Raw genomic sequence first — 57,671 nt, forward strand, 5'->3', positions numbered from 1 at the left:
AAAAACCCCTGAATAAACAACACCATCGCTATTTTTCACCTGCTCTGATAACTCTCTGCCATTGTAATCCTGACCTGATTCAGTAAATCCCGATACTTTTATGAATAAATTTCCGTGAATGAAACAAGGTGTTCTGTTTTGTGGCTCTGTCGGTAAATTAAATATCTGTATTAACAAATAGATGACGCTATATTTCGGCAAAGATGATGGAATATTGCATAACTCAGAGTAGAGGGCGCCGGGATAATACTTTGTGGGAATACATTTTTTGCAGCGGTATGTAATAAAAAAGAAATGGACGAATTTACACAGAAAGGCCACTTAGCAGCGTAAAGTCTGTAATAAAATTTGTTAAGATAACAGACACAGATAATGGGTATAGATGTAAATAGCCTGAGGGTCGTATTGAACAAGAAAAAAACCTGGTCAGTCCGCTATGTTGCAGGGCTTCCGGCACAGCAAATTACGCCTATGTCAGCAGATATGTTGGGATCCCGGCTTCCTGTCGGTTTACCTATTTCTACGCCGGCGCAACCCATTCGTGTCGTCGTCTGGAATATTTATAAGCAGCAGCGGCCTGAATGGCAGAAAACGCTTGATAAACTCCTGTGTGATACACAGCTGGCTTTGTTACAGGAAGCTCAGCCATCACCCGGATTAGTTAATCTTTCGGCAAAACATCAGCTTATCGCCGATCAGGTTCCTGCGCTCCGCTTTCAGCAGCACCCTTCAGGTGTCATGACACTCGCAACGTCACATCCTGTCTATTGCTGCCCGCTACAGCAAAAAGAGCCGTTATTACGTCTGGCAAAATCGGCTCTGATTACGGTTTATCCGTTACCGGATGGCCGTCAGCTGATGGTAATAAATGTTCATGCAATTAATTTTAGTTTTGGTGTGGATGTTTACCGCCATCAGTTAAATACGATTGGTTCGCAGATCCGTTGTCATATCGGACCGGTCATTATGGGTGGGGATTTTAATGCCTGGAGCAGGCAGCGGATGCACGCACTGAAATGGTTTGCCCGTACCCTGCGCCTGAAAGAAGTTATTTTTCCTGTTGATCACCGCACTAAGGTATTCGGGCATCCGCTGGACTATTTATTTTATCGCGGATTTAAATTGATACAGTCAGATGTCATGCTGACGGATGCCTCAGATCATCATCCTCTGATTGCAGAATTTCAATAATAAGAACTGCATCAAATAAATAATATATTAATATAAATTATGTAAGTAAATATAATTATCAACCTGCTATAGTTAAACCGGTGTTATTGTTTTGTGTTATTTATTTAATTTCAGCGTTAAATAATTTATCGGAGAAACTAAATGCAGCGTATTGTCATTGTAGGCGGCGGGGCCGGCGGCACAATGGTCGCGAATATCCTGACGAAGAAGTTGTTAAATGATATTTATCAGAAGAAAGTGGAAGTTGTACTGATTTCAGACAGTGAATGGCACTATTATAAACCTGCGTTTATGTATGTTGCGTTTAATTTGTATCAGAAAGATGAGTTACGCAAATCTCAACGCTCTCTGCTGCGCCCTGAAATTAAGTTTGTTCATGATCGGGTTGAACATTTTGATTTTGCCTCGCAGACCTTGCTGGGAAAAAATGGCACAAAATACGGCTATGACTATCTGGTTATTGCCACCGGCTGTCAGCCAAGACCAGAGCGTATCTCCGGAATGAAAGAAGCTGCGGATCATTTCTATCAGTATCAACCCGCCCGTCAGCTGGCAGAAAAGCTGGCTAAATTTGAGAAAGGCCGGATTTTCATTACAGTTTCTTTCCCTAATACTCCGAATGTTCCCCATCAGTGCGGTATCGCTCCTATGGAAACGACACTGATGCTGGATGATTATTTTCGCCAGCGCCGTGTCCGTCAGGACATTGAAATTGTTTATACCTACCCGACAGTCTCCCAGTTATTACGCAATTGCCTGTTTATGCAAAAGGATGTGTGCGAAGTCCTGCCGGCTGTTTTTCAGGAGCGTGGTATTCAGGCACAACGCGGCTTTACCTTAGAGCGTGTTTGTCCGGAGAAAAAAATCGCCTATTCGAAAGAGGGTGAAGAGCAGCCGTTTGACCTGCTGATCGGCACTCCGCCTATTTCAGCCGTCGAAGCGGTACGTAATACCGGGCTATGTGACGGCGATCCGGAAGAGGGATGGCTGCCGACTGATCCTGAAACATTGCAGGTTTACGGGCTGAAAAATGTGTATGTATTGGGTGATACCGTAGATCTTCCGATCAGTAAGGCTGCGGGCAGTTGCCATAATCAATCCACAGTTGTGGTGGATAATATTATCGGTGAAATGCGTTTCGGCTATACCACCGCGATTTATGACGGGCGTGTTCAGGCGGTAGCGCAGATGGGGCTGAATGCGGGTATGCCGCTTCAATATGATTATAAGCATGATGTTGCACCGACACCGCCGACAAAGCTGGGCGGATTACTGCGCACCGGTTTTAACCGCGGGCTGTACTGGTCAACCGTCCGTGGCCTGGTATAAGAGAGGAACTGATAATGCCGACAACTGAACACAACACTGAACAGGCACCGCAGGCGCCGGAGTTTTCTGCACAAACACGGGACAAACTGGCAGTATTAATGCAGATGAACCGGTTTGATAACGTGATAGATGCGCTCTCTTTAGTCGCTGACCTGGTTGATATCATCGGAAAGAATGAGGTGAGTAAGCTGGCGGATAATACAGAATCTGCCATTGCTCAATTATGGGAAGGTGGTCTGGCACTGAATCAGGCTAAAATGGAGATGATGTATAATGATGAGAAATACAACTTCCGTAATACCTACAAATTACTGAAAGATCCTGAGACATTAAAAGGTATTCACATGGTGCTCAGAACCTTGCAGATCATGGGCTCCCGCGTTCAGCGTATTGACAGCGAACCCTGATTACCGATAAAAATAGGGAGCTGATAGCTCCCTATTCTATTTCTATGTTATATCTTTCTGATCTGAATTAATGCATAAACGGTAATGCACCGTTTACACGGTAATAATTAGTAAGAAAGCCAATAAGAGACAGTGCTATTAATGCAAGAATAGTGCGGGTCTTTTTATAGAAGGCCAGCGTCAGAATGACCACCCAGCCCATTCCTACTGCCAGTGCCACTCTGGTATCAGGGAAATAGCCCAGCAATGCAATAACAAAAACCATAAACACAATAGTGACAGCGGGTGCCACCGGCCACATCGGGACCGGGAACTTCAGGGTTTTGACTTCTTCCGGTGTCATCTGACGGCGCATTGCCACCTGGGATAACAGGATCATCAGCCAGACCCAGACGGTCGCAAAGGTCGCAATAGAGGCGATAATGATGAAGATTTTTTCCGGTACCAGATAATTCAGCACCACACCGACAAGCAGCACAATACTCATCACCAGTACTGTCATCCATGGTACGCCATTTTTTGTCAGCTTCATGAATGATTTAGGTGCCTGACCTTCCTGCGCCATGCCGTACATCATACGACCTGCGCCGAAAATATCACTGTTGATGGCAGACACTGCCGCAGTGATCACCACGAGGTTGAGAATATTTGCCGCATAAGAGATATTCAGTTTTTCAAAAATCTGCACAAACGGGCTGCCGTTGTGACCAATCTGGTTCCACGGGAAAATACACATCAGGATAAACAGTGTCAGCACATAGAACAGCAGAATACGCAGCGGTACGGCATTGATCGCTTTCGGAATGGTTTTTTCCGGGTCTTGTGCTTCGCTCGCGGTGATACCGATAACTTCAATTCCGCCGAAAGCAAACATCACAATGGCAAGGGAAGCTATCACCCCGCTTATTCCGTTCGGCATAAAGCCGCCGAATTCCCATAGGTTGCTGATGCCGGTAGGATGATCTGTCGCTTGTCCGAAACCGAATATCATGATGGCGGCACCACCGACAATCATGGCAATAATCGCGGTAACTTTAATAATTGACAGCCAGAATTCCATTTCACCAAATATTTTTACGTGACATAAATTCAGCGCACCAATAAAGCAGACAATCCCCAGCACCCAGATCCATTGATCCACGTCCGGAAACCAGAGCTTCATATAGAAGCCGAATGCCGTGACATCCGCAAGACATACTATGATCATCTCGAAGACATAGTTCCAGCCGGTCAGAAAGCCCGCCAGAGGGCCCATATAATGGCTTGCATACTGTGAAAACGATCCCGGTACCGGATGATGAACTGCCATTTCACCCAGTGCGCGCATCACCATAAATACGGCGGCACCCCCGACAAGATATGCCAGCAGAACAGCAGGACCCGCCTGCTCGATTGAGGCTGCGGAGCCGTAAAACAGGCCGGTGCCTATCGCAGAACCGAGCGCCATAAAGCGGATATGCCGCCCTGTCAGCCCGCGCTTCAGCGTGGTGCTATTTTCATTCATGTATTTATCCCGTCGCTGTCATGACATGCAGCGTTTTTTCTGGTGTGGAACGCGGTCAAATTCAGCCCGGTACTTTATCATAAAGAGTCATGCCCACGGGATAATTATCTGCAATAATACCGCTTCAAACGCAAGGAAAAGATGAGTGATGCATTACCCAATTAATGAAATTTTTCAGACATTGCAGGGCGAAGGGGTATTTACCGGCGTACCGGCTATTTTTGTCCGTCTTCAGCGCTGCCCGGTCGGATGCAGTTGGTGTGATACAAAACACACCTGGGAGCAGGACCCGGAAAAAATCTGTTCAGCAGATATGATGATGAATAAGACACAGGAGAATGACCGGTGGGCGTCTCTGAGTGCGCAAGACATTATTATGCAATTTACCGCGCAGGGTTACACGGCGCGGCATGTGGTGATAACCGGCGGAGAGCCGTGCCTGTATGATTTGCAACCACTGACGGCGGAGCTGGAAGCGCAGGGCTGGCGATGTCAGATTGAAACCAGCGGCACACAGCCGGTCCTGTGCAGTGAAAAAACCTGGGTCACCGTTTCCCCGAAAGTGAATATGCGGGGAGGTTATGATGTTTTAACTTCTGCGCTTATCCGCGCGGATGAAGTAAAACACCCGGTCGGGCGGCAGCGGGATATTGATGAGCTGGATTTATTGCTGGCGAAACTGCCGTCCGGTAAATATCCGGTGGTGGCATTGCAGCCGATCAGCCAGAAACCGGCGGCAACGCAGTTGTGTATTAAAACCTGCATCGCCCGTAACTGGCGTTTTTCCATGCAGACTCACAAATACCTTAATATCGCCTGATATATACCCTTATTCATTCAAACTGCAGGTTCGTTGGCTACGCTCAGCTAACCGGGTCACATACTGATGTATGCTCCCCGGCAATCGGAGCTTGCCGCCTGCCTGCATCTTGAATGACGTTGGGTATAACAGGGACAATCGATGTCCGGTAGTCCGGACATTGATTGTGTGATTATTCACCCCGGTAAACACAACCTGCGGTGCAGGTCTCTTTAACCATCACGGCACTCAGCAGCGGCAGTAATGGTTTGGTCTGTTGCCAGATCCAGTGCGCCAGCACTTCGCTGGTCGGATTTTCCAGCCCCGCTATCTCATTGAGATAATGATGATCCAATCTGTCATAAATAGGTTTAAATGCCTGTTTCACTTCAGCAAAATCAATCAGCCAGCCGGTATGGGCATCCACATTACCACTCAGTTCAAGACGAACCAGAAACGAATGTCCGTGCAGGCGTCCGCATTTATGACCTTCCGGAACATGCGGCAGGTGGTGGGCGGCTTCGAACTGAAATTCTTTAAAAATCGTGGTGGTCATGATGTTCTCCGGATGATGACGGATATACCCTTATTCATTCAAACTACAGGTTCGTTGGCTGCATCTTGAATGACGTTGGGTATAAAAACGGTATTTTACGCACAAATAACCGCAAATGTTACCGATAAACGGCAAAACGGCTGACTAATATTACTTATGCAATAATCCTGTTTTGTCAGACGCCCGGAATTTTTAATTTTGTCCGGTATTGACGGACAAATCCTGCTCCTGCGGCATGTTTGCTTACCTTATTACGGAATAGCCGAGGGAGTAGTAGCATCTGCGCCGATCTTATGGGAAGATTAGCCGATCTTTTCGGGGGCAGTGATGGGCAAACTGACGCTATTACTCTTAATAATTCTGGGCTGGCTGCAATATTCATTGTGGTTAGGGAAAAATGGTATTCACGACTATGTACAGGTCAGTGAAGACGTTGTTGCATCAGAACAGGTGAATGTGAACCTCAAAGCCCGTAATGAACAGCTGTTTGCTGAGATAGGCGATCTGAACGACGGGCTGGAAGCTATCGAAGAGCGCGGGCGCAGTGAATTAGGTATGATCAAGCCCGGTGAAAGTTTTTACCGCGTCCTGTCTGAAAAGCGGACTCAGCAAAATGTGCAGCCGCAAAGCCGTACTAACTAATCCCTATGATGATAATTCCTCCCGTAATGACCGGCTCACAACCGGCACCGGATCTGTCCGGTATTTCTGATCATATTCAGGTGACAGCGCTGATCCCCGCCGCCGGTATTGGTACGCGGATGCAGTGTGAATGCCCGAAACAATACCTTATCATTGCCGGAAAAACCATTTTAGAACATACCCTTGCCATCTTACTGGCTCATCCCCGTATTTCGCAGGTGGTTGTGGCGCTGCATCCGCAGGATACGGTGTTCAGTACTCTGCCGGTGGCACAACATCCCCGCATCCGTACCGTCACCGGTGGCGGTGAGCGGGCGGATTCAGTACTGGCCGGTCTTGATTATCTGGCAGCTCATGTACCTGAAAACAGTTGGGTTCTGGTTCATGATGCAGCACGCCCCTGCCTGCATCTCAACGATTTAAACCGCTTGCTGGCTGTACTGTCTGACGAAAATACAGACGGACGGATCAGGGGGGCGATTCTGGCGTCACCGGTGCGTGACACTATGAAACGCGGCGTGACATTACCCGGACACACGGGTATCGATCATACGGTGGATCGCACACAACTCTGGCATGCACTGACCCCGCAATTTTTTCCGCTTCATCTGCTGCGTGCCTGTCTGCAACAGGCACTTTCTCAGCAGGCGGTGATAACCGATGAAGCATCTGCACTGGAATTTTGTGGTTATCAGCCCCTGCTGGTGACCGGACGGGCGGATAATATTAAAGTCACACAGCCGGAAGATCTCGCACTTGCCGGGTTCTACCTGTCCAATAACAATAAGGAACAGACATAATGATGAGAATCGGACACGGTTTTGATGTTCATGCTTTCGGCGGCGAAGGCCCGATTGTGATTGCCGGTGTGCGCATCCCTTATGAACAGGGATTACTGGCACATTCTGATGGTGATGTTGCCTTGCATGCCGCGACAGATGCCTTATTAGGTGCGGCAGCGATGGGCGATATCGGAAAGTTATTCCCTGATACCGATCCCGCCTATAAAGGTGCGGACAGCCGTGTTTTGCTGCGTGAAGCATTCCGCCGTATTCAGGAAAAAGGCTATAAACTGGGCAACCTGGATATCACTATTATTGCGCAGGCACCTAAAATGTTGCCGCATATTCCGCAGATGCGCGTCAATCTGGCGGAAGATTTACAGTGCCACATGGATGATATCAATGTGAAGGCGACCACGACTGAAAAGCTCGGTTTTGTCGGACGTAAAGAAGGGATCGCCTGCGAAGCCGTCGTATTGCTTGTTAAGGTTGCACAATGAGCCTGAATGTCAGCTGGTTTCACGGAAAACCGGTTGCGACCGGTATATTAAAAGCACAGCCGGAAGATTTCTTTGTTCAGGAAGACCTCGGATTTGAGCCTGATGGTGAGGGCGAACATGTCATGGTGCGCGTCCGGAAAACCGGTTGTAACACCCGCTTTGTCGCAGAGCAACTGGCTAAATTTTCTAAAATAGCAGCCCGGTCAGTCAGTTATGCGGGGCTGAAAGATCGCCATGCGGTGACTGAACAATGGTTCTGTCTGCAAATGCCGGGCAAAGAGACACCGGATTTCAGTAAGCTGGAACTGGAAGGCTGCGAAGTGCTGGATGTCACCCGCCAGAAACGCAAGTTGCGCATCGGTACACTGAAAGGTAATCACTTTACTCTTGTGTTGCGCCAGATTAGCGATCGCGCCGCTGTAGAGCAGCGTTTGCAATCTATTACTGAGCAGGGCGTACCGAATTATTTCGGCGAACAGCGTTTCGGGCGCGGTGGTCAGAATCTGTATTTTGCCCGCCGCTGGGCAAACGCAGAAATTAATGTAACTGATCGCAGTAAGCGCAGTTTCTATCTTTCTGCGGCGCGCAGTGCGATGTTTAATGCGGTGGCAGATGCCCGCATCACTCAGCATTTACAGGAAACGGTGCTGTCCGGCGATGCGGTACAGCTTGCCGGGCGCGGCAGTTGGTTTGTGGCGCAGACAGATGAACTGGCAGATGTACAGCAGCGCCTTGATAACCGGGAGTTGCGTATTACGGCACCGTTACCGGGCAAAGGTGATTTGGGTACTCAGGATGCTGCACTGGTATTTGAAACGGAACAATTGGCTGACTGGCAGGCATTATGGCGGTTGGCAGAAAAAGAAGGGGTGGAGAATACCCGCCGCGCAATCATGTTGTATCCGGAACATTTTGTCAGTGAATGGATTGATGATGAAACAGTACGACTCTCTTTCTTCCTGCCGGCAGGTTGCTTCGCAACCAGTGTTATCCGCGAAGTGATTGAACTGGCCGCCGATCAGGCAGCAGAGTTCAGTGAATAGTTCAGCGAATAGCTAAGCAGATAGCTCAGAGAATAAAAACGGGCGGGTGATGTGATCACTCTGCCCGTTTTATTTTTTATTGTGCTTTCGCCGCTTTATCGGTTTCTGACAGTAATTGTGTCAGATATACCTGTGCATCAACAGGCGGTTGTCCCGGGAGCTTCACCTGATAGGCTGTTCCGGTAATTGATGATTTTGAGGCTACATTATCCACAAATTGTTCTGCGGTTTTCAGCCGTTTTTTGGTTTTACCCAGCTTCAGCCGCAGGTGAGATTCTGCTTCTGTGGCATTATGTTCACTGCCATTACGGATAAAGAGCAATTGTTCCTGTTTTCCGACAGCAATCAGTAAATTATCGACTCTGGTCTCTTCCTGCGGAGTCAGCGCAAACACTTCAGATACCAGTAAAAGACCTGCAGTCAGCGCCATTATAATGACGGAAAAAAAGCGGGCTGTTTTTTTGTGCAGTGTATACATTCAGAGATCCTGTCAGTCATAACAAAGTTATGAAAAGTATCATGGCAATAAATATGTAAAAAGCAATCAGACTAAATCTGCTATAACACTTTTTTATCGCTGTTAACTTGATAAAATAGTTTACCATTGTGAAAGATAATCTGTTACTGAGAAAGAAAAGGATACCGTTTTGCTGCGAATTCTGGTGAGTAATGATGACGGCGTCAGTGCGCCGGGGATCCGGGCGCTTTCTGAGGCACTGCGGCGTACTTATCATGTGCAGGTTGTCGCGCCTGATCGCAACCGCAGCGGAGCATCTAACGCGCTGACGCTTGATCGCCCTCTGCGGACAGTCATTCATGAAAACGGTGATATTGCGCTGGTGGAAGGAACACCGACAGATTGTGTTTATATCGGTGCTAATCATCTGATGCGCCCGCGCCCGGAAATCGTGGTTTCCGGTATTAACTGCGGGCCGAACCTGGGTGATGATGTTATTTACTCAGGGACTGTTGCCGCAGCAATGGAAGGGCGTCATCTCGGGTTACCGGGAATTGCCGTTTCACTCAACGGCGACACGCATTATGATACCGCCGCACAAATCACCTGCCGCCTGCTCGCCATGTTACAGCAGGTTCCGTTGCGGGCGGGCAATATCCTTAATGTGAATGTGCCGGATGTGCCGCTCAGTGAAATCAAAGGTATAAAAGTTACCCGTTGCGGTACGCGGCGGGCACCGGACGTGGTGTACACTCAGCTGGATCCGAAAGGAAATCCGCTATACTGGCTGGGGCCTCCGGGTGATAAACTGGACGCAGGGCCGGATACTGATTTTGCCGCTGTGGATGCGGGTTATGTTTCCATCACTCCCCTGCATGTTGATTTGACTGCCTATAATGCACAGGCAAAGATTGAAGACTGGCTGAAAAAAACAGGAGAGGCAGAGGAATGATCCGCCGGGTAGTACAGGATCTGATAACACAGTTACGTCAGGCAGGGATCCGTGATGAACGTCTGTTACAGGCGATGGCGGCTGTCCCCCGTGAGAATTTTGTCGATGAAGCCCTGACGCACAAAGCGTATGACAATACGGCGCTGCCGATAGGCTACGGGCAGACAATCTCCCAGCCTTTTATGGTGGCGAGAATGACAGAACTTCTGCAACTGACGCCGCAGGCACATGTGCTGGAAATTGGTACCGGTTCCGGCTATCAGACAGCTATCCTCGCGCATCTGGCCGCTCACGTTTATTCTGTAGAACGGGTCAAAGGGCTGCAATGGCATGCCCGGCGCCGTTTAAAACAGCTGGATCTGCATAATGTTTCTGCCCGTCACGGTGACGGCTGGGAAGGCTGGTCATCCCGTGCGCCGTTTGACGGTATTATCGTTACTGCCGCTGCCAGTGAAGTGCCGGTCGCTCTGCTCAATCAACTGGCAGATAACGGGCGGATGGTGGTGCCTGTCGGCGAACAGCAGCAGACGCTCAAATTTATCCGCCGTCAGGGCAATGATTTTCATACTCAGTCGATCGGAACTGTCCGGTTTGTTCCTCTTATCCACGGTGATTTGGGATAAAAATGGCGATTTCAGTAACAACACTTTTTCATTTCGCTTAGTATCTGTTTTAATAATACAATCCTGCCATGCGGACGATTTTCGCATGGCGATTTTCTGATTGTCAGTTTTCGCAACGTTTCCAGTTTTGGGAGAAGAAATATGAACTCAAGAAACCCTATGAAAACAATACGATGGGTTGCTTTTGGGTCGCTGGTGAGCACGGTTTTGGCCGGATGCTCAACGCCGTATCATGCCGCACCAATCAGTAGTGTGGAAGAGAGCAGCAGTGCGCCTGTGATGACGGCGGGCAATGACAACAGTAATTCTTCGGTTTCCACACCGATGCCGGGACGTCCGCAACTGAGTTCAGCAAATTCACAGCCTGTGAGCCGGACAGCGGTACAGCAACAACCGCGCGCCGCCAATATTCAGACCAGCAATGATGGACGTATCCGCTATAACCGGGACTATGAGTCTATTCCGAAAGGCAGTTACAGCGGAAATACGTATACTGTTCAGCGCGGTGATACTTTATTTTATATCGCTTATATTTCCGGATCTGACTTCCGTGAACTGGCATCACAGAACAGTATTCCCGAGCCTTACGCCCTGAACGAAGGGCAGGTGATACGGTTAAGCAATGGTGGTGGTAATAACATTGCACCGGTCAGCGGCGGTACTCAGATAGCAACAAATAAGAATACTCCGCAAAACAGGGTGGTTGATTCTCAACCAACTAATGCGTATTCTGAATCTGCAGGCGCAACATCTGCCGGCGGTAAGATGCTGTCACCACAGGTCACCGCACAAGCGAAGGGTAACTCAGGCGCAGTCACACCAGCCGTGGTTAAGTCACCTTCAGTCACCACCAGCGCGCCTGCTGCGGTAAATAGTGGTTCCTTTAAATGGGGCTGGCCAGCGGAAGGCAATGTCATTTCCAACTACACAGGACCTACCAGCGGTAACCGGGGTATTGATATCGGTGGTACACGTGGACAGCCTGTTTTTGCTTCAGCGCCGGGTAAGGTGGTTTATACCGGTAATGCGTTACGCGGTTACGGCAATCTGGTTATCATCAAACATAATGATGATTTCCTGACGGCATACGCACATAACGACACCATTTTGGTTAAAGATCAGCAGGATGTTGCTGCCGGTCAGAAAATTTCCACAATGGGCAGCAGCGGAACCACATCAGTCAGATTACATTTTGAAATTCGTTACAAGGGAAAATCAGTCAACCCGTTGCAGTATTTACCGCAGCGATAAACGGCAGAACAGCTTGTTCTGCCTGAATTATCTAGGGTAGGAGCAAGCTGATGAGCCGTAATTCACTGAATGTTAACGAGTCATACGACGAAACATTTGTCGCAGAGCAAGCTGAAACTGAGGAAGAAGATGCGCTGTTTGATGAAAAACAGCTATCAGAAGAGGCGGAGCAGGATGATCTCAGCTCTGATATTGAGTTATCTCAGAATGTCAGTCAGCGTGTTCTGGATGCCACTCAGATTTACCTGGGTGAGATAGGTTTTTCACCGCTGCTCAGCGCAGAAGAAGAAGTTTTTTTTGCACGACGCGCATTGCGGGGCGATCCCGCTGCGCGCCAGCGTATGATTGAAAGTAACCTCCGTCTGGTGGTTAAAATCTCACGTCGCTACAGTAACCGTGGTCTGGCGCTTCTGGATCTTATTGAAGAGGGAAACCTCGGATTGATCCGTGCTGTTGAAAAATTTGATCCGGAAAAAGGATTCCGCTTTTCAACCTATGCCACCTGGTGGATCCGTCAGACTATTGAACGGGCTATCATGAACCAGACCCGCACCATCCGCCTGCCAATTCACATTGTTAAAGAACTGAACGTTTACCTGCGAACTGCCCGTGAATTAGCACAGAAATTCGACCATGAACCTACTGCGGAAGAAATAGCATTACAGCTTGATCGTCCGGTGGATGATGTCACCCGTATGCTGCGTCTTAATGAGCGCATTACGTCAGTGGATACGCCGGTCGGCGCAGATTCAGATAAAGTGCTGCTGGATATTTTATCTGATGAGAATGAGGTAACACCGGAAAACCGCCTTCAGGATAACAATATGCAGCAGAGTATTGTTAAGTGGCTGTTTGAGCTCAATCCGAAGCAACGGGAAGTTCTTGCCCGCCGTTTCGGGCTGCTGGGCTATGAAGCGGCAACACTGGAAGATGTGGGGCGCGAAATAGGATTAACCCGTGAGCGTGTGCGTCAGATTCAGGTGGAAGGATTGCGCCGCCTGAAAGACATTCTGCATAATCATGGGTTATGTGAGAATTCATTATTCAACTAATTGACCAGATGAATGATGCTTCTCAAAAATCGTCACGAGTAATAAGTTAAAGAATACTATTTAACGGTAGATAGTAACGGTAAATAATAAAAAGGGGGAATCGCTTCCCCCTTTTCGCTGTTTTTTTTGAGAGTTTCAGAGCATATCTTTCAGGCGATACAGTAAGTCCAGCGCCTGGCGCGGTGTCAGCGAGTCCGGATTGACAGCCGCCAGCGCATCCAGCGCAGGGGAGGACTCTTCGGGGCTATCCAGCAGTGTCATTTGCGGTGTATCCACATGACCGGCCGTTGCATTCAGTGACAGTGTTTCAAGCTCCCGCAGTTTCTGTTTTGCCCGTTTAATCACATCACGCGGTACACCGGCGAGCAATGCAACCGCCAAACCATAGCTTTTACTTGCCGCACCATCCTGCACACTGTGCATAAACGCGATAGTATCGCCGTGTTCAACGGCATCAAGATGAATATTCGCCACACCTTCCAGTTTTTCCGGCAGCGTTGTCAGCTCAAAATAGTGAGTGGCAAACAGAGTCAGTGCTTTAATTCGGTTTGCCAGGCTCTCTGCACATGCCCAGGCAAGAGAGAGCCCGTCATAAGTGGATGTGCCGCGCCCGATTTCATCCATCAGTACCAGGCTTTGCTCCGTGGCATTATGGAGGATATTGGCGGTTTCCGTCATTTCCACCATAAAGGTGGAGCGGCCTGATGCGAGATCATCAGATGCGCCGACACGCGTGAAAATCCGGTCTACCGGGCCAATCAGTGCTTTTTCCGCCGGCACAAAGCTACCGATATACGCCAGTAAGGTGATCAGCGCAGTTTGCCGCATATAGGTACTTTTACCGCCCATATTCGGACCGGTAATGATTAGCAGACGGCGCTGTGGTGACATGGTCAGCGGGTTGGCGATAAACGGCTCTGCCAGCACATGTTCAACCACCGGATGGCGTCCGCCGGTTATCCGGATACCGGTTTTATCTGTCAGTTGCGGGCAGGTATAGTTCAGTGTCTCAGCCCGCTCCGCGAGGTTAGTCAGTACATCCAGCTCCGCCAGTGTATCGGAGCTGCGTTGCAGCGCTTCCAAATGCGGCAGCAGCAGATCAAACAGCTCTTCGTACAGCCCTTTTTCAATCGCAAGTGCCTTGCTCTTGGATGTCAGAACTTTATCTTCATACTCTTTCAGTTCGGGAATAATGTAGCGCTCGGCATTTTTCAGTGTCTGGCGACGCACATAGTGGATTGGCACCAGATGACTCTGTCCGCGGCTGACCTGAATATAGTAGCCGTGAACGCCGTTGAACCCGACTTTCAGCGTATCAAGACCCAGTTTTTCCCGCTCACGGATTTCCAGCCTGTCGAGATAATCAGTTGCTCCGTCTGCCAGCGCGCGCCATTCATCCAGCTCTTCGTTATAACCCGGAGCGATAACGCCACCGTCACGCACCAGTACCGGAGGTGCTTCCACGACAGCCCGTTCCAGCAGCGCCTGTAATTCATCAAACTGACCTATACGTTTTTGTAATGTTTCAATATAGGGATCAGTAATACTGTTCAGCTGTGCCTGAATATCCGGATATTGTGTGAAGGCATGACGCATCCTGGCCAGATCCCGCGGGCGGGCGGTACGCAGGGCAAGGCGCGCAAGAACACGTTCCAGATCGCCGATTTGGCGCAGAAACGGCTGGATATCAGGGCTGATGCCCATCAGTGCGCCGATCGTTTTCTGGCGGTTTTCCAGCACAGTGCGATCCCGCAGCGGGGAGTGCAGCCAGCGCTTGAGCATCCGGCTACCCATTGGTGTGACGCACAGATCCAGCACTGATGAGAGTGTATTGTCTGTTCCGCCGCTCAGGTTTTGGGTGATTTCCAGATTACGGCGGGTGGCGGCATCGAGGATCACATTTTCCTGAAGGTTTTCCAGCGTCACACTGCGGATATGTGGCAGAGAGGTGCGCTGAGTATCTTTTACGTATTGCAGCAGACAGCCCGCCGCCTGTAATGCAAGAGGTGCATTTTCCACACCGAACCCGTGCAGGTCGCGGGTACCGAACTGTAAGTTCAGCTGCTGGCGGGCGGTATCAATTTCAAATTCCCAGAGAGGGCGGCGGCGCAGACCCTGCTGATGCTGAATAACAGCAAAATCAGCCATATCTTCCGGATAGAGCAATTCGGCAGGGCGCGTGCGTTGCAATTCTGCTGCCATCGCCTCTTTATCTTCCAGCTGTAAAATACGAAAGCGGCCGGATGTAATATCCAGTGTGGCGTAACCGAACCCGCGGGCATCCTGCCAGACTGCTGCCAGCAGGTTATCCTGACGCTCCTGTAACAGAGCCTCATCACTGACTGTCCCGGGGGTCACAATGCGGATTACTTTGCGTTCAACCGGTCCTTTGCTGGTGGCAGGATCGCCGATTTGTTCGCAAATCGCCACTGACTCCCCGAGCTGTACCAATTTTGCCAGATACCCTTCCACGGCATGATGGGGTACACCCGCCATCGGAATAGGTTGCCCGGCAGTCTGACCGCGTTTGGTCAGCGAAATATCCAGCAACTGCGATGCACGCTTGGCATCGTCAAAAAACAGCTCATAGAAATCCCCCATGCGGTAAAACATCAGGATATCAGGGTGCTGGGCTTTCAGCCGGAAGTACTGCTGCATCATAGGGGTGTGTGAGTCAAGATTCTGGTTGTCAGTCATAGGTATTCTGTGGGCACGCTGAAAAAGTTGTTATTTATCAACCATCCGCATTGCGGTACGGTTTTCGCCAATACGTTTAAAATAGCACAGATTCTGATGAAAAAGGGACATCCTTTATACCAGAGTTGAGAATTATCGGAAAAGGTGAAGCGGGATCGCAGGTTTCAGTTTTCCTGCGCCTAAAATGGTTTTTAGTACTAAGTGATAATCAAACGTAATCAAAAAAGCCACGTAATTTTCATTACGTGGCTTTGGGAGGGTAATAACTGATATAAAAATATCAGTTATTTTACTATTAAACGCGTTATTACAAACTACATCACAGATAAACGGTTAATTTGATTTTAAATATTGAGCGGAGTTCTAATCCATGAACAGACACTCTCTATTTATGTGAGTTAACAGTGTTATATACGGGCTGCTATCCGTAGTTTTAAATATCAACTCAGTAACGCTACACTCAGAACTAATAAGGGTGCCGAACTGTTTTCATATCTTAACAAAAAGAATATGAGGTACTATTAACGGTTGCTCAGGCACAATGTCCGCTTTTACTTAATACTTATATAACGAAGTATCTTGTTATCAACAATAATAACTATCTTAAGTAAAAAGGTTTTATCTTATGTGCTTAGCCCTAATTTAGAACATTTTACGATAATATCAACAAGTAAATGTAAAATTTGTTTTAATTAGGTAAACACCTCACTTTTTTACTCTGTATTCAGCGGGAGTCTATTATTGTTTTGTTAATTAACATATGTGAATCTGTGATGTAGCATTTATTATACTTCTGAGTAAGTAATTGATTTTACGGTATACTTACCATTTGCATCTTCACCAGCCTGGAAGATATACAGACGGCCTGAGATAAAGAAGAAATTGAATGTTCTGTGATCTTCCAGATCAAAAATTATCTCGGTTGAAGAGACTAATCCACCGTTCGTGGTCGAAAAGAGCTCCATAGATTTGCCTTCGAAGCTAACTGCACAGAGGTAAGTTGTGGCAGTAAGGTCATCATAAGCAGCCTGCATAATATCATAATAACGACCGAAGTTTTTGATAACAACACTTTCACCAAGCGTACCATTATCATAAATAGGCTTGATCAGATAATTACCGCCTTGATCTTCTGACAGAAGATAACTTTTCTTGCCAACCTGATATACAACAGTTATTGGATAAACATGTCCGAATTCACCTTTGTCAACTGTCCTAATTGTAGTTTTACGAGCCATGATATTACTCCTTTCGGGGTTATGCGTAGTATTACGCGGTTCGGTAATAGTTATAAGGGAATGGCGTAATGTCCGCAATATTGAAAGTTAATGCTCTTGTTATTTTAATTGTTGCAAATAAAATAAAAAATAAATAAATATTACATGTGTTTTTTATTTGTATTTTATAAAATATAAAATGATAACTCATTGTCATTATCGCAACACGTAATAATACCATTGGGTTTATAGCAATAATTGTTAATATCCGCACATAATGTTCGCAATTTAAGGCGTTTAGTCGTTAGAATTCATCACCATTTAATTAAATAATACCGGCTTATATTATGTTACGCCCGATACTCCATTCCCTGATTATTACCGGCTCCCTGAGTCTGAGCGCTTTTGCCTTTGCTGACGGGCCTTTACTGTCATTAAGTGTCAGCCAATCCGGCGGCGCATCACAAAATGATGATGGTTCAATTGATGCGACGCGCCCGACTGAATCCCAATCCCGTATTCTGCCTATCTGGGGGGATGAAGCCCGCGCCAGGGGATATGATATCCCGGAGCCGTTTGGTGTCGGCTATAACTATATGAATTTGCGTCAGGATATAGTGGTAGATAAGATTGGTTTTATTATGCCCAAAAACCCGGAGACTGCAGGGGCGTTATCTATAGATGCCGGGCATACCAGAGAAAAAAGTGAAACGCACATGCTGAAACTGGATTCCTGGGTATTTCCGTTTATGAATGTCTATGGTTTGTATGGAAAAACTAAAGGTAAATCTCATACCATACTTAATGGTGGGTCGTTTGATCTCGGCTTCACTCAATTACCGTTGGAATTTTTGGAAGGTCAGCCATTTGATCTCGATTTTGAAGGGAAAACATATGGTGCGGGTATAACACTCGCTGGTGGGTATGAGCAATTTTTTACTACTGTCGATATTAATTATACCAAAACAAACCTGGATATTCTTGACGGGGATATTAAAGCACTGGTTATTTCACCACGTGTTGGTTATGAATTTGTATTTTCACCGTTAATTGCCGGACAGGGTAATACAAAATTACAGGTCTGGACCGGAGCGATGTATCAGGATATTACTCAACGCTTTAGAGGTGATATTAGTGGATTGAGTTTACCGGGACAATTTCAGGACTTTGTGAATATGCTGGATGACCCGGATATGAAATTCGATGTTGAACAGCATCTTGCTCATAAATGGAGCAATTTAGTCGGCGCCCGTTTAGAAGTCACCCGCAATTTTAATATAATCTCAGAAGTGGGTTTTAATAATCGTAATAGTTTCTTTATCTCCGGCGAGTTCCGTTTTTAATGACGTTTCGTATTTACGTTACCGGGCTGGTACTGACCGGCCTGGTAACGGCGCATACAGCAACTGCCTCCGTTTTACCTTCCCGCGACGACATTGATCATGCGTTGTCCGGGCTTGGCAGTAATAATCAGTTTGATCGCAGTAAAACCATTGACTGGGGTGTATTACCCGGTCCTTTTTATACCCCGGAGCTGGAATTAGGTGTCGGGGTTGCATTGGTGGGGATGTATCAGGCGGACCGTGCTCCGGAGAGTAAAATTTCCACACTGTCACTCAGCGGATTTGCATCATCAACCGGGGCTTTCGGGCTGAATCTGAATAACTATACCTATCTTGATGATGACCGCTGGCGTTTTTATCTGAGCGGCACTCTCAATAATGTGCCGACAAATTATTGGGGAAAAGGTTATCAGGCCGGGCGCATAAAGACCATCTCGCTGAATATAAGTCACAGCAGCTGCGGCTGACGCCGTCACTGTTGCGCCGTGTGGCTGATAATACGTATCTGGGATTGGGCTGGGATTTCAGCACCCTGAATGTTGCTTCACCGGATAAACCATTCCGTGATTATATGGCAGTAAATAATGTTGGCTCACATTCGGTAAATTCCGGCGTCAGTGCCACATTCAGCTATGACAGCCGGGATTTTCTGCCGAATGCGCGTCACGGACAGGCGCTTGATCTCCGCTATACTTATTATGCGCCGTCAATCGGCAGTGACAGCCGCTTTAATACCACTGAAATTCAGTACAATTATTATTATCCGCTGGATGAAAAAAACGTTCTGGCGTTTGATAATTTTGTGCGTTTTGCGTCCGGCGATGTGCCGTGGGATCAGCTCTCTCATCTGGGCAACGGGCGGCAGATGCGTGGTTATTATGATGGTCGTTATCAGGATAATCATATTTTTGCCACTCAGGTGGAATACCGGCGCAAACTGGACTGGCGGCACGGTATTGTGTTCTGGGCGGGCAGCGGAACAATGAGTGACAGCGCACGTCATCTCGGCGGCGGTCACTGGTTGCCGAATGCGGGCGTGGGTTACCGGTTTGAATTTAAACCGCGGATGAATGTGCGGCTCGATTTTGGTGTCGGTAAGCAGAGCAGCGGATTTTATTTCCAGGTCGGGGAAGCGTTCTGATGCGCGGTATTATCACCTGTATTGCTTTGATCCTGTTTCTGTCCGGCTGTCAGAGCCGTGTGGCAGAGGTTCCGTCTGTGGCGGCGAATCTCACACCACAGACCGGTGAAGTTGCCAAACAGGTATTTCCTGTCTCCGGGAACGTCCCTGCGCCGGAAGGTCTGCGCCCTTGCTGCGCGTTCGGGTACGACCTGGGAACAAAACTGGGTCCGGTTCCTGTTCCCTTTTACCGGATAGGTAATGTCCTGACGACAGAGAGCCTTGGCGAGCATATCTATAATGACAGTTTTTGGCTCGGGATAACGGAAGTCATTGGTTTAAGTAATGAAAATCTCGGTATTATTTATTCCCGCAAAGGGGGATTTATTGATATCGCCCATGTACGGGATACCGCAGATTACACTTATTACTTATTCACACAGATTTACCCCCGTCTTGGTGAGGCGTGGATGCTGACATTAACTGATGAACTGGCTTCCCGCCGTGTTCAGTTTCGCGCATTTACGCCGCCGGATAATGTGGCCGAAAGCTATACCCTGAGTGTGTATCTTGCCGCACGCCTCGCGTTCCGGATAGCGGTATGGCATGAAATCGCTCAATGGTACGGTTATCATTCCGTTCCGGGATTTTCTGAGGAAATCTCAGCATTTACCCCGGAAGATCTCTATTCTAATCTGCTGGGGGCCCGCCTTGCGATAACTTTGCTGCTTGAGGGGCACGGCGGGTCAGTGGCGGATTTTAACCGTGGAATGCAGGGTATTTTGCCGTCGGCACTGGCGCAGCTATCCGCGCAACCTGCGGATGCAACGCGTGCCGCATTTGACAGTATTGACGGACGCTGGTGGGATAAACATCAGCGGGTGCCGGAGAAATTTCTGGTGTTGTACCGGGATTATAATGTGGCGGATGACCGTTTGCCGTCACAACCGGAACAGGAAACAGAGGCAGGAATGCGATTAGCGTTACCGCAGCATTATCGCAACTGGTCATTGGCGGATTTAGCCGCGTTTGAATTATGGCCGACCCGGAATATGGGTAATTTACCGGCGACGCTGCTGCCGTTTAGCGAGAGTGATTTTCCGGCGCTAATCCGGCATGCGGCGGCGGTTGATGCAAAAACCGCACCGTCATCAGTGCAGCGAGATAAGTAGCAGCGGCAGTACCCGGCCGGGCATGGATTCCGAGGGGGTTTCTCCGATACGGATAGCGCCCTGGCGGATATAAAAGGCTTCTGCATTCGGGTCTGCATCGATCAGCAGTGCACTTACACATTGTGCCTGTGCCGCTGAAACTGCCCAGTGATACAACGCACTTCCAATCCCCAGCCGTAAATAATCCGGATGAACAAAGAGTTTGGACAGCTTGCCGTTCTCTTCCTGGCGGTTGATGGTCAACTGAACTATTCCGGCGATTTTTCCGTTGATACGGGCAGTCATCAGCCAGGAGTGGTCAAAGTCGGCAGATGTAATGGTCAGATCATCACGACAGGTTGCCATAAATTTTTCATCATATCCCCAGTACTGTTTTGAACTCAGACACAGAGTTGTCAGGTATTCGGCTTCGTCGCGCTGAGGCGGGGCGAGTAAAAAAACAGGTGCTGCGATGGTCATCAGGTTCAGATCCGTGGTTATGATGAGACATGTAATGATACCAGATCCTGTGTCAGGCTGCGTAAGTTTGATGTGTGCAGACGTTACATGTCCTGCTGTGTGGTCAACGTCACTTTTGCCTTACTTTCATCGGTGATAAAGGTGACGGTGGAACTGAGGCAAAGCGGATGGTTATGCATCTGCCCTGCGGCGCAGTAACGGGTAAAGCGCGAGGCTTTTATCGCTGCCGGATCAGTGCGCCCGTGATAACTTAGCGTCTCAAGTTGTCCGGGCCAGTGTTTTGCTGCCCGTTTCAGATTTTCTTCTGTATTACCCGCGATTAAATTAAATCCGTACGGCAGAAACCGCTCAGGATCAAATGTGCGTTGCAGAGTAATTCCCCAGCCCGAACAGGGGCTGTAAGCCGCCGGTTTTAATTCCGGTGTCAGGATATGGCGCAGTGTCAGCTCTTTATTTTTTGCCATTTGTAATAAACGGACCGATTCCGGCAGGCGGGGCAATTCATCCAGAAGCTGTGTCAGTGAGATGCTGAGCTGCTCTGCTATCATCGGGCTGTCCAGCAAAATAAAGCGCGGTGAGCTGTTTACCTGCTGTGAAAACAGGCAGGTATCCCACAAAATCAGCTCCGGCGCAGGCAGATCTGCGCCACATATTGCCATCGCACTGATTTTAGTCGCTGATTCGATAAGCCGGATATGGGGGGGAGTGACAGCCCGCCAGTGGCGGATAAGGGCATCGTTACCTGCCGGGATAACAGTATCCGTGCCGTGCAGCAGAGCGGCCTCACTCAGCCCCGGGCAAACAACATCATACCGTGTATTACCCGGGTCAAGATGCCGGCACAGCGCTACCAGCCACTCCCGGTGGTGCCGGGTTTTAATGCGGACACGGGATCCTGTAAGGCAGGCGGCAAGAAAGGTATCCAGAACACTGAGCGGGTTGCATCCGTCATCAATGATAAGAACTTGTTCCGGTGCCAGCCAGGGAGCCTGTCCCAGATCTTTTTCTGCCTGATTTTCCAGCGCATTGCTGTCAGCCAGCCATTGCAGGCGCAATTGGCAGAATGATTGTGTTGCAGGATCAGCTGAAAACAGCAATTTCCGGGTCTGCGGGTCACTGAGCCAGGTTTTTACCGCGCGGATGCGTTGTCTGATTTCCTCTGTCATAACATGCCTCCTGCGTAGTGGTTTTCCGGGGATACAACCGTGCGGTGATAATGGATCCGGGGCAATACGCAGCCGCACGGGCAGCCGGTTCCCTGTTCACATACATCCGTTGTCAGCAGGCGCTGGGCTGATAACCGGCTAAGAAGAGGGGTTTCAAGCTGAAGAAGCCCGCATTTTCCGGGGGCTGCCGGGTTGCCGTCTTCACCAATAAGGGCAAAGCGGGCGAATACGGGGATATGAAAATACCCTTCTTTGCAGCTGATATAGTGCAGCGGGTGTTCAGGAACGCTGTAAATCTCACGCAGATCGGTTGATGCCGCACGGAGTGTCAGCTGTAATTTTCCTGTTATTGCCTGACGGTCAGTGTGTTGCCCGCGACGTTCCATGTGATGTGTTAATCCGAAGATATAAACGGGATCAGACTCTTCAGCCCAGCGTTTCAGTATAGACCAGGCCTGTGCAGCGTCAGTACCTTCGTCAGCCGATGCGGTACAGACACACTCTTTCACCGGGGCAAATAATGTCAATCCGGGGAACTCAGCGGTATCACCATCCCGTGCGGCAGTGGTTAAACCGTCTGACAGCAGCAAAAAACGCGATGGCGTGGCGCAGGTCAGTCCGTTCTCTCTGAGAATCGTCTTCATGGCGCGCTGAATGTGTCCGGCATTTTTATCATCAGCCTGTATTGCCGGACATATATCATTAAAGAGTCCGGCAGGAATAACCGGGGACGGACAGGCGTTATACAGCCGGGCATAGACAGGATTATGTTCACGGTGATAATTATCCGCCTGTGTCAGCGCCTGTTGATAACGTGTTTCTGTTGAGGGCGTGACAGCGGAATAAGGAGCGGGGATATCTGCGAGCTGCTCAATAGCTCTGGTTGCCTCTGTATCGGCGGACTCCGGCTGTATTTTCATTGTCTGCATAATCCCTTGCGTGAAATAACTGATAAGACAGACCGGCTAGTATATAAGTGTTCTTCATCCGATAATTCTTAATTATGCCCTTATTCATTCAAACTGCAGGTTCGTTGGCCGCACTCAGCCAGCCGGGTCACATACTGATGTATGCTCCCCGTCTATCTTCCCTTGCCGCCTGCCTGCATTCTGAATGACGTTGGGTATACCCTTATTCATTCAAACTGCAGGTTCACCGGCTTCGCGCAGCCTGCATCCTGAATGACGCCGGGTATACACAAAGACTATCCGGGAAATATCGATCCCGGATAGTCCTGAGCGGAAATAGCTGTTTTTGTGAAAATACATTACCAGTATCCGAGAAATTTCCACCACAGACTGCCGGTAATAATCCAGATAGTCAGATTAACAATGCTCATCACCAGCCCTGTTTTCCACCATTCCCCGAGAGTGGCATAGCCGGATCCGAAAATAATCGGCGCTGTTCCTGTTCCGTAATGGGTCAGAGACATCATCAGGGAGGATGAAAATGCCAGTGTCAGTCCGAGCAGCATCGGCGGTGCGCCGAGTGATAATCCGGCGGCATAAAAGGCGGCAAACATTGCGGTGATATGGGCGGTGGTACTGGCAAAGAAATAATGAGAATAGACATAGAACAGAACCAGCAGCAACATGCCGCCCATCCAGCTGATACCCATGTGATCGATACCGCTGCCGACGGTGAGTGACACCCATTTGATCAGTCCGAGTTTGCCGAGGAATGAGGCCATCATAACCAGGGCCGCGAACCAGACCACCGTATCCCATGCGCCTTTATTTTTCAGGATATCATCCCAGCAAAGCACACCGCTGCACAGCAAAGCAGTAAGACCGATAAAGGCGGCGGTTGTCGGATGAACATTGTGCTCTGCGCCGAACAGCAGACCCGGAATACCGGCCCACAGCGCCAGAAGCAGGATAAATACACCGAGTGTGATTTTTTCCGGCAGGGAAACCGGCCCCAGTTCATTCAGCCGTGCACGGGCGAAATCAGGGGCATCAGGTGTGGCAGTAATCTCCGGTTTATACAGGAAATAAATAACCAGCGGCATGGTAATGAGTGAAATAAGCGCCGGTAAAAAAGCCGCAACCGCCCACATTGACCAGCTTAGTTCGCTGCCGGCACCAGCTTCCTGAATAATCAGAGTAACAATCAGCGGGTTAGGTGCGGTAGCTGTAATAAACATGGCGGAGGTAATAGGATTGGTATTGTAATTAACGAGCGCAAGATAGCGTCCTATTTTACCTGATGTACCATCTTCGGCTTTTGAATTAAAACTGTCAGCGATTGAGCGCATTATCGGGTGAATTATCCCGCCACCACGGGCTGTATTACTCGGGGTTACCGGGGCAAGAACTGTTTCGGCAATGGCCAGTGAGTATGCAATTCCCAGTGTTCGTTTGCCGAACAGGGAAATAAAATAGTAGCCTATACGCGCACCCAGGCCGGTTTTATTCAGGCTCAGGGAAACCATAATAGAAATACCGATAAGCCAGATCAATTCATTGGAAAAACCACTCAGTGCATCATTAATTGCACCTTTAACAGAGTCCGGATTAGTTACACCGGTCACTGCAACCAGGGTAATTGCCACAATTGACACAGCCCCGATAGGCAGCGCTTTACCGATAATCGCCGCAATCGTCCCGACAAACAGAGCGAGTAAATGCCAGGCATTCGGATTAACATTGTCAGGAACAGGAATAATAAACCAGATAATTAAGGTAATCGCGATAGCAATTAAAGCGGGAACAGGTTTAAGCGGGGTCAGTTTATTCATAAATCCATCCGTAGTGATTTTATTTAACTGCCGGTGGGTGAATGCTTAGTACTGATCTATTATATTGATTTTTTAGTGGTTGTATTTTGACCGGAATCGGTTTTTTTACCATCCGCCGGTTATTTTTATGTTACAAAAAATAAACCGGCGCAGTATTAATAATTGGCGGGATGATAATTCAGAGGACAGGAATATAATAATCGACCCGCAGCCGTTGCGGCAGGTTGTCACTTATTTCTTCTGTGCGGGTATGTTTTTCAATATCAAGACCGGGACGACGGCATAATCCGAGCTGCGGTAACGAGTAAAGATACATATTAAAAGTAAAGTCACGGTAATCACTGAATAAACCATCAAAATGAAATTTCGCGTATTTTCCGTGGCTGATAACCGCCGGTGTGAGCTGATTTTCCTGACGGATTAACTCAGCATCATCAACACCGATATGATAGCTGATGGCAATACCTTCCGGATCATCCGCCATATTGTCCCAGGCGGTACGGACATAGCAGTGCTGAATATCCGGTGATACAAATTGGAAAAAATCGCGCCAGAATGTACAGCGGATCTCTTCATGTAAATGCCCTATCTCATCTAATGATGACAGATAGTGATAGCCCTTTTCATGCAAAGGGATAGCATCCAGAACCACAATTTCCGGCTGTGGCAGCGCGGTTACGTCTGTGCGCAGCGGAGGTTGCAGTGTGTTCAGATCCCAGTTCGGGCTCTGGCGGTACTCTGTCGGCGTCATTTCAAACACCGCTTTAAAACGACGGGCAAAGGATTGCTGGGAATCAAACTGATATTTCAGGGCGATATCCCCGATATTTTTTGTGGTCAGGCGCAGCTCAGTCGCCGCTTTGGTCAAACGACGTCTGCGGATATACCCGGCGAGTGTCATGCCGGTAAACCGTTTAAAGATCCGCTGGAAATACCATTTGGTATAGCCGGATCGTTGTGCAACCACATCCAGTTGCAGTGATTTATTCAGGTTATGCTCAATCCATAAAATAATGTCTTTTATCACACTGAGATAAAAGGCATTGTCATCCTGTTCATTCTCCGGAACTGATGATAAATCAACAGGTTCGGATATAGCGGTGTTATGTTTCAGCATACGGATTTCCGGCTCATTGGCACACAAAAAAATACTGTGATACGATTACATACCAGCGGTATGCAACAGGGTTATATTTACCATGAACACATTGACCGGGCAACAGGAAAATTCAGCACGGACGCGGCAGAGCCTGCTCAATTCAGCTCACCCGCTTTTTATTGAAAAAGGCTATCAGGCGGTTTCTGTTGATGAAATTGCCCGTCATGCCCGGGTAACAAAGGGCGCTTTTTATCATCACTTTAAAAATAAACGTGATGTGTTACTGCACTGCTATGAAGCACAATTACAGCGGATAAGTGCCCGGCTTGATGCCATTGTGCCGCCGGCGGATAAATGGCAGGAACTGGAAGATATTGTCAGTTGTTTTATTGATTATCTGTCGGGGCAACACCGTGAGCTCATTCCTATTCAGGAAGTTATGCCGGTGCTCGGCTGGTATGAATTTGAAAACATTAACCACTGTTATATCAGCGGGCGGGTTGATAGTATTCTCCGTGAGCTGAAAGCAGACCAGTGTATTAAAAACTATAACTCAGATCTGCTGTGCAGCTTAATCCACGGCTTTATGAGCCATATTACACTTAATATTAAAAACCTTGTCGACTATCCGGATTTTAAAGAAAATTTCATTGAAATTTATAATAATTTTTTGCAAACCCTGAGGGCTGACACTGTCTGAAAAATAAGGCAGATTGGTGATAGTAAAAAAGAATCTGCGGTAATAATGGGTTAGTCCAAAGTATCGGAATAATTATTCCGCCGTTGCGGTAATTTCTCTCATTATCCTGTTTTTACAGATTAAATGCAGGCAGAGATTGTATCTGTACCCCGCAAATAATGATTGATAACATCGGGGTTAAAATCAGCACATATAATGAGATAGTAAATGAAAACCACATTAAAATTAAGTGTATTAGGCATTGCCGTTTTACTGGCAGCTGCATGCGACAGTCTGGATCCTGATAGTACAAAAAATGAGTTCTGGTACAGTAATCCGGCGAACAGTGCCCTGACATTTAAAGTAGATGATAAAGATTATACCCTTGAGCCGGGTACTACCGGCAGCGTTAAATTATCACCCGGTATGCACAGCATTCAGAATGCAAAAGGTGAGAAATACACTTTTATGGTGTATGAAAATAACAGCGGCGGCATTATTAACCCGGATAATCACGTTTATTATATGTTGTCGGAAATCTATGCGACCGAAGGTCAGGGTTCCCGTTTTAAACCGGCACTTTTTGATGTCACTATTAATGGTCATGAATTACAGATGCCGGTGCGCAGCAGTAATGCAGCAATGATTGATCATAACCTGTTTAATTGCAGCTATCCGGTTGGTAAGCCATTCCCGGATGAAATTACCACCGGTGATCGCAAGTCGGTCGGAAATATTAAAACAAAATGTTTTGATAAGGCAGAATTAGTCGCTTATATCGCATCTGATTATGGTCAGAATTTGGCTCCGGCGGCTCCCGGAGATGAAACCAAAGACAGTGTGAATATGACCTTTGATTATACCATTCCGGTGCCTGCTTTTAAGGATGCAGAGACACAGAAGCAGGCTGTAAAATTAACCGGTCTTCTGACACAGATAAAAGAGTCAGATAATGCGGATATTCACGATAAGCTCAATGATGAGATCCATCAGACAACAATGGCGCTTGTTTCCGCGTCAGCAAAAAGTGGCTCTTCAAATACCGTTGCAGAGAATGAGTATCACAATGATTTTATGAAACAGACAGGTAATTTCCGTGGCTATGGCGTTCTGCCGAAATAAACGGATTACAGGATGATTTTTCAGAAAGGGCGGCACAGTGTGCGGCCTTTTTTTATAAATAAAATTAATAAAAAACAGGATATTGGTTATTTTATCCGCAACAAAAAATTAAACAATAAAGCGCGCCATATCAAATAAAAAAGGAGTATGATTTTGTGAGAGCCATATTTCTTAATGAAAAACAGGCCGTTCGTATAAAAACTAAACATCATTGTTAATGTGATGTGAATGGTAGTAAGAAAGTAACTTTATTGCGTAACATCGATTACGTGATCCTTAGTCTGCAACAAAATAATGGCTGAATTGTGTTCAGTTCAGTGGGTAAAATTACGCATTGCTATGTAAATGGCAGTGTATTTTATTGATCATTTTGTTAAAGGCAGACGTCAGTATTGTTCTGAACTCCCCCTCTTTCTGTGTATGGTTTTTTCTGTTGCAGAGAATAACAGAGATAACCAATCAGATTTATTTAAGTCTCCCGGGAGAATAATACACATCAGCATAACGGAGATAGTATGAAGTCAAAAAGTTTAACGACCTGGATTGTCGTGGCATTGTTTTTCGGGGTGATCGTAGGATTTGCACTGAATAATCTGGCAACGGCTGAATTTAACCAGCAGTATTCTGCCGATATTTCAATTGTCACTGATATTTTTTTACGTCTGATCAAGATGATTATCGCTCCGCTTATCCTCTCCACACTGGTGGTGGGGATCGCAAAAATGGGTGATGCCAAAACCCTGGGCCGGGTTTTCTCCAAAACGCTGTTTTTGTTTGTTTGTGCGTCATTTATTTCCATCACACTCGGTCTGGTGATTGTTAATCTGCTCAAACCCGGCGTTGGTATTAACTTTGTGGCACCGGCGGATACGGTTGTGGAGAATGTGTCCGTCGTCGCGTTTTCGGTGAAAAATTTCATCGCACACCTTATCCCAACCAGTATTGTCGATGCGATGGCGCGCAATGAAATATTGCAGATTGTTGTATTTTCAATCTTTATGGGAATTGCCCTTTCAGCGATAGGTGAAAAAGGCCGGCCGATTCTGACTCTGCTGGAGTCTGTTGTCAGCCTGATGCTGAAACTGACCGGCTATGTGATGCTGTTTGCACCATTGACCGTATTTGCGGCGATTTCAGGCATGATTGCGGAGCGCGGGCTGGTGGTCTTGCTGAACGCCGGGATTTTTATGGGCGAATTTTACCTGACCCTGGCGACATTGTGGCTGGTATTAATTGGTCTGGCCGCACTGATTGTCGGGCGTTGTGTTTTACGCCTGACGAAAGGGATCACTGAGCCTGCTTTGCTGGCATTTACCACATCAAGTTCAGAAGCGGCTTTTCCCGGCACGCTGAAACAACTGGAGCAGTTTGGTGTTTCTAACAAAATTGCCAGTTTTGTTCTGCCTATCGGCTATTCATTTAACCTTGTCGGTTCAATGGCTTATTGCTCTTTTGCGGTTATTTTTATCGCGCAGGCCTGTAATATTGATATCTCCGTGGGCGACCAGATAACGATGTTGCTTATCCTGATGCTGACCTCCAAAGGCATGGCCGGGGTGCCGCGGGCATCGCTGGTGGTGATCGCTGCCACACTGACACAGTTTAATATTCCGGAAGCCGGGCTTATCCTGCTGATGGGGGTTGATCCGTTCCTGGATATGGGGCGCTCAGCGACAAATGTGATGAGTAATGCAATGGGCGCTGCGATTGTCGGGCGCTGGGAAGGTGAGCATTACGGGGAAGGGTGTCACGGAAAGCCACCGGTGATCTCTGTACAGGTATCTGATGACGATTTGACTGAGCCGGCACCGGTCAGAACAGTTATCTGAACCTGATTTCACATGCTGTAAAACCGCAGGCTGAGATTTCCGGCCTGCGTTTTTTTGTTCACGACAGAATATCCTATGACCGGCTTAACACTTTTACACTTTAGTTATTTTGTATTTAGCAGACTGGATCTCATTTTTTATAAAATAAAGTTTAGATTTTTATTTTATAAATTTATAACCATCATTAAATATGATTTTAATATGTTATTTTATCATTTTAAATTCGTTAATTAATATTGTATTTAATTGTTTTATAACTCATTTTTCATTTAATGAAAATGTAGTGATATACATTGGTTTCTTCTTTAAATTCACCAACTCCTTCATTTTAATCATTTGTTTTCGGTGACGATAAACAACCATAATCAGTCAGGATATGTCTATTTTTAAATCTTATGTCGGATGTTCTTCATTCTCTTTCTGATTTAATACGAGTGAATATAATGACAAATAAAACTTTTGAGTATCAGGATCCTTTCCCGTTATCTGAAGATAAAACGGATTATTATTTGCTGAGCAAGGAGCACGTTTCAACGGTGACATTTGAAGGTCGTGAAATGTTAAAAGTTGAACCGCAGGCTCTGACACTCATTGCTGAGCAGGCCGTCCATGATGCCTCCTATTTCCTGCGCCCGGCGCATCAGCGCCAGGTTGCCCAAATATTAAGTGATCCGCAGGCCAGCGAAAACGACAAATATGTTGCGCTGCAACTGCTGCGTAATGCCGAAATTTCGGCAAAAGGTGTGCTGCCGAACTGCCAGGATACCGGAACCTCCACGATTGTGGCGAAAAAAGGTCAGCAGGTATGGACCGGCGCAAATGACGCTGAGTGTTTATCCCGCGGCATCTACAATACTTTCCGTCGCGAAAATCTGCGTTACTCGCAAAATGCAGCGCTGGATATGTATCGTGAAGTGAATACCGGTACCAATTTACCGGCACAGATTGATATTTTTGCAACAGAAGGGGCGGAATATCACTTCCTGTTTGTCAACAAAGGCGGCGGTTCAGCAAATAAAACGGCACTGTACCAGGAAACAAAAGCTATTCTGGAACATGACCGTCTGAAAGCCTTCCTGATCGATAAAATGAAATATCTCGGTACAACGGCCTGCCCGCCGTACCATATTGCATTTGCTATCGGCGGTACCTCACCGGAAATGAACCTGAAAACCGTAAAACTGGCATCCACCAAGTATTACGACAATCTGCCGGACAGCGGCAATGAACTGGGTCGTGCATTCCGTGACAGAGAGCTGGAAGAGGAGTTGCTGGAAGCGACCCGCGAATTTGGTTTCGGGGCTCAGTTCGGCGGTAAATATTTTGCGCATGATATCCGGATTATCCGCCTGCCGCGTCATGGCGGTTCATGTCCTATTGGTCTGGCGCTCTCTTGTTCATCTGACCGTAATATCAAAGGGAAGATAACAAAAGACGGGATCTGGCTGGAGAAACTGGAGTACAACCCGGCAAGCTACATTCCGGAATCCATGCGTACTGAAGATGAAAGTAACATGGTTAATATCGACCTGAACCGGCCGATGGCAGACATTCTGAAAGAGCTGAGCAAATATCCGGTTTCCACCCGCGTGTCACTCAGCGGACCGCTTATTATTGCCCGTGATATCGCACACATGAAACTGAAAGAGCGTGTGGACAGAGGCGAAGGCTTACCACAGTACTTCAAAGATTATATGGTGTACTATGCGGGACCGGCCAAAAAACCGGAAGAACTGGTTTCCGGCTCGCTGGGGCCGACAACCGGTAACCGTATGGATCCGTATGTGGACTTGTTCCAGTCGATGGGCGGCAGTATGCTGATGCTTGCGAAAGGAAACCGCAGTCAGGCTGTGACGGATTCGTGTAAAGCACACGGCGGTTTCTATCTGGGCAGTATCGGCGGATCAGCGGCTATCCTGGCACAGGAATATGTGAAGAGCCTGGATATCCTGGAATACCCTGAACTGGGTATGGAAGCGGTCTGGAAAATGGAAGTGGAAGGGCTCCCGGCCTTTATCCTTGTGGATGACAAAGGGAATAACTTCTTCGAGCAGGTTCAGACTAAAAAATGTGATAAATGCGTGGCGGGTCAGCCTGCCTGAGCCAACACTTTCCCTGAGGAGTTTGCATGAGTGACGAACGTTATCAACAACGACAACAGAAACTGAAAGATCATGTCGATGAGCGCGTTGCCGCTGCTCAGAAAACCGGTGGCGTTCTGATGGTGTTCACCGGGAACGGGAAAGGAAAATCCACAGCGGCTTTCGGAACTGCAACCCGCGCTGTCGGGCATGGCCTGAAAGTCGGTGTTGTGCAGTTTATCAAAGGTCAGTGGGAATGCGGCGAGCGTAATGTTCTGGAAAAACTGGGCGTTGAGTTTCATATCATGGCGACCGGTTTTACCTGGAACACACAGGACAAAGAAGGTGATACCCGTGCGGCACAGGAAGTGTGGCAGTACGGCAAAGCAATGTTACAGGATGCATCTTATGACCTGATTGTCTTTGATGAACTGACCTACATGGTGCGCTACGGGTATATTGATTTAGATGAAATTATCTCATTCCTGAAAAATCGTCCGGAAAATCAGAGTGTGATTATTACCGGGCGGGGCTGCCACCGTGATATCACGGATCTGGCAGATACTGTCAGTGAGTTACGTCCGGTCAAACATGCTTTTGATGTCGGTATTGCCGCTCAGAAGGGAATTGACTGGTAAGTCTTTGCTCTGCTGTAAATTTTGCTGTATCTGTTTCGAACATCGCCTCCGTTATTCACGGGGGCGATTTTTTATATAATTATATAAAAAATACTAATGATTTAATGTCGGTATGACCGCATTTAATTACCGATAAAAATGAGTTTCTGATCCCAAAATGAGAATATTCTGTGATTTTTCAGAATAGGCTGCTTCCGATCTGTGACCAAAAATTGTTACTTTCTAAAACGTTATATACCCAACGTCATTCAAGATGCAGGGAGGCGGCAAGCTCCGACCGCCGGGGAGCATACATTAGTATGTGACCCGGCTGGCTGAGTGCAGCCAACAAACCTGCAGTTTGAATGAATAAGGGTATAAAGCTAATTAATAATAAACGGATAGGGAAATGATGAAACTGAAAACAGCTCTGGCTATTGCATTAACAACAACAGTACTGGCAGGGTGTCAGAACATGAATTATGACGCGCTGGCGCAATCCGGCGGACAGTTATTTCAGGCCGCAACATTAACGGATGCGGATATGGTGAAACTGACTGACGGCGCCTGTAAAGAAATGGATGCGCAGAACAAGGTTGCACCGGCATCAAGTAAATACACTGCCCGTATGAATAAAATTGCCAAATCATTAGGCTCTAATATTGATGGCACCAATGTTAACTACAAAGTGTATATGACCGAAGATGTGAATGCCTGGGCAATGGCAAATGGCTGTGTGCGTGTATACAGCGGCCTGATGGACATGATGACAGACAATGAAATTGAAGGTGTTCTGGGTCATGAAATCGGTCACGTTTCCCTTGGTCACTCCCGTAAAGCGATGCAGGTTGCTTACAGCACCGTTGCAGCAAAAACAGCGGCAGGCTCTGCCGGTGGTGTTGCGTCACAACTGAGCAACTCTCAGTTTGCTGATATGGGTGTGAAGTTAGTGAATTCGCAGTTCTCTCAGCATCAGGAATCAGAAGCGGATAATTACTCTTACGATCTGCTGAAAAAACGCAACATTTCTACTGAAGGGCTGGCAACCGGGTTTGAAAAATTTGCCGCTCTGGATAAAGGCAAGAGCAGCATGTTTGACTCTCACCCGCCGTCAAAAGAGCGCGCTGAAAATATCCGCAACAAAATTGCAAAAGACAAAAAATAAGTCTCAGTGTCTTTGATATAAAAGAAAAAGTGATACCGCGAGGTATCACTTTTTTTGTCCGGCACTTGTCAGGAATTAAGGCAATATCAGCTCTTTTTCCCGTGATTTCTGGTGGATCCAGTCACTGAATTTACGCAGGTTCAGGGATCCTTTTTTGTCCTCTTTATAGGTGAGAACAAAACGGTTGCCGGTACTCATCGGCAGGTCGCACGGAATAACCAAATCGCCGTTTTCCAGATCTTTTTGTATCGCAAAGCGCGGCAGAAGTGCCACACCGAGATTGGAGCGGATCGCGGAGATAAGCATCGAGAGCAAATCAAAGCGCGGGCCGACACGGGTTTTCGGGTTATGAATTCCTGAAAGCTGGAACCAGTCACTCCACGCGTCCAGTCGTGTGGTCTGGTGCAGCAGGGTAAATTCTTCCAATACCTGGCTGGTGGTGAGTTTGACGCTGTCATCACACAGCATCCGGCTGCATACCGGCACCAGTTCTTCTTCAAACAGATATTCAAAGTCCGGCCACGGGTTACAGAAATCTTCCCGCATAATTGCCGCGTCATATTTCAGGCTGGTAAAATCAGAGGGTGTGGTTAATGCACTGATACTCAATGCGATTTCCGGATGTTTTTCACGAAATCCCTGCAAATTCGGGATAAGCCAGTGTGTGCTGAATGTCGGCGTGACCGCCAGTTCAAACAACTGCTGGGAAGATTGCCAGGACATAATATCCTGTGTGTCTTTTTCCAGTTTATCCAGGGTGTCATGCACCAGCCCGAGGTAATGTTTTCCCGCATCACTGAGAAAAATACGTTTACGGACGTGATGAAACAACGACACATTTAAAAATTCTTCCAGCCCGGCTATCTGACGGAAAACAGCACTCTGGGTCAGTGACAGTTCTTCGGCTGCCCGCGTGTAGCTTTCATATTGTGCGACAGCCTCAAAGGTTATCAGTAAATCCGTTTTTGGGATCTTCTTTCGCATTGCGTTTTACTCCCTAAAAAAATATCCATTTTACCGGGTCGGAGACGGCGGCAGTGAGAAACCACTGGCGGCCTGATGTCCCATATAGCAGTACATACTGCACGCGGCGTTGATGACCGACATTGCTAATGCCGCGCCACTGCCTTCACCCAGGCGGAGATCTAAATATAAGAACGGTTTGAGTCCGAGTTGCTCTAAGGCGATACCCGCGCCTTTTTCCGCAGAAAAATGAGACGGGATCAGATAATCACGGACTTTTGGTGCCAGGCGACAAGCGGCTATCGCACAAGCGTAGGATAAAAAACCATCAAGGACAACCGGGATACCGCAGGCGGCGGCACCGAGGATAACCCCGGTCATCCCGGTCAGGTCATACCCGCCGATTTTGGCAAGCACATCAACCGCATCAGCCGGATCCGGCTGATTCAGCGCGATAGCCTGACGCACTATCGCCTCTTTGTGTGAAACGCGATCCAGCGGCAGGTTAGCGCCGATCCCGACAGTATCATGCGGATCAAGCCCGCACAGCACACTTATCATGCAGAGGCCGGGGTGGTATTGGCAATACCCAGCTCACCGGTGCCGATCACGCGGATCCCTGCCGCCACGCGGGTTCTGACTAATTCCGCACTGGCGATCAACAGGTGTTCCGCATCCTGGTAAGACATCGCCGGACCTTTGGCGATATTGCCGCAGCCCCGTGCCAGTTTCAGGTTGATCATGCCGTCGATAGGCTCACAGTCAATGCCGATATCCACCGGCAGCACGCTGGTTCCGCTGCTGCGGGCAACCGCACAAACACCGGTCAGTTGCTTTTGGATATTACGCGCCTGGATAGCGGTAACATTCTGTGGTGTGACGGCGACGCCTTCTTCAAATACGCCGTGATCCGCACACATCACAATAATTTCTTTTGGTAAATCATCGAGTTTATCAATGCCCGGCATGCCCGCGAGGAGAATGGCAAGGTCTTCCAGCCGCCCCAGGCTGCGCGGAGGCTTGGCTAATCCACCGATATGCTGCTCTGCCATCTGCATGGCGGTGTGATCCAATGGCGGTATTGCACGGATCAGGTCTTCCAGTGTCGTCATTGTTTTTTGCTCATATCATTATTTGATACTCTAAATAATTCCGGATGCCTGTAGGCGACAAGCAAAGACAGACGGGGAGCATAGATAAACTATGTGACCCGGCGGGCTTTGCGTAGTCAACACCCAGGCATCCTGAAGTATGACGAGTATATAATTAAACAACAGGCGTATAAGGTGACCGCCCGTTAAATACAGATAACGTCATAAATCCGGTGCGGCATTCAACCACGCTGTAACTGTCTTGCTCACAGGGAAACTGCCACATGGCATCAGCAGGCAGACTAAACCAGCGGGCGATCATCAGCCCCAGAACACCTTTATGAGCCACGATAAGATGCGTGCCGGGGTTCTCTGTTGCCTGTTGGCGCAACGTGTCAGCAAGGGTCTGTACCCGCGTGGCAAAGACCGGAAACGGCTCTCCGTTTGTAGGCGTTGCGTTCTGCCAGTCATTTATCCAGCCTTCCCAGTCTGCCGGGAAACGGGTGGCAATCTCACTGAAATGGCACATTTCCCAGTCCCCGAAGTCCATTTCATTCAATTGCGGTTCACTGGTGTGTGCTTTTCTGTCCGGTGAAATAATATGTTCTGCGGTTTGTTGCGCGCGCAGTAACCCGCTGGTCAGCACGCTGTTAATATGTACCTGCTTCAGATAGTCCGCGACAGCGGCGGCCTGGCGGTGTCCTGTGTCTGTCAGGGGAAGATCCGTGCTGCCATAAAACAAGCAGTCCCGGTTACCGGTGGTTTCACCGTGACGGACAAGAATAAAGCGGCTGAGGCTCACAGTCACATCCAGAAGAGTGCGAGCAGAAACAGAATCTCTCCGCACTCTTCAGCGGCACCGAGGGTATCTCCGGTTTGTCCGCCGAGGTGATGACAAAAATAGCGCCCGAGCCCGTAAATAATAAAGGCGGTAATAATCAGTGCGCCGAATGCTTTCATGCCGCCGAGCAGCGTGACAATGACGGCGCCGGTTGCCAGTGTGGTGATAAACCGGCGCAGACTGATGCGCCCGATATAAATATTGCCCATACCTTCCCCTTCGCGGGCGTAGCGCTGGTTATACATCAGCAGCGACATACAGGTGCGCCCGGCGACCGGAGCACAAATCAGCAGTCCGGCGGCGGTCATCAGGGAGAGGGGATGTAACATAAGGACTTCATAAGCGGCGGCTGATTTAGCCATCAGCGCAAAAACCAGTGCGAGACAGCCATGCGTACCGATGCGGCTGTCGCGCATAATCTCCAGCATCCGCTCTCGTTTGCGGGCAGAGAAAATACCATCGCAGGTATCCGCCAGGCCGTCGAGATGGAAGCCGCCGGTGAGTAACATCAGGGCAAACACATACCCGAGAGCTGCAATCAGCGGGCTTTGTGTGGAGTAATCAATCCAGGCGGTGAGCAGTGCGGCGATGATGCCGACAATCAGGCCGGCGACCGGAAAGAACGGAACCCCGCGGCGGTACTCCTGAAATTCAGTCCCCTCACTCCAGCGCGCAGGCACAGGGATGCGGGTGATAAATTGCAGTGTCGCCCACAGATATTTCAGGTTCATTTGATCTGAACTCCGATACCGGAAACAACCAGCCAGACCTGTTCTGCCTGGCGGGCGAGTTTTTGATTAATACGCCCGGCGATATCCACAAAGTGGCGCGCCAGGCGGTTTTCCGGCGTGATGCTCATGCCCAGCTCGTTAGTGACGATATACACCGGGCATTCGCTCTCTTTGCAGGCATCGATGATGTGATCGATTTCGCTGTTGATGCCGATTTCCAGTTTTGCATAATCCAGTGTATCGGGATCCGCACCCCCGGAGGCATCATAAAGCAGGTTGGCGATAAGCGTGGTGATGCATTCCAGCATAATTCCTTCGCCGGGTTTGCGCTCATAACGGATAGCATCCGCAATGTTTTTAAACCCTTCCCAAGTGCGCCAGTGCTGCGGGCGATCAGCTTTATGGCGGGCGACACGTGCGGCCATTTCATCGTCAGTAATGACAGATGTCGCGATATACAGTGCGCTGTGACATCTCTCTGCGACAAGATTTTCGGCAAAACTGCTTTTGCCGCTGCGGGCGCCGCCGGTGATAATAATCATGCTGTTTTTTCCTTGTGGGCACGCATCAGACGGGTGATTTCTGCGATATCCAGATGTTCCCGCATCTGTGCGGCAAGAATATTGAACTGCTCTTCCTTGTGCAGTGCATAATCAAAAATACTGTCGGGCAATGGCTCAAGCCCTTTAGATTCACGTAATTTGTTGAGCAGAGGGCGGGTGAAATTATTTCTGTCGAATATTCCGTGCAGATAAGACCCCATCACGCTGCCGTCCGGGCTGACTGCGCCGTCTGCATGGTTGCAGGGCTCCCGGTTTTTCTGATGCATGTGCGCAAACGCCAGTGCATCCGGACCTAATTCTGATACACCCATGTGGATCTCATAACCGCTGACCGGCTGTGTGGTACATGCCGACCAGATACCCGGCAGTGTGCTGCTGACTGTTCCGGCGGTTTGTGTGGTGTTTTTTTCCGGGGAGAAGCGGGTGGTGATATCGAGCAGCCCCAGTCCCGGTAAATCTGACATACCGGACTCCACATCATCATAAATATGTTTGCCGAGGATCTGATACCCGCCGCAAATACCGGCAATTGGTATGCCTTTTGCGTGTTGTGCGAGGATCGCTTTATCCATCCCTTTCTGGCGCAGCACAGCAGATCACCCAAGGTGTTTTTACTGCCCGGGATAATCAGCAGATCCGGTTCACCGAGGGCTTTCGGGTCTGATTCATAGCGCAGGCGGACATCCGGTTGCGTGGCAAGGGCATTAAAATCAGTAAAATTAGCAATGTGCGGTAACTGAACCACGACAATATCCAGCACTTTTTCTGTTTTGCCGTCATATTTACCGACCTGCAATGCAACGCCGTCTTCATCTTCCAGATCGACATCCAGCCACGGTAACACGCCGAGAACCGGAACGTGGGTGAGTTCTTCGATCTGTGTGATCCCGGGCATTAACAGAGCAACATCGCCACGGAATTTATTAATGATAACGCCGATTACCCGGGCGCGTTCCTGATCACTGAGCAGGGCCAGGGTGCCGTAAATAGAGGCAAATACCCCGCCGCGATCGATATCTGCCACCAGGATCACGGGTGCGTCGATCATCTCCGCCATGCCCATATTGACAATGTCACCGTCGCGCAGATTGATCTCCGCCGGGCTGCCCGCGCCTTCCAGCACAATGATGTCGTGCTCAGCGGCAAGGCTGTTATAGACCTCGTGGATCAGTGTCCGCAACTGTGGTTTATAGTTGTGATATTCCACCGCATCCATGTTGTTGGCGACTTTGCCCATCAGTACTACCTGAGATTTTCGGTCAGAGGTGGGTTTGAGCAAAACAGGGTTCATGCGCACATCCGGCTCAATACCGGCGGCCTCCGCCTGGAAAATCTGGGCGCGCCCCATCTCTTTGCCGTCACGGGTGATCCCCGAGTTCAGTGCCATGTTCTGTGATTTAAACGGGGCGCAGTGATAACCGTCCTGAGAGAAAATCCGGCAGAATCCGGCGACTAATACACTTTTTCCGACATCGGAAGCGGTGCCCTGGATCATCAGTGAAACTGTCATGCCATTACCTCTTGTGTTCCGGCTGCGGGAGTTGTCTGCTGTTGCAGTTGTGCAAACAGCGCCTGTTCAGTTTTACACAGCGGCAGGCCGGTCTCACAGTGAAGTTTGACCAGCCAGGGCTGTTCCAGACCGGCGGCGGTTATCATCTCTTTTTGCAGGAAAACCGCTTCCGGTGTGCCGTGACCGCATACTTCGCCGTGCGACATCACGTAAATACCATCACAAACCTGATAGATAAGGTCAATGTCATGGCTGGAAATGACAATATGTTTGCCTGCGCCGGCAATGCGGGCGAGCAGGGAAATCATATGTTGCCGTCCGGCGGGATCAAGCCCGGCGGTGGGTTCATCGAGCAGCAGATAATCCGATTCCATCACCAGCGCACCGGCGATAGCAACCCGCTTTTTTTGCCCGAAACTCAGGTGCTGAATCGGCTTATCGCGGAAAGAGAGTGCATCAACCAGGCGCAGTGCTTCATCTGTCCGGCGTTTTATCTCTGCTTCATCCATCCCCAGATTGCGCAGGGCAAAGGCGATATCGCTGTCCACATCAGTATAAAAGATCTGTAAATCCGGATCCTGGAAGACAGTCACAACGTGTGAACGCAGCTCAAGAAGGGCTTTTTTATTGTAATTCAGTGGCTTGCCCTGCCAGAGAACCTGTCCGTGCTGTGGTTTGAGGATCCCGGATAAATTCATAAACAGGGTGGATTTTCCGCAGCCGTTTGCGCCGATAATACCGGTTACCTGATGCGCACCGAAGTCCATCGTCAGGTTTTTCAGAATATTATCATCCTGATAGCGGAAGGTGAGGTCATTAACGGCTAATTGCGGGCGCTGGTTCATATATGAAAATTCCCCTGATATAACTTCACATCGAGTGCAACAGACATCTGCTGATAGCGCATCATGACTCTGGAAAACAGCATGGTTACCAGCATGGCGAGCGAGCGGTAGCCGGTGCGCAGGTTGCGGTAGCCGAAGCGCAGGGACTGTGCGTGATAAATCACCGCGGCTTCTTCCAGAAAGATAAAAATAAACCGCCAGGTCAGCAGAATTTGTTCGATAAGCACCAGCGGAATGCGCCCGTGTTTCATCAGTTTAATCAGCTGTTCAAACGGCATATTGAGCATAAACCAGAATGTCGCGGCAAGAGCCGCCATACTGCGCCAGAATGTCAGGTTTGCTGTTGTAATACCTGCGGGATCTAACCCGACCCAATATTTTCCGAGCTGAATACTCCACAGTAAGACATCCGGCTGGCGGGCAAAGGAAATAATAATGGCCACCAGACCGACCGCCAGAAAACTGAACGGGATCAGCAGCCATTTCAGATAGCGCAGCGGTGATACCCGCAGTAACCAGCAGGTAAAAGCTGCGATAATAATAAGTAAAGCCGCCTGGCCTGCCGGAGGCAGGCTCATCGCCAGCACCATCATCAGAACGTAGAGGGCGAATTTCGCCCTCGGATCACGCTGACGCCAGCGGCTTTGGTAACTCAGCGCATCAAGGCTTTGCATTTTTCCGGCCGCTGCGGTAATAACCGAGCACGTAGAAAATAACGGCGGTGCCTAAGCAGCCTTGTAAGGTAAATAACAGGCTCTCGATTTCACCACTGGCAGGCTCATACAGGGATTCAAACCAGGGTTCATAATCCGGCGCGATAGCAAGGATCTGCTGCTCTGCCTGATCGTCTGACCCGCCATACTCACCGCCGTGATCGATAAAAAACGGGATAATAAAAATAGCGATGGTCAGAAACAGTAAAATCAGTGTCTTTTTCATGCCCGTACCTCATTTCCCACCAGGTTTCGTTTCACTAACTGGTCATAAACCAGAACAGTGAGCAGACCTTCCGCAATCGCAATCGGCACCTGAGTCAGACAGAAAATGCTCATGAATTTCAGGATAGCGGCCCCCATACCCATTTGCGGATCCGGGAAAGCGACACCGAGCTGAACAGAGGTGACAAAGTAGGTCGTCAGATCGGCAAACACCGCCACAAGGAAGACGCAGACATCTTTACGCCAGCCGAGTTTGGTGGTGAAACGCCAGATAAGATAACCAACCATCGGTCCGATAACGGCCATCGACATACCGTTGGCACCCAGTGTGGTCAGCCCGCCGTGTGCCAGCATCAGTGCCTGGAACAACAGAACAATAGAGCCGAGCACTGCCACAACTGACGGCCCGAACAGAATAACCGCCAGTGCCACCCCGGTCGGGTGAGAGCAGCTTCCGGTGACTGACGGGATCTTCAGTGCGGAGAGCACAAAGATAAATGCGCCGCACAGTGCCAGCAGTACTTTCTGGTTGGCATCTTCCTGAACAATCGCTTTGAGACGGACAATCCCTGCCACCAGGAACGGCAGGAAAATCAGCCACCAGGCGATAGCCCACATCGGCGGTAAAAAGCCTTCCATGATATGCATGGCAAAGGCTTCCTGAGGTGCAATCATCAGTAAAATTGTGACGGCGGCACCGGTTAACGAGAACTGCGTGAGTTTCTGTTGCATAACAACCTCACCGAATTATTTCCGGGTTTTATTAATTAATACCGTTGAGAAATAAGGCAGTGTCTGTTCGTCGTCGATCTCATCCAGGCGTCTCCAGCACTGTTCAGTTTCCAGTGTAGCGTCGGCCATCAGGATGGCATGATCAAATAAATCATGGCGGCGGAGCAGATCGCGTACCTGTTGTAAACGACCATAGACTTTCATTAAAACAATACAATCGTGATGGGTAATCGCATGCTCAAGTTCTTCGGGCGATGCGGTACACGCCATAACGGCAAGGCTCTGGGTTTCCATCGCCAGCGGCACAACAGCGCGTGAGGCGATGGCGGCAAACGAGGTCACGCCCGGCACAACTTCCAACCATGGCTGGTTGCCGATGCGCTCCAGTAAGGAGACCCAGGTACTGAACAGCATGGAATCACCCAGGGTAATGAAACCGACTTTTTTACCGTCAGCCACATCTTCCTGAATAGCTTTCGCTACATCATCCCAGACTGCTTCTTTCGCTTCCTGCGGGGCTTTCATCAGGAAGTGATAGGTTTTCACCGTGGTTTTTCCGGTGATATAAGGGGCAACAATCGTATGTGCCAGGCTCGGGGCATCTTTTTTCCCGGCCGGTGCATACAGAATATCCAGCTCACTGATGATCCGCGCACCGCGTACTGTGATCAGATCGCTGGCACCGGGACCGGTGCCGATAGCGTAGAGTCTGCCCTGTGGTTGTTCTGTTTGTGCGTTCATGTATGTAAGGACCTTACTCCGGTTTATCCATTGTTTGTGCGAGATGTTCGACAAACATCTGGCGGATCATGTTGTTTTCGCCCATGCCCTGTAACCACGGCGTGGCTTCAATACCGGCCTGCTCAAGCTGTGTGCGCCATGAATCTTCTTCGTCGGATGCCATGTCGTTAATGGCATGATCACCGGCAACCAGCATCAGCGGCATCAGATGCACTTTGCGGATATTGTCGGCTTTCAGACCTTTGATAATCAGATCAATTTCAGGATAGCTTTCGACAGCACCGACGCGGGCGGGGAAACCACTGTTGGTCATCATGTGATCAAGACAGGCGTATGCAGAGAACGCATGGTGCGAAGCACCGTGTCCCATGAAGACAACGCGCTCATCGTCTTTCAGTTCCGGCATCTGGAAATGCAGGGCATCAATCAGCTGTGAGTAATCGTCATAGCTGCTCAGCAGGGGTTTGCCCACGCGCAGATAACGGAAGAACGGACGGTATTTTTCGACCTGGCTGACAATTTTTTCGTATTCATCACCATTAATCACATGCAGCGATTGTATCGCCACATCCTCATAACCCTGCTCGTGCAGGTGACGCAGTGCTTCTTCGGGGTTATCGATATGCAGATTATCGCGCGCTTTTAATTTGCGGATAATCATACCGGACGTAAAGGCACGGAAAAAATCACGGCCGGGAAACGCTGCCGCGAGCTGTTTTTCACAGCTTTCAATATTTTTTTCCCGGGTTTCCGCGTAACTGGTGCCGAAACTAATCACTAATAACGCTTTTTTCATCTCATAACCTCAGTAAATCAACAGACAGAAAAACGGGATACCAAATACTGCTCTACCCCGGAAAGATTATTTAATTCAGTTACATCACCGGACACCTGTGTCTGCGGGCGAACCACGACAATGCAGGGAATACCCAGCGCCAGGCAGGGCGCGACTTTTTCACTGAAACCACCCTGTGCGCCGGACTCTTTGGTGATAACCACATCTGCATTGCAGTAGCGGTAAAAGGATTCATTAAACTCAGCGGAAAACGGGCCTTTCAGGGCGAAAATCTGGTCGATAGTCAGCCCGTAAGATTCACACTGCGCGAGAACATCCTGTGTCGGTAAGACGCGTGCCAGCACGGTTTTACCCGGCAGGCGCGCAATATAGTCCGCCAGTTGTTTGCTGCCCGTTGTCAGCAAAATCCGCTCCCCGAGCTGCATCGCCAGTTCACAGGCGCTGTCAATGGAGTCCACTTTATGCACCAGCGGGTTATCAACGGCATCAATGTGACTCGGGCGGTTATAACGCACGAGAGGGATCCCCAGTTCGCGCTGCACCTGTAAGATATTCTCACTGAGAACAGCGGCGTACGGATGGGAGAGATCAGCCAGTACGCCGATCTCATGATGACGGCAGAAATCTGCCATCTCATTTGCATCCATCCGGCCTTCAAAGATCTCACCCTGCAACCCCGCAGCCTGCTGACGACCTGCCGGCGTGGCGACGGAGAGCCGGTAAGCGACTCCCTGTTCATCCAGGCGCTCACAGAGCAGGCGGGCATCCCCGGTCCCGCCGAAAATCAGCAGCCCGCGCGGGATCACAGTACGTATCCCCGTGGTGTGATCATCAGGTCATCACTGATATAGGTAGATTTATTACCGACGATGACCAGGCTTGTCATATCAACACGTTCATATTCCATCTCACCGAAGGTGGTTATCCACTTCTCTTCTTTCTTACGCGCAGCCGCTTTGACAACACCGACCGGCGTTGTGGCTGCTTTGTACGGCGCCATCAGTTCAAATGCACGCGCCAGATGACCTTCACGGCCATGACTGCGCGGGTTATAGAAGCAGATAACAAAATCCGCGTCAGCCGCGGCAATAACGCGTTTTTCGATAACTTCCCACGGCGTCAGCAGGTCACTCAGGCTGATGTGGCAAAAGTCATGCATCAGCGGCGCACCCAGCAGGGAGGCGGCAGCAATACTGGCAGTAATGCCCGGCACCACGCGCACTTCGATATCACGTTTTTCTTTGGTGACAATTTCGAGGATAAGCCCGGCCATGCCGTAAATACCGGCGTCACCGCTGCATACCATCGCAACGTTTTTACCTTCCTGTGCCAGATCGATTGCCAGACGGCAGCGCTCAATCTCTTTACACATCCCGGTTTTGATTACTTCTTTATCGCCTACCAGAGGTTTCACCAGATGGGTATAGGTTTTATATCCCACAACCACTTCCGCTTCTTTCAGTGCGGCGATGGCTTCTCCGGTCATCATGGCTTCGCTGCCGGGACCAATGCCTATAACGGTTAACATATTGTTTCTGCTCCTAACGTAATGGTGATCCCCTGGTCTTTACGGGTTTGTCCGATCAGGTGACCACGGCTCATCAGCCAGGCCACCGGTTGGGAAACACTCCCTACGCCCACGGTTTTCTTAACAAATTCGGATGCCGGGAACTGCGCCGCAACGGGTGTGAGTTCTTCAGCACTGAAAACAGTAAATGGCACGCGGTAATGCTCCGCGAGTGCCAGTAATGCCGGTTCTTCTGCTTTTAATTCGATGCTGCCGATAGCCCGGACGGACTGCGGCAGCAGATTATTTTCTGCCAGCTGCTCTGCGAACAGGCGCAGGACCGCCTCTGTCGCTGTTTCTTTCCGGCAACCCATGCCCGCGATAATCCGGCGCGGAATAAGCTTATATACCGGTATTGACAGTAATATTTCTTCGCTGCGGTAGCTGACACACACCAACGCATCCAGTTCCGGCAGATTGCGCAGGTTATCCACCTGTATCAATCCCGCAGTGGCGTACTTATCCTGTTCACCGGCAACATCAGGATGCCACCAGATCCCGATACGCTGACCGCTGACCATCATCTGATTGAGGGTTTTGACGGTCTGGCGGAAATCCGTAAATGTGGCATCCATCTCTTGTGCCAGCAGATCAAAGCTGGTCACCTGATTGACATCAGTGGCGGTCGTGATAACTGCCTGTCCGCCAATCCGCTCTGCCAGCCAGACCGCAAGTTCATTTGCGCCACCCAGATGCCCGGAGAGCAGGCTGATAACAAATTGCCCTTTTTCATCCATGACAATGACAGCCGGGTCGCTCATTTTGTCTTCAATTACCGGCGCGAGAACGCGTACCGTGATACCGGTTGCACCAATCACAATTAATGCATCGTTATCACGGAATGCCTGTTGCAGCGAGGCTCTGAAACTACCGATAAAGGGCTCAAAACCTTCCGACACCAGTTTTTCACTGGTGTAACAGGCCACCGGTAGCAACGGGCGGATTTTCTCCGCCAGTGCTTTGCCGCCCGGCGTCAGACAAAACAGCGCAATGCGCTTACTCTGAGGCTTTCCGGTATTCATGGCTGAAGCCTGCATCGTACAGTTTGGAATAATGGTATTCGTTGCCCAGGAACGGACCGACCAGAATCAGTGCTGTTTTGCGGATTTTCGCATTACGCACCGCGACGGTGATATCTTCCAGCGTGCTGCGCAGCACCTGACAGTCAGGCCAGGTGGCTTTGTACACCACAGCAACCGGGGTTTCGACCGGATAACCGCCCTCGGTTAATTGTTCAACCACACCGGAGATATCCTGCACGGAGAGGAAAATCGCCATCGAGGTCTGGTGAGCGGCAAAGCTGCGCAGACTCTCTTTCGGCGGCATTGGCGTGCGGCCTTCGATGCGGGTGATAATCAGGCTTTGTGATACTTCCGGTACGGTGTACTCCACGCCCAGTTCTGCGGCAGCGCCCAGGAAAGAACTGACCCCCGGGATAGCACTGAAGCCGATATTGTGCTCATTGAGCACTTCACCCTGTTCGCGGATAGAGCCGTAAATAGAGAGGTCGCCGGTCTGTAAGCGCACCACCAGTTTGTTGCTTTTCACACCATCAACCATGACAGTGATGATATCGTCCAGGGTCATGCCCGCGCTGTCATAGCTGACAACACCGTCTTTGCAGTAATCCAGAAGCTCTGTGTTAATCAGTGATCCGGCATAAATGACGATGTCAGCCTGTTGTAAAATACGGTAGCCTTTCAGGGTGATAAGACTGATATCCCCGGGACCGGCGCCCACAAACCAGACTTTTTGGTGATCAAACTGTTCAGCCACAACGGGCCTCCTTACGACAGGAAATAAGATAGGTAGGGTTATTCGGTTTAAAATAGTAACTGTGTCCGAGTGCGGTCATGTGACCTGCCTGTAATTCACAGCAATCCAGCTCAGTGACTTCGCACTGTTTCAGATGGGTAATCGCCTGCGTCAGGTTATCCAGCAGGATAAAGGTCATGACCAGGGTGCCGTCGTTGTGCAGATGGTCGAGCGACCAGTCGATAATCTCTGTGAGATTGCCGCCGGTGCCGCCGACAAATACGGCATCTGCTTTTTCGGCGACGTCCACAGGCGCATACGCTTCTATCAGGCGGATCTGCGGGCACTGAAAGTGGCGGCAGTTCTCTTTAATAAGTGCGACAGCGTCCGGTTTTTTCTCGATGGCAATAATATCCAGCGCCGGATAGCTGAGTGCCGCTTCAATAGCAATGCTGCCGGTGCCCGCACCGACATCAATCAACCGCTCAGCGCCCTGTAAATCCAGCCGTGAGAGCGCAAGTGCCCGCACCGGCTCTTTGGTCATCGGAATTTGCTGCCCGCGCAGAAAAAGTTCGTCTTTCATCAGGAAACCTCACTGCCTTTTTTGTCGATTAACACCACATTCATGTCGTAATCGCCCATGACCTGATCCGCATTAAGAATGGTTATCCGTTCATTTCGCATCGATAAATTTTCACCGATAATCAGGCGACGGTTCTGGCGGCGCTGAATAATTTCAGCAGCAATTTCTTTGGGACCGATATTTTTGTCAGTGACCATACCAATGCGCTCATGACCGAGCAGCCAGTCAAAGTCCGGACTGCGGTTATGGCTACTGGTGAGATAGATATCATTCATATCCATGCCCACTTTGGCGCACAGATACTGCACCGAGCTAATCCCCGGGATTATCTGAACCTGCTCCGGTGAAAAGGTGTCACAAATTCGTTTACCGATACCGAAATACATCGGGTCGCCGGACGCGAGGATCACAATACGGCGATCAAGACGTTCCGCTATCCAGCGCATCAGTCCGCTGACATCGGCATCAATCACTTTGGTTTCAATATGCAGATCGGCAAATTCATTCAGGTGACGCTGTCCGCCGATTAAAATATCCGCGCCGGAAATTGCATCAGTTGCCCGCCGGGTCAGATACGCCTGTGACCCCGGACCCACGCCGGTTACATAAATCATCGGAATCCCTCCGTAATGGCGCTCAGCGGACGGTTTGTCCCCAGCACCTGATTATCAAACGAGAACAAAATGGCATCACACTGCGGCGGTGAATCAGAAAAACGCAGCATCTGATTAACGCGATCACAGATTTTCTCTGCAATGCGCGGGTAAACCGCCTGAAAGCCCTGCGCATTGATAAGCTCAATGGCCGCTTCCGTTGTGGTGCAGCCGTCAACTTCCTGTAACAGGGAGAGCGGCGCGCCGAGTAAAGCCAGATTGGAAATGAGTGTTTCCATTCTCGCATCCGCAATATGGCTGTGAGTGTGGAAAATACCGGCAGCGATTTTAACCAGCTTGCCGAAATGCCCGAGGATCACGACATGTTCGAATTTCAGCCGCGTGACTTCCTGTAACATGTAACCCACAAAGTTACTCATGGTGACGACATAGTTGCCGTCCAGCCCGAGCTGTTCATTAACAAAACGCTCGCCGTGGTTGCCCGGCACTAAAAAGATCCGCGTCATACCCTGCGCACGTTTCATCTCTAATTCAATGGAGAGCGAGCGCTTCCAGCTCTCTTCTGACATCGGTGTGACAATACCGCTGGTGCCGATAACGGAGATCCCGCCGAGAATACCAAGGCGTCCGTTATAGGTTTTTTTCGCACGCTCTTCGCCTTCGGGGGCAAAAATCGTGACATCCGCGCCCCGGTTCGGGCCGATGGCTTCACGGACAGCGGCTTCGATTGTCTGGCGCGGGGTTTTGTTGATCGCAGCATCGCCTATCGGTAGCCCGACCCCGACTTTTGTTACCCGCCCGACACCTTCACCACCATCTAAGGTAATGATTCCGCTGTCATTGATAACCACGCGGGCAAAAATCAGCATGCCGTGGGTGGCATCGATATCATCACCGCCATCTTTACGGATAGCGGCGGTGGCGGTTTGTCCGCAAATCAGCGGCTCTTCCACATTCAGGGAGAGCGCGACACCGGAAGGTGTGACGATAGAGACCTGCTGAATAACTTCCTGACGCAACACCATCAGCGCAGCGACTTTCGCCGCCGCTGTCGCACAGGAGCCGGTTGTATAACCTTTGCGCAGTGCTTTGCCTTTGTGCCAGACGACACCGGTTCCGTTGTCATCCGGGGCTGTGGTGTTTTCCTGCGTCATGATTACGCCTCCGGCATCCGGTAGAGGATGGCGTTAATAATCGCGGCGGCAACATTACTGCCGCCTTTGCGTCCGAGGGCGGCGATGCACGGCAAATCACTCTCAGCCAATGCATCTTTGGATTCAGCGGCACCCACAAAACCGACCGGAACACCGACAACGGCAACCGGTTTTTCTGCGTGCTCCATAACCCGGAACAGCGCGGTCGGCGCATTACCGAAGACAAAAATTTTCTCACCCGGCTCCTGCATGGCAATATCAACAGCAGCCATCGAACGGGTGATTTGCTGTGCTTTTGCGGCAGCAACCACACGCGGGTCGCTGACATAGCAACGGCACTCTGAGCCGTATTGCGCCAGGCGGTTTTTATTGATCCCTGACAGCGCCATGGTGGTATCGGTATAAAGAGTACAACCGCGGGCGATACCGTCGCGGAGAGTCTCAATCACACCCTCAGAGAAATGCAGAATATCCAGCCAGTCAAAGTCAGCTGTTGTGTGGATAGCACGCTTGATAATGGCGGCGTGATCATCACTGGCAAAACGGTACTCCGGACGCGAATCCCGGATAATGTCATCAATGATCAGGAAACTGTTTTTTTCGATTTCCTGCGGCTGTTGTATATAACTCATAATTTTCCCTTACAAAATCCACTGTGACAGAAGATGAATGACGGCGAACAGTGCCAGCGCGGCGGAGGAAGCTACCCACATCAACCGGATGGTGCTGAGAATATCGTCTGCATTAATTTCCCGCGTATCGTCGCCGAGCCATGGTTTGTCAACTAACTGACCAAAATAGGTATTCGGACCGCCGAGGCGTACGCCGAGTGCGCCGGCAACCGTTGCTTCTGACCAGCCGCTGTTCGGGCTGCGGTGATTGGCGTGGTCGCGCAGTCCGGTGGTGTAAGCGAGTCGGTTATTGAGTTTTAATACACGGGCGGCAAAGGTAAACAGCAGCCAGCTCAGGCGTGCCGGAATATAATTGGCGACATCATCCGCACGGGCGGAAAACATGCCGATATCGCGGTATTTATCATTTTTGTATCCCACCATGGAATCGAGGGTATTGACGGCTTTGTATGCCATCGCCAGTGGTGCGCCGCCGAGCAATAAGAAAAACATCGGCGCTATCACGCCATCGACAGTATTTTCTGCAACGGTTTCAGTGACTGCACGGGTGATTTGTTGCGGCATCAGTTCACTGGTATCCCGTCCGACAATCCATGAGAGTTTTTCGCGGCTTTCGGCTAAATTCCCGGCCTTCAGGGCGTGATACACCCGCATGGCGGCGTCCTGTAAGCAGCGGGTTGCCAGCGCGGTGTAAGTCATCCAGACAGTCACCAGCCAGCCGAGGCTGGTTTCGAGATAAAAAGCCAGCGCCAGCACGCCGTAGCTGATAATCCAGGTACCGCCGACAATCACAACCCACAGCACGATACCGCCCCGGCGCAGTGCTGCATCATTCCGGCAGCGGCTGCGGATTAAACTTTCTGTTTTGCGGATAGCATTGCCAATCCAGCGGATAGGGTGCGGCCAGTGCTCCGGGTCACCGAGGCGCCAGTCGAGGAGAAAAGCCATCAGCCAGCTGAGCAGTGTCATAACACGCCCCGCGCAAGAGAGAACCAGTGATCCAACAAACCGGGACGCTGGGCAAAATGCACATGCAGATAACCGGCAAAGGTATTTCCGACCTGATAACCGCCCGTCCAGCGCTTTTGCACTTCGCCGTCGCGCTCTTTGATAAATTCAAACGCAGGAGGCAGATCAGTCACGAAATCAGAATAATGGAATTCATGTCCGCGCAGGCGCTCACCGGCTTTAACCAATGTGGTATCTGTCAGCGCGGTTCCTTCGCAGTAGCCGAAACGTTTGAGGCGATTACCCATTGTGCTGTGCCCGCTGATAATGCCGGTCATCGGGTAAGTTTGGCCGTTGCTGTCGGTCAGTGTGTCCCCGAGATACATCAGACCGCCGCATTCCGCATAAACAGGAACACCGCGCTGGTGGGCGGCAAGTAAAGCATCCCGCATCTCTTTATTGGCAGATAACTGCTCTGCGTAAACTTCGGGATAGCCCCCGCCGATATAAACCATATCGCAGGCGTCAGGCAATTTTTTGTCATGCAGCGGGCTGAACGTGATGATTTCTGCGCCGCAATGGCGGATAAGATCCAGATTATCGGGATAATAGAAGTTAAACGCGGCATCCTGCGCAACCGCGACTGTCAGACCGCGCCCGGCGTCCGGGGTAGTCAGAACCGGTGCAGAACAGACCTGCGGTGCCTGCCACTGTGTTAATTCGAGTAACTTACTGATATCGGTTGTTTTTTCAATCTGTTCCGCCAGTCGCTGCCAGCGCTCTGTCTGTTGTGTCTGCTCCTGCGGCGGAATAAGCCCCAGGTGACGTGAAGGCAGTTCAATATCAGCCATAACCGGAATGTAGCCGAGAACAGGCACATTGCAATAATGTTCAATAGCATGTTTCAGAAGCTGGTAGTGGTTGTCGGTATTGACCCGGTTAATCAGCACTCCGGCAATATTCAGTGTCGGATCAAAATGCTGAAACCCCATAACAGTGGCGGCAATAGAAGTGGATACCGCTTTGCCGTCGACCAGTAAGATGACCGGACAGCCGAGCTGTTTTGCCATCGCCGCGGTACTGCAATAGTGCGGATCGGTACCAAAACCATCATAAAGCCCCATCACGCCTTCAATAACACCGGCGTCTTTATCCTGCATATAATGATGAAACTGAGAAGTCAGGATAGATTCCGGCAGCATAAATGCGTCCAGATTACGGGAGGGAACACCGGTCACTGTGGTGTGCCAGCTGCTGTCGAGATAGTCCGGGCCGACTTTGCAGGGCTGAACAGTCAGTCCGCGTGCACTCAGTGCCCGCATAATTCCCAGCGTGATAGTGGTTTTACCGCAACCGCTACTGGTTCCGGCAATAACAAAAACCTGTTTTTGTGCCTTATTCATACGCTACCTTTGACACTATTGTTGCCAAAAAAAACGTCCTGATAACAGGAAAGCAAAAAAAGGTTAAATAAATTAACCCGGTGACTGTCTTTTTATTTTCATGATCATCAGCAAAATAAAAAAATGCTGAACAGCGACATGGAAAAACTAATGATCATTTAATTAACATTGCCGATTTTTGATATAGTGAATTTGTTTCGGCTATTTATATTCGGGTTTAATAAAACATAAAACTCTGTTTTTATATATCGACATATTACAGTTTGTGATGTTGTTCACATAAATACTTGATTTGTGATCAAGACAAATAAAAATAGATCTATTTAATTTCACAAATGGATATCAATATGTGAAATAAATGTTCCTATTATTATAATTTGTTAATTTAAAATAAAAAAATAGTATTTCACTTGTTATTAATAACGGTGTGCTTTGCGGAAGGTTATGTAAAAAATCATTTATTTCATGTAGTTGAAAATTATTGATCTTCTTGATTTTTTCGTATGAACTCTTCCGTAGCGTGAACGTATTATTGAGACATAAATCATGTATTTTTTTCTGTTATTATTTAATAATGCAAAATATTAAACAGAATTGTCTTTATTAAGCATTTATCGTGAGCAGATCAAAGAATATCGATCATGATTAATTAATACTGCTGTTCATCTATTAAGACATCATTAATAAGACGTATTTTTAATAGTCGTCAGGGTGTGAGTATTACTAACGCGAATGATGATGATAACAATGATGTTGTTTCTTTCTGTTGATTACTTTAATTGATAAGGCAATAAAATGAGCAAAGGTAAAGTGTGGCTTGTCGGAGCCGGACCCGGAGATGCATCATTAATTACCGTAAAGGGACTTCATTGTATACGCCATGCCGAAGTATTGGTGCATGACCGTCTTGTCAATCCTGAGTTGATCGCTTGTGCGCCATCCGGATGCAAAATTATTAATGTCGGCAAAACACCGAACCATCATCCGGTTCCGCAGGACGAAATTAACAACATCCTGGTAAAACACGCGTCAGAAGGCAAAAATGTCGTCCGTCTGAAAGGCGGGGATCCGTATGTATTTGGTCGTGGCGGTGAAGAAGCAGAATCACTGGCACAAAAAGGGCTGGATTTTGAAGTCATCCCGGGGATCAGTTCCTCTATCGGCGGACTGGCATACGCGGGGATCCCGGTGACACACCGTGACCATGCATCCAGCTTCCATGTGGTTACCGGGCACATGTGTCAGGGGAATGAACCTCAGAACTGGCAGGCGCTGGCAGCACTGAGTGGTACGCTGGTTATTCTGATGGGAATGACCCGGCTGGCAGAAATCAGTCAGTTATTAATTGATAACGGAAAATCACCTGATACCCCGGCGGCGGTTGTAATGTATGCGAGCCAGCAGCGCCAGCAGGTGGTTACCGGCACACTGACTACATTACCGGACGAAGCCGCACGTCTTAAACTGCACCCGCCGGCACTGATTGTTGTCGGGGATGTGGTTAATCTGCATCAGGTTCTGGCATTTGCTGCCACACAAATTGATATTACGCAGGAACCCCCGTTAGAAGCGGTGTCATAGTGTTATCCTTAAAATAATATTACCCGGCTGTATGCAGATAATACTGTATGCAGCCTTTAGATTTGGAGGAGGCTATGAGTGAACACGGTGGTAATGTAGTTGAAGTGGCAGAGCATCTGGGGATCTCGCCTGCATCAATCTTCGATTTTAGTGCCAATATTAATCCGCTGGGGCCGCCAGACCGGGTTAAAGCCATTATCCGCGACAACTTATCCGTTATTGAACGCTATCCTGATATTGAATACCGTTATCTGCACGCCGCACTGGCTAAAGGTGCCGGATGTGAACTGGGGCAGGTCATTGCCGGGAACGGTGAAACTGAACTGATTTACTCGCTGGTGCGCCATCTGAACCCGCACAGCGCACTATTATTAACACCCGGATTTGCCGAGTACCGCAGAGCACTGGAGCAGCAAGGCTGTGACATCATTGAACACGCGCTGACAGAAGAGAATGATTTTCAGCCGGATGAGTCTCTGCTGGCTGATATCGAAGCCCGCCGCCCTGATTGTGTTTTTATCGCCACCCCGAATAACCCGACCGGTCTGATGCCGGATATTGCATTGCTGCATAAACTGGTTTCTCTGTGTGAATCCCGCCATATTCATCTTATTGTCGATGAAGCCTTTATTGATTTTCTGCCGGAAGGCTCACCGCTGACAGCACGTCTGCCGGAAACCCGTTATCTGTACCTGCTGCGCTCTCTGACAAAGTTTTTTGCCATCCCGGGACTTCGCCTGGGGTATCTGCTTTGCGGTGACAGTCATGTTATCAGTAATCTGAAAGGATGGCGGGAGCCGTGGACGATTAACGGACTGGCGGCGCTGGTGGGAGAAGTCCTGCTGGATGATAAAGAGTATATCTGTAAAACGCAGGAACTGATTGCGTCACAGCGTGAGTATCTGTGCAGGGAGCTGCGCCAGTTTCCGCTGCTGAAAATCCGTGAGCCGACAGCAAACTATATTTTTATCCGCTGCCTTAATGGAGTGGAATTACAGTCTGCCCTGCTTAAATATAAGCTGCTTATCCGCCGCTGCCAGAACTATCCCGGGTTGGATGGCTCATATTACCGCATCGCTGTCCGCAGCCAGGCGGAAAACCGCCATCTTATCGGCGCATTAAAACAGGTATTCCAACATGGCTGAGGCACACTGTCCGGCATCCTGCGGTGAGTTATTACAGGGGTGGATCCTCGGGGGCGAGAAACTGGTTTCCTGCCCAATCAATTGGTTCAGCTATGTATCAGTCACCGAAGATGTACCGCTGGGGCTGGAGCGCCCCCGCATGCGCCAGATGCTGGAGCGGGTACTGAAGTATCTGGATATTGTTCCGGAAGCGACCGGTATGCTGCGTATTGAATATGACTCAACTATCCCGGTCGGCAAAGGGCTGGCGAGTAGTACAGCAGATATTGCGGCAACCGCACAGGCAACAGCCCGGTTTTACGGACACGAATTATCACCGGAAACTCTGGCAGCCTTGTGTGTGGGTGTCGAGCCGACAGACAGCACGTTTTTCTCTTCCCTGACACTGTTTGATCATCAGACTGCCGGAACACAAATCTCTCTCGGCTGGGCGCCAGACCTGAAAATTCTGTTACTGGAAAGCCCGGATATTGTGCTGACAGAGGATTTTCATAAGCGGGATCGCCTTGCAGCGCTGTTAGCCCGCGAAACGCAGTTGGAACAGGCGTGGAAGTACCTCAATATTGCCTGTGAACAGCAAAGCCCGCAACGTTTGGGGGAGGCTGCCACACTGAGTGCGATAGCCAGCCAGGACCTTCTGCCCAAGCACGGTTTTAACGAACTGCTTGAGCTGGCAGAGCAAAATAAAATTTACGGGCTGAATGTCGCACACAGCGGCAGTGTTATCGGGCTTATCTATGATGATACACAGCACGATAAAGATTTTATTTATGACTGGATCCAACGCCATCAACTGGATAAATTTTATCCTCAGGTGCATGAAGTGTGTATGACGCCCGGCGGCGTTCGCTAATCCCGCATCATCCGCGTCATCCTTCAGCCTGTGGCTGTGTTGGCCGCGCTCAGCTATCCGGGTCACATACTGATGTATGCTCCCCGGTTATCTTCACTTACCGCCTTGCCACAAACTGAATGATTTAGCAGATACATTTTTATCTTTTTCTAAATCTTAAATCTTAATTCTTTTGAATTGAACGCGATCTTTGTCTTTTATAAATGTGTATGTAAAAGGCAGATAACGGGCAGGGGAACGAAAAGCATGTGCGCCATGGATGGCGCACCTGAGCTTACAGGGATGTATTTACAGCGGCTTTTCGTTTTGCCCGTTATCAGCCCGATCCGCGTCATCCTTCAGCCTGTGGCTGCGTTGGCTGCATTAAAAAAACCGGGTCACATACTGATGTATGCTCCCCGGTTTTTTTCATTTGCCGCCTTGCCACAGACTGAATGATTTAGCGGATAGCATTTCACCTTTTTAAAATCTTAATTCTTACAAATTGAACGCGATCTCTGTCTTTTATAAATGCCTATGTAAAAGACAGTTTCCGGCGCTGTACCGCAAAGTCAGCAGCGGAGTGCTGCGTACATGACGCGGGCGGGATATGATGCGCAAAATACTTTCTGACCGAATAATCCGGAGAAAAAACATTATGCTGCGCTATCCGTTGTTTTGTGACTTACAGGGAAAAACATGTCTTGTTGTAGGCGGGGGAGACGTTGCTCTGCATAAATGTCATGCACTGTTGCAGGCCGGTGCAAATGTCACTGTCGTTGCGCGCTATTTTCACAGCGACTTTGCCGCACTGGCAGAGCGCCCGCAACTGACATGCACGCAAGCGCCGTTTGACAGCACACTGTGGCCGGATGACTGTTGGCTGGCATTTGCCGCCACCGATTCACCGGAGGTCAATCAGCAGGTACTGGCTCTGGCAAATACACATCGCTGCTTTTGTAATGTGACTGACTCACCGGAAACCGCCTCATTTATCTCTCCGGCGACAATTGATGTGCTGCCGGTACAGATAGCGCTGACCTGTGGCGGAAATCCCGTATATACCCAGTTCCTGAAGCACAGGGTGATGCAGGCAATACCCTTCGACGCCCCGGTGAAACTACAGCTTGCCGCCCGTGTACGGGAGCAGGTAAAAGCCACTAATGCTTCCCGTGATGCCAAGCGGCTGTTCTGGCAGAAATTCTTCACAGATACCGCACTGGAGCAGCTTTTATCATTACAGGATGATGACCTGCTGGCAGACTACCTTTCCTATCTTCTGGCTCAGTTTACCGAAGAGCACGGCACGCGCTGAAAATTGCTGTCATGATAATAAAAGCTCGGTTTTTTTGATAAAACCGGGCTTTTATTTATGGAGGTAAATAATATTATTACTGCGTTTTTTGAGCTGAATGGTTTAGTTTAAAACAATAATGATTAAAACGACCAAAATAAACCAACGGCATTATCATATTAATAATAATTAATTTACTTTTCCGTATCATTTATTTTTGCATGTTCAATAATAATATCGTTTCATCATTAAATAAGATGTTCGTCACATTATTAAGGTGATGTGTATCAAAATATATTCATATCAAATATACTGTAAAATATAGTTTAAACATTAAAATTTAATTGTTATTTTCATTTGACTCAATAATATAACGATGATCACAAAAACAAGAATGATTTATTATCTGTTATATTTAAATAATTGTTAATTAAAGTTTTTATATGTGTACTTTCATCGTATCTGATTGATTTTTATCATAAATTTAATGTGATCCATGTCTTGTTTTATGCCTTGCTAAAAACCATTCCGTTTTTGCAAGATATCCTTACTTTATATCAATTGTTTTTAAACCCCCTGAATTGCACATTAGAATCAGTGGAAAGTTAAGGGATTAAATAGGAATGAATACATAATTTGTACTTAGTTATCTTCTTAATTAACGCCAAACGGATTTTATAAAAATTGTATTGACTTTAATTCCGAACATTTAGTCTATTTAGAGGTATATCATGCAGAATCCTACCATTGTTATTGGTGTAATTGGTGCCGATTGCCATGCCGTCGGTAACAAAGTTTTAGATCGCGTTTTCGCGCAA

At 49.0% G+C, this 57,671-nt stretch carries 55 protein-coding genes and 3 pseudogenes (1 of these 58 running past the window's edge); 26 read left to right on the forward strand and 32 right to left on the reverse strand.

Going from position 1 to position 57,671, the window contains the following annotated elements; translation table 11 throughout:
- Positions 1-372 precede the first annotated feature (372 nt).
- The 3 genes from AYY17_RS11970 to AYY17_RS11980 all read left to right on the forward strand — a co-directional run bounded on the left by AYY17_RS11970 (position 373) and on the right by AYY17_RS11980 (position 2,927).
- Positions 373-1,191 carry an endonuclease/exonuclease/phosphatase family protein gene (locus AYY17_RS11970; RefSeq protein WP_082981386.1) on the forward strand — a complete coding sequence of 273 codons (819 nt, stop codon included), beginning with the start codon at positions 373-375 and terminating at the stop codon, positions 1,189-1,191.
- A gap of 141 nt (positions 1,192-1,332) precedes the next feature.
- Positions 1,333-2,520 (forward strand): NAD(P)/FAD-dependent oxidoreductase, encoded by a 1,188-nt coding sequence (locus tag AYY17_RS11975; protein ID WP_067423982.1) that lies wholly within the window; start codon positions 1,333-1,335, stop codon positions 2,518-2,520.
- Positions 2,521-2,534: 14 nt separating this feature from the next.
- On the forward strand, positions 2,535-2,927 hold the full coding sequence (locus tag AYY17_RS11980) for a helical membrane plugin domain-containing protein (RefSeq protein ID WP_067368292.1): 393 nt from the start codon (positions 2,535-2,537) through the stop codon (positions 2,925-2,927).
- Between the two features lie 67 nt (positions 2,928-2,994).
- Here AYY17_RS11980 and AYY17_RS11985 read toward each other — a convergent pair whose 3' ends face one another.
- Positions 2,995-4,431, reverse strand: coding sequence for an amino acid permease (locus AYY17_RS11985; protein WP_235845373.1), 1,437 nt, complete (start codon positions 4,429-4,431; stop codon positions 2,995-2,997).
- Positions 4,432-4,579: 148 nt separating this feature from the next.
- Here AYY17_RS11985 and queE point away from each other — a divergent pair, with 148 nt between their 5' ends.
- Positions 4,580-5,251, forward strand: a complete 672-nt coding sequence (gene queE / locus AYY17_RS11990) for a 7-carboxy-7-deazaguanine synthase QueE (protein ID WP_067423984.1) — start codon at positions 4,580-4,582, stop codon at positions 5,249-5,251.
- Between the two features lie 172 nt (positions 5,252-5,423).
- Here queE and queD read toward each other — a convergent pair whose 3' ends face one another.
- Entirely contained in the window at positions 5,424-5,789 is a 366-nt protein-coding gene (queD, locus tag AYY17_RS11995; protein WP_202906421.1) for a 6-carboxytetrahydropterin synthase QueD, read from the reverse strand.
- A 324-nt stretch (positions 5,790-6,113) separates the two neighbouring features.
- Between queD and ftsB the strand changes: the two genes are divergently transcribed.
- The 4 genes from ftsB to truD are packed head-to-tail and all read left to right on the forward strand — an operon-like array spanning position 6,114 to position 8,753.
- Positions 6,114-6,428 (forward strand): cell division protein FtsB, encoded by a 315-nt coding sequence (gene ftsB / locus AYY17_RS12000; protein WP_067423988.1) that lies wholly within the window; start codon positions 6,114-6,116, stop codon positions 6,426-6,428.
- Between the two features lie 26 nt (positions 6,429-6,454).
- Complete coding sequence (gene ispD, locus AYY17_RS12005; protein ID WP_156656707.1) at positions 6,455-7,228, forward strand: 2-C-methyl-D-erythritol 4-phosphate cytidylyltransferase; 774 nt, start codon at positions 6,455-6,457, stop codon at positions 7,226-7,228.
- Positions 7,229-7,230: 2 nt separating this feature from the next.
- Entirely contained in the window at positions 7,231-7,710 is a 480-nt protein-coding gene (gene ispF, locus AYY17_RS12010; protein WP_067424461.1) for a 2-C-methyl-D-erythritol 2,4-cyclodiphosphate synthase, read from the forward strand.
- Positions 7,707-8,753, forward strand: a complete 1,047-nt coding sequence (gene truD / locus AYY17_RS12015; RefSeq protein WP_067423990.1) for a tRNA pseudouridine(13) synthase TruD — start codon at positions 7,707-7,709, stop codon at positions 8,751-8,753. Before ispF ends, truD begins: the two co-directional genes overlap by 4 nt.
- Positions 8,754-8,829: 76 nt before the next feature.
- On the opposite strand, the gene AYY17_RS12020 is transcribed toward truD, so the two are convergent.
- Positions 8,830-9,231 carry a YfeK family protein gene (locus AYY17_RS12020; protein WP_067423992.1) on the reverse strand — a complete coding sequence of 134 codons (402 nt, stop codon included), beginning with the start codon at positions 9,229-9,231 and terminating at the stop codon, positions 8,830-8,832.
- A gap of 169 nt (positions 9,232-9,400) precedes the next feature.
- Here AYY17_RS12020 and surE point away from each other — a divergent pair, with 169 nt between their 5' ends.
- The 4 genes from surE to rpoS all read left to right on the forward strand — a co-directional run bounded on the left by surE (position 9,401) and on the right by rpoS (position 13,088).
- Positions 9,401-10,162, forward strand: a complete 762-nt coding sequence (gene surE / locus AYY17_RS12025; RefSeq protein ID WP_067423994.1) for a 5'/3'-nucleotidase SurE — start codon at positions 9,401-9,403, stop codon at positions 10,160-10,162.
- Positions 10,159-10,785 (forward strand): protein-L-isoaspartate(D-aspartate) O-methyltransferase, encoded by a 627-nt coding sequence (locus AYY17_RS12030; protein ID WP_067403389.1) that lies wholly within the window; start codon positions 10,159-10,161, stop codon positions 10,783-10,785. Before surE ends, AYY17_RS12030 begins: the two co-directional genes overlap by 4 nt.
- Before the next feature lie 141 nt (positions 10,786-10,926).
- Positions 10,927-12,036 (forward strand): murein hydrolase activator NlpD, encoded by a 1,110-nt coding sequence (nlpD, locus tag AYY17_RS12035; protein WP_067423996.1) that lies wholly within the window; start codon positions 10,927-10,929, stop codon positions 12,034-12,036.
- A 50-nt stretch (positions 12,037-12,086) separates the two neighbouring features.
- On the forward strand, positions 12,087-13,088 hold the full coding sequence (rpoS, locus tag AYY17_RS12040) for an RNA polymerase sigma factor RpoS (protein WP_067403392.1): 1,002 nt from the start codon (positions 12,087-12,089) through the stop codon (positions 13,086-13,088).
- A 135-nt stretch (positions 13,089-13,223) separates the two neighbouring features.
- Here rpoS and mutS read toward each other — a convergent pair whose 3' ends face one another.
- The gene (gene mutS / locus AYY17_RS12045; protein WP_067423998.1) at positions 13,224-15,785 is read right to left on the reverse strand and encodes a DNA mismatch repair protein MutS; all 2,562 of its coding nucleotides are present in this window, start codon (positions 15,783-15,785) and stop codon (positions 13,224-13,226) included.
- Between the two features lie 785 nt (positions 15,786-16,570).
- On the reverse strand, positions 16,571-17,023 hold the full coding sequence (locus tag AYY17_RS12050) for a hypothetical protein (RefSeq protein ID WP_067424000.1): 453 nt from the start codon (positions 17,021-17,023) through the stop codon (positions 16,571-16,573).
- A gap of 326 nt (positions 17,024-17,349) precedes the next feature.
- Here AYY17_RS12050 and AYY17_RS12055 point away from each other — a divergent pair, with 326 nt between their 5' ends.
- The 3 genes and pseudogenes from AYY17_RS12055 (at position 17,350) to AYY17_RS12065 (ending at position 20,637) form a co-directional block, all read left to right on the forward strand.
- Positions 17,350-18,345, forward strand: coding sequence for a hypothetical protein (locus tag AYY17_RS12055; protein WP_067424002.1), 996 nt, complete (start codon positions 17,350-17,352; stop codon positions 18,343-18,345).
- Positions 18,345-19,486: pseudogene (locus tag AYY17_RS12060) on the forward strand (BamA/TamA family outer membrane protein). Before AYY17_RS12055 ends, AYY17_RS12060 begins: the two are co-directional and overlap by 1 nt.
- Positions 19,486-20,637 (forward strand): DUF4056 domain-containing protein, encoded by a 1,152-nt coding sequence (locus tag AYY17_RS12065; protein ID WP_067424004.1) that lies wholly within the window; start codon positions 19,486-19,488, stop codon positions 20,635-20,637. Before AYY17_RS12060 ends, AYY17_RS12065 begins: the two are co-directional and overlap by 1 nt.
- Here the strand turns inward: AYY17_RS12065 and AYY17_RS12070 are convergent.
- The 5 genes from AYY17_RS12070 to AYY17_RS12090 all read right to left on the reverse strand — a co-directional run bounded on the left by AYY17_RS12070 (position 20,617) and on the right by AYY17_RS12090 (position 26,119).
- On the reverse strand, positions 20,617-21,096 hold the full coding sequence (locus AYY17_RS12070; RefSeq protein WP_067403408.1) for a GNAT family N-acetyltransferase: 480 nt from the start codon (positions 21,094-21,096) through the stop codon (positions 20,617-20,619). The genes AYY17_RS12065 and AYY17_RS12070 overlap by 21 nt on opposite strands.
- An 83-nt stretch (positions 21,097-21,179) precedes the next feature.
- Complete coding sequence (locus AYY17_RS12075) at positions 21,180-22,262, reverse strand: aldehyde dehydrogenase family protein (RefSeq protein WP_067424006.1); 1,083 nt, start codon at positions 22,260-22,262, stop codon at positions 21,180-21,182.
- Positions 22,259-23,182 carry a hypothetical protein gene (locus AYY17_RS12080; RefSeq protein ID WP_156656704.1) on the reverse strand — a complete coding sequence of 308 codons (924 nt, stop codon included), beginning with the start codon at positions 23,180-23,182 and terminating at the stop codon, positions 22,259-22,261. Before AYY17_RS12080 ends, AYY17_RS12075 begins: the two co-directional genes overlap by 4 nt.
- 347 nt (positions 23,183-23,529) lie before the next feature.
- On the reverse strand, positions 23,530-25,002 hold the full coding sequence (locus AYY17_RS12085) for a DASS family sodium-coupled anion symporter (protein WP_067424010.1): 1,473 nt from the start codon (positions 25,000-25,002) through the stop codon (positions 23,530-23,532).
- Positions 25,003-25,180: 178 nt separating this feature from the next.
- Positions 25,181-26,119, reverse strand: coding sequence for a helix-turn-helix domain-containing protein (locus tag AYY17_RS12090; protein ID WP_067424012.1), 939 nt, complete (start codon positions 26,117-26,119; stop codon positions 25,181-25,183).
- Positions 26,120-26,201: 82 nt separating this feature from the next.
- On the opposite strand from AYY17_RS12090, the gene AYY17_RS12095 reads away from it, so the two are divergent.
- The 6 genes from AYY17_RS12095 to loiP all read left to right on the forward strand — a co-directional run bounded on the left by AYY17_RS12095 (position 26,202) and on the right by loiP (position 33,594).
- A complete protein-coding gene (locus tag AYY17_RS12095; protein WP_067424014.1) occupies positions 26,202-26,801 on the forward strand; it encodes a TetR/AcrR family transcriptional regulator in 600 nt (199 codons plus the stop codon).
- Positions 26,802-27,008: 207 nt separating this feature from the next.
- Positions 27,009-27,902 (forward strand): hypothetical protein, encoded by an 894-nt coding sequence (locus AYY17_RS12100; RefSeq protein WP_067424016.1) that lies wholly within the window; start codon positions 27,009-27,011, stop codon positions 27,900-27,902.
- Positions 27,903-28,417: 515 nt separating this feature from the next.
- Positions 28,418-29,731 (forward strand): dicarboxylate/amino acid:cation symporter, encoded by a 1,314-nt coding sequence (locus tag AYY17_RS12105; RefSeq protein WP_067424019.1) that lies wholly within the window; start codon positions 28,418-28,420, stop codon positions 29,729-29,731.
- Between the two features lie 443 nt (positions 29,732-30,174).
- On the forward strand, positions 30,175-31,833 hold the full coding sequence (locus AYY17_RS12110; protein ID WP_067403433.1) for a fumarate hydratase: 1,659 nt from the start codon (positions 30,175-30,177) through the stop codon (positions 31,831-31,833).
- A 26-nt stretch (positions 31,834-31,859) separates the two neighbouring features.
- Entirely contained in the window at positions 31,860-32,450 is a 591-nt protein-coding gene (cobO, locus tag AYY17_RS12115; protein WP_067403435.1) for a cob(I)yrinic acid a,c-diamide adenosyltransferase, read from the forward strand.
- 391 nt (positions 32,451-32,841) lie between these two features.
- Positions 32,842-33,594 (forward strand): metalloprotease LoiP, encoded by a 753-nt coding sequence (gene loiP / locus AYY17_RS12120; RefSeq protein ID WP_067424464.1) that lies wholly within the window; start codon positions 32,842-32,844, stop codon positions 33,592-33,594.
- 75 nt (positions 33,595-33,669) lie between these two features.
- Here loiP and AYY17_RS12125 read toward each other — a convergent pair whose 3' ends face one another.
- The 22 genes and pseudogenes from AYY17_RS12125 to AYY17_RS12230 all read right to left on the reverse strand — a co-directional run bounded on the left by AYY17_RS12125 (position 33,670) and on the right by AYY17_RS12230 (position 52,001).
- Positions 33,670-34,578 (reverse strand): LysR substrate-binding domain-containing protein, encoded by a 909-nt coding sequence (locus tag AYY17_RS12125; RefSeq protein WP_067403438.1) that lies wholly within the window; start codon positions 34,576-34,578, stop codon positions 33,670-33,672.
- A gap of 30 nt (positions 34,579-34,608) precedes the next feature.
- Positions 34,609-35,669 (reverse strand): annotated as a pseudogene (gene cobT, locus AYY17_RS12130) (nicotinate-nucleotide--dimethylbenzimidazole phosphoribosyltransferase).
- A 154-nt stretch (positions 35,670-35,823) separates the two neighbouring features.
- The gene (gene cobC / locus AYY17_RS12135) at positions 35,824-36,450 is read right to left on the reverse strand and encodes an alpha-ribazole phosphatase (RefSeq protein WP_067424023.1); all 627 of its coding nucleotides are present in this window, start codon (positions 36,448-36,450) and stop codon (positions 35,824-35,826) included.
- Between the two features lie 2 nt (positions 36,451-36,452).
- Positions 36,453-37,220 (reverse strand): adenosylcobinamide-GDP ribazoletransferase, encoded by a 768-nt coding sequence (cobS, locus tag AYY17_RS12140; RefSeq protein ID WP_067424025.1) that lies wholly within the window; start codon positions 37,218-37,220, stop codon positions 36,453-36,455.
- Complete coding sequence (gene cobU / locus AYY17_RS12145; RefSeq protein WP_067424027.1) at positions 37,217-37,762, reverse strand: bifunctional adenosylcobinamide kinase/adenosylcobinamide-phosphate guanylyltransferase; 546 nt, start codon at positions 37,760-37,762, stop codon at positions 37,217-37,219. Before cobU ends, cobS begins: the two co-directional genes overlap by 4 nt.
- Positions 37,759-39,293: pseudogene (locus AYY17_RS12150) on the reverse strand (cobyric acid synthase). The gene cobU and the pseudogene AYY17_RS12150 overlap by 4 nt, the downstream one beginning before the upstream one ends.
- Positions 39,290-40,138, reverse strand: coding sequence for an ATP-binding cassette domain-containing protein (locus AYY17_RS12155; protein WP_067424029.1), 849 nt, complete (start codon positions 40,136-40,138; stop codon positions 39,290-39,292). The pseudogene AYY17_RS12150 and the gene AYY17_RS12155 overlap by 4 nt, the downstream one beginning before the upstream one ends.
- Complete coding sequence (locus tag AYY17_RS12160) at positions 40,135-40,812, reverse strand: energy-coupling factor ABC transporter transmembrane protein (RefSeq protein ID WP_067424031.1); 678 nt, start codon at positions 40,810-40,812, stop codon at positions 40,135-40,137. The genes AYY17_RS12155 and AYY17_RS12160 overlap by 4 nt, the downstream gene beginning before the upstream one ends.
- Positions 40,799-41,077 carry an energy-coupling factor ABC transporter substrate-binding protein gene (locus tag AYY17_RS12165; RefSeq protein ID WP_067403461.1) on the reverse strand — a complete coding sequence of 93 codons (279 nt, stop codon included), beginning with the start codon at positions 41,075-41,077 and terminating at the stop codon, positions 40,799-40,801. Before AYY17_RS12165 ends, AYY17_RS12160 begins: the two co-directional genes overlap by 14 nt.
- Complete coding sequence (locus AYY17_RS12170) at positions 41,074-41,808, reverse strand: energy-coupling factor ABC transporter permease (RefSeq protein ID WP_067424032.1); 735 nt, start codon at positions 41,806-41,808, stop codon at positions 41,074-41,076. Before AYY17_RS12170 ends, AYY17_RS12165 begins: the two co-directional genes overlap by 4 nt.
- A 15-nt stretch (positions 41,809-41,823) precedes the next feature.
- Complete coding sequence (locus tag AYY17_RS12175) at positions 41,824-42,549, reverse strand: cobalt-factor II C(20)-methyltransferase (RefSeq protein ID WP_067424034.1); 726 nt, start codon at positions 42,547-42,549, stop codon at positions 41,824-41,826.
- Positions 42,550-42,562: 13 nt separating this feature from the next.
- Entirely contained in the window at positions 42,563-43,345 is a 783-nt protein-coding gene (cbiK, locus tag AYY17_RS12180; protein ID WP_067424036.1) for a sirohydrochlorin cobaltochelatase, read from the reverse strand.
- A 17-nt stretch (positions 43,346-43,362) separates the two neighbouring features.
- The gene (locus AYY17_RS12185; protein ID WP_202906419.1) at positions 43,363-44,151 is read right to left on the reverse strand and encodes a cobalt-precorrin-6A reductase; all 789 of its coding nucleotides are present in this window, start codon (positions 44,149-44,151) and stop codon (positions 43,363-43,365) included.
- Entirely contained in the window at positions 44,148-44,873 is a 726-nt protein-coding gene (locus AYY17_RS12190; RefSeq protein ID WP_067424037.1) for a precorrin-3B C(17)-methyltransferase, read from the reverse strand. Before AYY17_RS12190 ends, AYY17_RS12185 begins: the two co-directional genes overlap by 4 nt.
- Positions 44,867-45,934: a cobalt-precorrin 5A hydrolase gene (locus tag AYY17_RS12195; RefSeq protein ID WP_067424040.1), complete on the reverse strand. Its 1,068-nt coding sequence runs from the start codon at positions 45,932-45,934 to the stop codon at positions 44,867-44,869. The genes AYY17_RS12190 and AYY17_RS12195 overlap by 7 nt, the downstream gene beginning before the upstream one ends.
- Positions 45,909-46,688, reverse strand: a complete 780-nt coding sequence (locus AYY17_RS12200) for a cobalt-precorrin-4 methyltransferase (protein ID WP_067403475.1) — start codon at positions 46,686-46,688, stop codon at positions 45,909-45,911. The genes AYY17_RS12195 and AYY17_RS12200 overlap by 26 nt, the downstream gene beginning before the upstream one ends.
- Complete coding sequence (locus AYY17_RS12205) at positions 46,681-47,250, reverse strand: decarboxylating cobalt-precorrin-6B (C(15))-methyltransferase (RefSeq protein ID WP_067403478.1); 570 nt, start codon at positions 47,248-47,250, stop codon at positions 46,681-46,683. The genes AYY17_RS12200 and AYY17_RS12205 overlap by 8 nt, the downstream gene beginning before the upstream one ends.
- A complete protein-coding gene (locus AYY17_RS12210; protein ID WP_067424042.1) occupies positions 47,250-47,864 on the reverse strand; it encodes a cobalt-precorrin-7 (C(5))-methyltransferase in 615 nt (204 codons plus the stop codon). The genes AYY17_RS12205 and AYY17_RS12210 overlap by 1 nt, the downstream gene beginning before the upstream one ends.
- Complete coding sequence (gene cbiD, locus AYY17_RS12215; RefSeq protein WP_067424044.1) at positions 47,861-49,018, reverse strand: cobalt-precorrin-5B (C(1))-methyltransferase CbiD; 1,158 nt, start codon at positions 49,016-49,018, stop codon at positions 47,861-47,863. The genes AYY17_RS12210 and cbiD overlap by 4 nt, the downstream gene beginning before the upstream one ends.
- Before the next feature lie 2 nt (positions 49,019-49,020).
- On the reverse strand, positions 49,021-49,650 hold the full coding sequence (locus tag AYY17_RS12220; RefSeq protein WP_067424046.1) for a cobalt-precorrin-8 methylmutase: 630 nt from the start codon (positions 49,648-49,650) through the stop codon (positions 49,021-49,023).
- Positions 49,651-49,659: 9 nt separating this feature from the next.
- Positions 49,660-50,619, reverse strand: a complete 960-nt coding sequence (cbiB, locus tag AYY17_RS12225) for an adenosylcobinamide-phosphate synthase CbiB (protein ID WP_067424048.1) — start codon at positions 50,617-50,619, stop codon at positions 49,660-49,662.
- The gene (locus tag AYY17_RS12230) at positions 50,616-52,001 is read right to left on the reverse strand and encodes a cobyrinate a,c-diamide synthase (protein ID WP_067424050.1); all 1,386 of its coding nucleotides are present in this window, start codon (positions 51,999-52,001) and stop codon (positions 50,616-50,618) included. Before AYY17_RS12230 ends, cbiB begins: the two co-directional genes overlap by 4 nt.
- Positions 52,002-52,796: 795 nt before the next feature.
- Here AYY17_RS12230 and cobA point away from each other — a divergent pair.
- From cobA to glmS, 5 genes are all read left to right on the forward strand, one after another.
- Complete coding sequence (cobA, locus tag AYY17_RS12235) at positions 52,797-53,582, forward strand: uroporphyrinogen-III C-methyltransferase (RefSeq protein ID WP_067424052.1); 786 nt, start codon at positions 52,797-52,799, stop codon at positions 53,580-53,582.
- Between the two features lie 47 nt (positions 53,583-53,629).
- Positions 53,630-54,727, forward strand: coding sequence for a threonine-phosphate decarboxylase CobD (gene cobD, locus AYY17_RS12240; protein ID WP_268873029.1), 1,098 nt, complete (start codon positions 53,630-53,632; stop codon positions 54,725-54,727).
- Positions 54,720-55,580: a GHMP family kinase ATP-binding protein gene (locus AYY17_RS12245; protein ID WP_067424056.1), complete on the forward strand. Its 861-nt coding sequence runs from the start codon at positions 54,720-54,722 to the stop codon at positions 55,578-55,580. Before cobD ends, AYY17_RS12245 begins: the two co-directional genes overlap by 8 nt.
- A gap of 637 nt (positions 55,581-56,217) precedes the next feature.
- Positions 56,218-56,874: a precorrin-2 dehydrogenase/sirohydrochlorin ferrochelatase family protein gene (locus tag AYY17_RS12255; RefSeq protein ID WP_067424061.1), complete on the forward strand. Its 657-nt coding sequence runs from the start codon at positions 56,218-56,220 to the stop codon at positions 56,872-56,874.
- Between the two features lie 710 nt (positions 56,875-57,584).
- Positions 57,585-57,671, forward strand: the 5' end (the start) of a protein-coding gene (gene glmS / locus AYY17_RS12260) for a methylaspartate mutase subunit S (protein WP_067424063.1). The gene runs 357 nt beyond the window's last position; 87 of the gene's 444 nt are visible here — the first part of the coding sequence; the start codon lies at positions 57,585-57,587; its stop codon lies beyond the right edge, outside the window.

Source organism: Morganella psychrotolerans, from assembly GCF_001676055.1.
GTDB classification, from domain to species: domain Bacteria; phylum Pseudomonadota; class Gammaproteobacteria; order Enterobacterales; family Enterobacteriaceae; genus Morganella; species Morganella psychrotolerans_B.

Bases quoted from the DNA above. Each gene is read 5' to 3' on its own strand.
- AYY17_RS12105 (WP_067424019.1), top strand. From the start codon at position 28,418: ATGAAGTCAAAAAGTTTAACGACCTGGATTGTCGTGGCATTGTTTTTC.
- AYY17_RS12230 (WP_067424050.1), bottom strand. From the start codon at position 52,001: ATGAATAAGGCACAAAAACAGGTTTTTGTTATTGCCGGAACCAGTAGC.
- queE (WP_067423984.1), top strand. From the start codon at position 4,580: ATGCATTACCCAATTAATGAAATTTTTCAGACATTGCAGGGCGAAGGG.
- AYY17_RS12160 (WP_067424031.1), bottom strand. From the start codon at position 40,812: ATGCAAAGCCTTGATGCGCTGAGTTACCAAAGCCGCTGGCGTCAGCGT.
- AYY17_RS12195 (WP_067424040.1), bottom strand. From the start codon at position 45,934: ATGAATACCGGAAAGCCTCAGAGTAAGCGCATTGCGCTGTTTTGTCTG.
- AYY17_RS12210 (WP_067424042.1), bottom strand. From the start codon at position 47,864: ATGATTTATGTAACCGGCGTGGGTCCGGGGTCACAGGCGTATCTGACC.
- AYY17_RS12165 (WP_067403461.1), bottom strand. From the start codon at position 41,077: ATGAAAAAGACACTGATTTTACTGTTTCTGACCATCGCTATTTTTATT.
- cbiK (WP_067424036.1), bottom strand. From the start codon at position 43,345: ATGAAAAAAGCGTTATTAGTGATTAGTTTCGGCACCAGTTACGCGGAA.
- cobO (WP_067403435.1), top strand. From the start codon at position 31,860: ATGAGTGACGAACGTTATCAACAACGACAACAGAAACTGAAAGATCAT.
- AYY17_RS12095 (WP_067424014.1), top strand. From the start codon at position 26,202: ATGAACACATTGACCGGGCAACAGGAAAATTCAGCACGGACGCGGCAG.
- AYY17_RS12090 (WP_067424012.1), bottom strand. From the start codon at position 26,119: ATGCTGAAACATAACACCGCTATATCCGAACCTGTTGATTTATCATCA.
- cbiD (WP_067424044.1), bottom strand. From the start codon at position 49,018: ATGACGCAGGAAAACACCACAGCCCCGGATGACAACGGAACCGGTGTC.
- nlpD (WP_067423996.1), top strand. From the start codon at position 10,927: ATGAACTCAAGAAACCCTATGAAAACAATACGATGGGTTGCTTTTGGG.
- cbiB (WP_067424048.1), bottom strand. From the start codon at position 50,619: ATGACACTGCTCAGCTGGCTGATGGCTTTTCTCCTCGACTGGCGCCTC.
- AYY17_RS12065 (WP_067424004.1), top strand. From the start codon at position 19,486: ATGCGCGGTATTATCACCTGTATTGCTTTGATCCTGTTTCTGTCCGGC.
- AYY17_RS12170 (WP_067424032.1), bottom strand. From the start codon at position 41,808: ATGCAACAGAAACTCACGCAGTTCTCGTTAACCGGTGCCGCCGTCACA.
- ftsB (WP_067423988.1), top strand. From the start codon at position 6,114: ATGGGCAAACTGACGCTATTACTCTTAATAATTCTGGGCTGGCTGCAA.
- AYY17_RS12190 (WP_067424037.1), bottom strand. From the start codon at position 44,873: ATGTTAACCGTTATAGGCATTGGTCCCGGCAGCGAAGCCATGATGACC.
- AYY17_RS12055 (WP_067424002.1), top strand. From the start codon at position 17,350: ATGTTACGCCCGATACTCCATTCCCTGATTATTACCGGCTCCCTGAGT.
- AYY17_RS12155 (WP_067424029.1), bottom strand. From the start codon at position 40,138: ATGAACCAGCGCCCGCAATTAGCCGTTAATGACCTCACCTTCCGCTAT.
- AYY17_RS12110 (WP_067403433.1), top strand. From the start codon at position 30,175: ATGACAAATAAAACTTTTGAGTATCAGGATCCTTTCCCGTTATCTGAA.
- cobD (WP_268873029.1), top strand. From the start codon at position 53,630: ATGCAGCCTTTAGATTTGGAGGAGGCTATGAGTGAACACGGTGGTAAT.
- AYY17_RS12245 (WP_067424056.1), top strand. From the start codon at position 54,720: ATGGCTGAGGCACACTGTCCGGCATCCTGCGGTGAGTTATTACAGGGG.
- loiP (WP_067424464.1), top strand. From the start codon at position 32,842: ATGAAACTGAAAACAGCTCTGGCTATTGCATTAACAACAACAGTACTG.
- AYY17_RS12100 (WP_067424016.1), top strand. From the start codon at position 27,009: ATGAAAACCACATTAAAATTAAGTGTATTAGGCATTGCCGTTTTACTG.
- AYY17_RS12205 (WP_067403478.1), bottom strand. From the start codon at position 47,250: ATGAAAGACGAACTTTTTCTGCGCGGGCAGCAAATTCCGATGACCAAA.
- AYY17_RS12070 (WP_067403408.1), bottom strand. From the start codon at position 21,096: ATGACCATCGCAGCACCTGTTTTTTTACTCGCCCCGCCTCAGCGCGAC.
- AYY17_RS12255 (WP_067424061.1), top strand. From the start codon at position 56,218: ATGCTGCGCTATCCGTTGTTTTGTGACTTACAGGGAAAAACATGTCTT.
- AYY17_RS11975 (WP_067423982.1), top strand. From the start codon at position 1,333: ATGCAGCGTATTGTCATTGTAGGCGGCGGGGCCGGCGGCACAATGGTC.
- rpoS (WP_067403392.1), top strand. From the start codon at position 12,087: ATGAGCCGTAATTCACTGAATGTTAACGAGTCATACGACGAAACATTT.
- AYY17_RS12020 (WP_067423992.1), bottom strand. From the start codon at position 9,231: ATGTATACACTGCACAAAAAAACAGCCCGCTTTTTTTCCGTCATTATA.
- cobS (WP_067424025.1), bottom strand. From the start codon at position 37,220: ATGAACCTGAAATATCTGTGGGCGACACTGCAATTTATCACCCGCATC.
- AYY17_RS12085 (WP_067424010.1), bottom strand. From the start codon at position 25,002: ATGAATAAACTGACCCCGCTTAAACCTGTTCCCGCTTTAATTGCTATC.
- AYY17_RS11985 (WP_235845373.1), bottom strand. From the start codon at position 4,431: ATGAATGAAAATAGCACCACGCTGAAGCGCGGGCTGACAGGGCGGCAT.
- AYY17_RS12175 (WP_067424034.1), bottom strand. From the start codon at position 42,549: ATGAACGCACAAACAGAACAACCACAGGGCAGACTCTACGCTATCGGC.
- AYY17_RS12030 (WP_067403389.1), top strand. From the start codon at position 10,159: ATGATCCGCCGGGTAGTACAGGATCTGATAACACAGTTACGTCAGGCA.
- ispD (WP_156656707.1), top strand. From the start codon at position 6,455: ATGACCGGCTCACAACCGGCACCGGATCTGTCCGGTATTTCTGATCAT.
- AYY17_RS12220 (WP_067424046.1), bottom strand. From the start codon at position 49,650: ATGAGTTATATACAACAGCCGCAGGAAATCGAAAAAAACAGTTTCCTG.
- truD (WP_067423990.1), top strand. From the start codon at position 7,707: ATGAGCCTGAATGTCAGCTGGTTTCACGGAAAACCGGTTGCGACCGGT.
- mutS (WP_067423998.1), bottom strand. From the start codon at position 15,785: ATGACTGACAACCAGAATCTTGACTCACACACCCCTATGATGCAGCAG.
- AYY17_RS12080 (WP_156656704.1), bottom strand. From the start codon at position 23,182: ATGAAAATACAGCCGGAGTCCGCCGATACAGAGGCAACCAGAGCTATT.
- ispF (WP_067424461.1), top strand. From the start codon at position 7,231: ATGAGAATCGGACACGGTTTTGATGTTCATGCTTTCGGCGGCGAAGGC.
- cobA (WP_067424052.1), top strand. From the start codon at position 52,797: ATGAGCAAAGGTAAAGTGTGGCTTGTCGGAGCCGGACCCGGAGATGCA.
- AYY17_RS12125 (WP_067403438.1), bottom strand. From the start codon at position 34,578: ATGCGAAAGAAGATCCCAAAAACGGATTTACTGATAACCTTTGAGGCT.
- AYY17_RS12075 (WP_067424006.1), bottom strand. From the start codon at position 22,262: ATGACAGAGGAAATCAGACAACGCATCCGCGCGGTAAAAACCTGGCTC.
- AYY17_RS12050 (WP_067424000.1), bottom strand. From the start codon at position 17,023: ATGGCTCGTAAAACTACAATTAGGACAGTTGACAAAGGTGAATTCGGA.
- cobU (WP_067424027.1), bottom strand. From the start codon at position 37,762: ATGATTATTATCACCGGCGGCGCCCGCAGCGGCAAAAGCAGTTTTGCC.
- AYY17_RS11980 (WP_067368292.1), top strand. From the start codon at position 2,535: ATGCCGACAACTGAACACAACACTGAACAGGCACCGCAGGCGCCGGAG.
- AYY17_RS11970 (WP_082981386.1), top strand. From the start codon at position 373: ATGGGTATAGATGTAAATAGCCTGAGGGTCGTATTGAACAAGAAAAAA.